The sequence below is a fragment of the Streptomyces sp. ISL-1 genome (assembly GCF_018614585.1).
GTDB classification, from domain to species: Bacteria; Actinomycetota; Actinomycetes; order Streptomycetales; family Streptomycetaceae; genus Streptomyces; species Streptomyces maoxianensis.
Map to the genome: position 1 here is coordinate 57,330 of NZ_JAGGOI010000032.1, position 57,671 is coordinate 115,000.

Here is a 57,671-nt window from a genome sequence, read left to right on the forward strand (position 1 = left end):
ACCATGGCCACCCCGGTGGCAACCGCCGCGGACCCGGCCACGTCGGACGGGCCGGCGGCCAAGGCTGCTTCCACCGCGCAGCAGTCGAGCGGTTCCGCGCTGCTTGCCGATGTCGACTACGAGACCTGGCAGCGCGATGTCGCGGCCGTCATCGATGTCGCCCGCCCCTACATCGAGCAGCGCACCGCGAACACCGGTGGCAAGAAGCAGGCCATCGTCCTCGACATCGACAACACGTCGCTGGAGACGGACTTCCACTACTTCTGGGAGCTGCCGACCCCGGCGGTGAAGCCGGTGCTCGACCTCACCCGCTTCGCGGAGTCCCGCGGCGTGGACATCTTCTTCGTCACCGCCCGTCCGGGCATCATCTACTCCCTGACCGAGTACAACCTGGAGAAGGTCGGCTACCCGGTCGACGGTCTGTACGTACGCAACCTGCCCGACCTCTTCCACGAGGTCAGCAAGTACAAGACCGCCAAGCGCGCCGAGATCGAGGCCAAGGGCTACACGATCATCGCCAACATCGGCAACAACACCACCGATCTGGTGGGCGGTCACGCCGAGAAGACGTTCAAGCTGCCCGACTACGACGGCGACCTCTCGTAGGTTCTCCTTCGCGCACAGCGGCCGAGGGGGCCGCCGCGACCGGCTGGTCCGGTCGCGGCGGCCCCCTTCGGCGTGCGTGATCAGCTCAGTCGCCATCCCGGCTGATCGGCATCGGGTTGGCCGTCAGACTCTTTGATTTCGGCCGACCCGGTGGAGTCAGGAACAGCGCGATGCACGCGGCGAACAGCGAAATCGAGCCGGCCAGGGTGAATGCCCCGCTGTGGCCCCAGTTGGTCACCACGACGGCTCCCATGCCGGATCCAAGCAGGCCGGACACCAGCTTGGAGCTGTAGACCAGGCCGTAGTTGGACGCGTTGTTGTTCTCTCCGAAGTAGTCCGCCGTCATCGCCGCGAACATCGGGAAGATGGCGCCTCCGCCGAACCCGGAGATGCTGGAGAAGATCAGGAACAGCGGGAGGTTCTCGATGTTGGCGGACCACAGGATGCCGTACTGCGAAAGGCCGAGGACGACGCAGACGAAGATCAGGCATCGCTTGCGCCCGTAACGGTCGGACAGCCAGCCGATCACACCGCGGCCGGTGCCGTTGACGATGGCCTTCAGTGACATAGCCGTTGCGACGATTCCGCCGGCGAAGCCGGCCTCCTTGCCGATGTCGACCTGGAAGGCGATGCCGAAGATGTTCACGCCCGATGTGCACAGCAGGCAGAACCACATCAGCGCGACCCGCCCGGTTTGCCAGGCCTCCTTCGGGGTGTACTGCCGTACGGCAGGCGGGTTCATCGCCAGTGCGCGGCGGGCGCGGAGGTCGTCCGGCGGTCGCAGCGGGTCAACCTCGGCGGGCCACCAGTTCTTCGGTGGGTCCTGGAAGAAGTAGCCGGCCACTGCCACCATCGCGGCCAGGAAGATACCGACCCCGACGAGCACCCAGCGGAAGTTCGTCAGATCCATGTAGCCGGTGAAGAGGAAGACGAACGGTACGGAACCGTAGGCGAATCCGCCGTTGACGAAGCCGGTCTTGCCTCCCTTGCGTTCCGGGTACCACTTGCCGACCATGTTCACGCAGGTCGCGTAGACCATGCCGGCGCCCATACCGCTGAACATGCCGAACCCGATGTACGCGACGATCACATGCGGCGCGTACGCGAGGGACAGATATCCCAGCAGTGTGCCGACAGCGCCGAACATCATCGCCCAGCGGGCGGGCAGTTTGCCGCTCTCCCTGAGCTTTCCGGCGGGGAAGGCCACCGCCGCCTGGAAGAACACCCAGACGCCGAGCATCCAGAAGATGTGCCCGCTGTTCCAGCTGTGTGCGATGTGCAGGGTTTCCTCGGCCGACGCGAACGCGTACTCGGCCGAGCTGATGCCCATCATGCCGATCCACGGCAGGATGACCATCCACTTGCGCTTGCGGCCCATGATGTCGATATCGGTCTCGCCGAGCCGGTACACGCGGCCGTTGCGGTCCGTCACCTCCCTGAAGGCGACGGGTGTCGAGAAGTCAGTGGTTGTCATGACGGATAAGCACCCCTTGTGTCGAAAGAGCTGGCCAGCGCCCCCTGTCCAATACCTTTCGTTCTGGTGGGGTCGGGGGCGGCCGCGAGGCCGCCCCCTCCTCGGTCACCTCATTGACCACCACCCAGCAGGCCCGCCGCCCGCGCCCAGCGGTACTTCGCGCCGAGGGCCGCCACCGGCTTCTCCGTGGTGTACGGATACGCCACGACGCCCCGCTCGAAGAGGTACTGGCAGGCCTCCTCGACCTCGACGTCGCCCGCCAGCGAAGCCACCACGGGCTTCTCGATGCCCCGTGCCCGGAACTCCTCGACCACCCGCGCCGTCAGCTCGGCGAAGACCATCGGCGGAGTGACGATCGTGTGCCAGTAGCCCAGCACCAGCGCATGGATCCGCGGGTCCTCCAGACCCAGCCGGATCGTCGCCTCGTACGTGGAGGGCGGCTCGCCGCCGGTGATGTCGATCGGGTTCCCGGCCGCCCCGAAGGGCGGAATGAACGCCTTGAACGCCGCGTCCAGATCCTCCGGGATCTCCATCAGCCGCAGCCCGTTGTCGACGATCGCGTCCGACAGCAGCACGCCCGAACCGCCGGCTCCCGTGATGATGACGACGTTGTCGCCCTTCGGCGTCGGCAGCACCGGCAGCGCCCGCGCGTACTCGAGCATCTCGTTCAGACCGGGCGCGCGGATCACGCCCGCCTGCCGCAGGATGTCGTCGTACACCGCGTCGTCACCCGCGAGAGCGCCCGTGTGCGACCCCGCCGCCTTGGCCCCCGCCGCCGTACGCCCGGCCTTGAGCACCACCACCGGCTTCTTCGGAACGGTCGCCCGGGCCGCCTCCACGAACGCCCGCCCGTCCTTGAGGTCCTCCAAGTGCATCGCGATGCACTTGGTGTTGGGGTCCTCGCCGAACCAGGTGAGCAGATCGTCCTCGTCGAGGTCGGATTTGTTGCCGAGCCCGACGATCGCGGAGACCCCCGTCTTCGTCGTACGGGCGAAGCCGAGGATCGCCATCCCGATGCCGCCCGACTGCGAGGTCAGCGCCACCCCGCCCTTGACGTCGTACGGAGTGCAGAAGGTGGCGCAGAGGTCCTGCCAGGTGGAGTAGTAGCCATAGATGTTCGGACCGAGCAGCCGCACGCCGTACCGCTCGGCGATGGCCACGATCTCGGCCTGCAGCTCGTGTTCACCGGTCTCGGCGAAGCCGGAGGGGATCAGGACGGCGTTCGGTATGCCCTTGCGGCCCACCTCTTCGAGAGCGGACGCCACGAACTTCGCGGGGATCGCGAATATCGCCACATCAGGCTCACCCGGAACATCCGTCACGCTCTTGTACGCCTTGCGGCCCTGAATGTCATCGGCCTTGGGGTTCACCGGATGGATGTCGCCCGGAAAACCTCCGTCGATCAGGTTGCGCATGACCGAATTGCCGATCTTGCCCTGCTCGTTGGAGGCGCCGATCACCGTCACGGAGCGCGGCTGCATCAGCCGGCGCATCGAGGTGAGGATTTCGTCGCGCGAGTACTGGCGCCGCGTGGCCGGAGTCTCGTCGGTGAGCAGGATCCGTACGTCAGCGGCCATCACCCCGTCCGCCGACGCGAACACCGGGTTGAGGTCCACCTCGGCGATCTGGGGGAAGTCGGCGGCCAGTTGTCCGACCTTGACGATCAGGTCGGCGAGCGCCTCCCGGTCGACGGCCGGCTCGCCACGCACCCCGCGCAGGATCTCGGCAGCGCGGATCCCGTCGAGCATCGACAGCGCGTCGTCCTTGGAGGCGGGCGCCAGGCGGAAGGTGACGTCCTTGAGGACTTCTACCAGCACCCCGCCCAGCCCGAACGCCACAACTTTCCCGAACGTCGGGTCCGTGACCGTGCCGATGAGAACCTCGGTCCCGGCAGGCACCATCTGCTGCACCTGGATGCCGAGAATGCGCGCACCGGGGTCGTACGCCTTGGCGTTGGTGACGATCGCCGTGAACGCCGCCCGCACTTCTGCCGCCGAGGCGACCCCGATGCGTACGCCGCCCGCCTCCGTCTTGTGCAGGATGTCCGGCGACACGATCTTCATGGCCACCGGGAACCCGATCCGGTCGGCGAACGCGACTGCCTCGTCCGCCGTTTCCGCGAGCGCCTCGGCCGGGGTCGGGATGCCGTAGGCGTCAGTGACGGCCTTGCCCTCGGGGGCGGTCAGAGCTGTACGGCCCGCGGCGAGCGCCGCGTTCAGCACCGCGCGTACAGCTGCGCTGTCGTACGCCACTAGATGACTCCGTTCGTCTTGAGCAGCCGCAGTTCCTCGTCGCCGAGCCCCAGCTCACCGACGTACACCTCTTCGTTGTGCTCGCCGAGCAGCGGCGATGACACCACTTCCACCGGGGAGTCCGAGAGCTTCAGCGGACTGCCGACCGTGGTGAAGGAACCGCGCTTGGGATGCGACACCTCGACGACCATCTCGTTCGCGACCAGCGACTGGTCCTCGATGATCTCCTTGGTGGACAGAATCGGCCCGCACGGGATGTTGTGGGCGTTGAGCTGCTCCAGCACCTGCCACTTGGGCAGAGTCGAGGACCACTCCTCGATCAGCTGGAACATCTTCGACAGCTTCGGCAGCCGCGACTCCGGCGTCGCCCACTCGGGGTCGTCCGCCAGCTCCGGCCGGCCGATCAGCTCCGACAGCGGCTGCCAGCCCACCGGCTGCACAATGACGTAGACATAGTCGTTGGGGCCGCCGGGCGAGCACTTCACCGCCCAGCCGGGCTGCCCGCCGCCGGACGCGTTGCCGCTGCGCGGCACCTCGTCGCCGAAGTCCCTGTTCGGATACTCAGCGAGCGGACCGTGCGCCAGACGCTGCTGGTCGCGCAGCTTCACCCGGCACAGATTCAGCACCGCGTGCTGCATCGCCACATTGACCCGCTGGCCCCGCCCGGTGTGCTCCCGCTGGAACAGCGCGGCGAGAATCCCCGCCACCGCGTGCACGCCGGTACCGGAGTCACCGATCTGCGCGCCGGTGGCGAGCGGCGGCCCGTCCTCGAAGCCGGTCGTCGACATCGAGCCGCCCATGGCCTGCGCCACGACCTCGTACGCCTTGAAGTTGGTGTACGGGCCCTCGCCGAAGCCCTTGATCGAGGCGTACACGATCCGCGGATTGATCTCCTGGATCTTCTCCCAGGTGAACCCCATCCGGTCCACAGCCCCGGGGGCGAAGTTCTCGACCATCACATCGCTGCGCTTGATCAGCTCGGTGAGGATTTCCTTGCCGCGCTCCGTCTTGGTGTTGAGCGTGATGCTCCGCTTGTTGCAGTTGAGCATCGTGAAGTAGAGCGAGTCGACATCGGGCAGATCCCGCAGCTGCTTGCGCGTGATGTCGCCGCTCGGGGCCTCCAGCTTCACCACGTCGGCGCCGAGCCAGCCGAGCAGTTGGGTCGCGGAAGGTCCGGACTGCACATGGGTCATGTCGAGGACGCGCACGCCCTCAAGAGCCTTGGTCATGAGAGGGCTCCTCTACTTGTACATGGTCTGGTTCATGGTTCCGGGGGCGTACGCGTCGGGGTCCACCCAGACGTTGATCAGCGAGGGCAGCCCGGACTCACGGGCGCGGCGCAGCGCGGGCGCGATGTCGGCGGGGTCGCGCACCTCCTCGCCGTAACCGCCCAGCATCTGGGCGAACTTGTCGTAGTGGACATCGCCGAGGGTGTTGCCGACCCGCTCGCGCTCCAGGCCGTACTTCTGCGCCTGGCCGTAACGGATCTGGTTCATCGAGGAGTTGTTGCCGACGATCCCGACGAAGGGCAGGTTGTAGCGGACGAGCGTCTCGAAGTCCCAGCCGGTCAGCGAGAATGCGCCGTCGCCGAAGAGCGCGACGACCTCCTTGTCGGGCCGCGCCTGCTTGGCGGCGAGGACGAAGGGGATGCCGACGCCGAGCGTGCCGAGCGGGCCGGGGTCCATCCAGTGGCCGGGCGACTTGGGCTGGACGACCTGTCCGGAGAAGGTGACGATGTCGCCGCCGTCGCCGATGTAGATGGAGTCCTCGGTCAGGAAGTCGTTGATCTCGCTGACCAGGCGGTACGGGTGGATGGGGGAGGCGTCCGAGCGCAGCTGCGGCAGGCGCTTGTCGAGGGCCACCTGCTCGGCGGCGCGCAGCTCTTCGAGCCAGGCCTTGCGCTTGACCGCACCGCCGTTGAGGCGGCCTGACACCGACTGACTGACAGATTTCAGAATCTGTCCGGCGTCACCCACTATCCCGAAATCGATGTCCCGGTTCTTGCCCACCGTCCGGTAGTCGAGGTCGATCTGCACGACCTTCGCGTTCGGCGAAAGGCGCTTGCCGTACCCCATCCGGAAGTCGAAGGGGGTGCCGACGATGACGATGACGTCGGCGTTGGAGAAGGCGTACCGCCGCGAGAGCTGGAAGTGGTGCGGGTCTCCGGGCGGCAGCGTTCCGCGCCCCGCTCCATTCATGTAGGCGGGCACATTCAGCGTCCGTACGAGCTCGACCGCCGCGTCCGTGGCACGTGTCGTCCACACCTGGCTGCCGAGCAGGATCGCCGGCTTCTCCGCGTGCACCAGCAGATCCGCGAGCTTCTCCACGGCCTCCGGGTCGCCGGCGCTCCGCGTGGAGGCCCGGTACTGCCCGGCTTGCGGCACCCGCGCCGTCTCCACCGGCACTTTGGCGTCCAGTACATCGCGCGGGATCTCAAGGAAGGACGGTCCTGGCGCACCGTGGTAGCACTCGCGGAAGGCCATCGACACCATGTCGGCGGCGCGCGCCGTGTCCGGCACCGTCGCGGCGAACTTGGTGATCGGCGTCATCATGTCGACGTGCGGCAGGTCCTGGAGTGAGCCCATCTTGTGCTGGGTGTGCGCTCCCTGACCGCCGATGAGCAGCATGGGGGACTCGGCCCGGAAGGCGTTGGCGACACCGGTGACGGCGTCGGTCGTCCCCGGTCCCGCGGTGACGACCGCGCATCCCGGCTTGCCGGTGATCCGCGCGTAGCCGTCGGCGGCGTGGGCGGCGACCTGTTCATGGCGTACGTCGACGACTTGGATGCCTTCGTCGATGCAGCCGTCGTAGATGTCGATGATGTGGCCGCCGCAGAGGGTGTAAATGACCTCCACGCCCTCTGCTTTAAGGGCTTTGGCGACCAGGTGACCACCTGAGATGAGCTCTTGGTTCTTGTCGCTGCTGTCATCGGGCATGGCGAAGTCCTGTCCCTTCATAGGGGTCGGTGTGCTTCCCGGTACATTGCATACAGTCGACGAATACTGTATGAAGCTTGTTATCCCGCATTCGGTGGGTGGTGTCCAGGGGGCGTGCAGCACTTTCACTCGTGAATCGATGCACTAGGGGTTGGTATGGATCTGTACGAGCACCAAGCAAGGGATCTCTTCGCAGACCACGGCATACCGGTGCCGGCGGCCGAGACCGTCGACTCGCCGCGGGAAGCGCGCGAAGCGGCCGAGCGGCTCGGCGGCCGCGTCGTCGTCAAGGCTCAGGTGAAGACCGGCGGCCGGGGTAAGGCAGGTGGGGTCAAGATCGCAGCCGACCCGGCGGCGGCCGAGGTCACGGCGCGTCAGATCCTCGGCATGGACATCAAGGGCCACACCGTGCGGAAGGTGATGGTGGCCCAACCCGTCGACATCGAGGCCGAGTTCTACGTCTCGTACGTCCTCGACCGCGCGGCCGGGACCTTCCTCGCCATCGCGTCGGCCGAGGGCGGCATGGACATCGAGGAGGTCGCGGCCAGCCGCCCGGAGGCGGTGGCCCGTATCCACGTCGACTCCGCCGAAGGCGTCACTGCGGCCAAGGCGGCCGAGATCGCCGCCGCCGCCGGACTGCCGCCCGAAACCGCCCCCGTCATCCGGTCCCTGTGGCAGGTCCTCGTCCGCGAGGACGCCCTCCTCGTCGAGGTCAACCCGCTCGTACGGACCGCGGGCGGCGAGATCCTCGCACTCGACGGCAAGGTCACCCTCGACGACAACGCCCGCTTCCGGCAGGCCCGTTGGGGATCGGATGCGCAGGACCCGCACGGCGACCCACTCGAGGCCGCCGCTGCCGCCAAGGGCCTCAACTACGTCAAGCTCGACGGCGAGGTCGGCATCATCGGCAACGGCGCGGGCCTGGTCATGTCCACCCTCGACGTGGTCGCCGGCTGCGGCGCACGCCCCGCCAACTTCCTCGACATCGGGGGAGGCGCCTCCGCCCAGGTGATGGCCGACGGGCTCTCCGTCATCCTCTCCGACCCGGCCGTCAAGTCCGTGTTCGTCAACGTCTTCGGCGGAATCACCGCCTGCGACGCGGTCGCCGACGGCATCGTCCAGGCGCTGGAATCCGTACGCCTGACCAAGCCGCTGGTCGTACGGCTCGACGGCAACAACGCCGCCCGGGGCCGCGCCATTCTCGACGGCCGCGCCCACCCCCTTGTCCAGCAGGCCACCACGATGGACGACGCCGCCCGCCAGGCAGCGGACCTCGCCAACTGAAGGGATCGGGAACCATGGCCATCTTCCTCAGCAAGGAGAGCAAGGTCCTCGTCCAGGGCATGACCGGCTCCGAGGGCATGAAGCACACGCGCCGGATGCTCGCGTCCGGCACCGACATCGTCGCCGGAGTCAACCCGCGCAAGGCGGGCCATGTCATCGACTTCGACGTCCCCCAGGGCGCTTCGGACCTGGGAGGCACCCCCATTGCGGTCCCCGTCTTCGGCACGGTGCGCGACGCCGTCGAAGCCACCGGCGCGGACGTCACCGTCGTCTTCGTGCCGCCGCCGTTCGCCAAGGCCGCGGTGATCGAAGCCGCGGACGCCGGAATCGGTCTCGCCGTCGTCATCACGGAGGGCATCCCCGTTCATGACGCCGTGGCCTTCCTGGCATACGCTGCGGCGCGTGGCACCTGCGTCATCGGCCCCAACTGCCCCGGTCTCATCAGTCCGGGACAGTCCAATGCCGGCATCATCCCCGCCGACATCGCCACCAAGCCCGGCCGCATCGGCCTGGTCTCCAAGTCGGGCACTCTCACATATCAACTCATGTACGAGTTGCGGGAGACAGGTTTCTCGTCCGCCGTCGGCATCGGCGGCGACCCCGTCGTCGGCACCACCCACATCGACTGCCTCGCCGCCTTCGAAGAGGACCCGGACACCGAACTCATAGTGCTCATCGGGGAGATCGGAGGTGACGCAGAGGAACGCGCCGCAGCGTATATCGCCGACCACGTCACCAAGCCTGTCGTCGGATACATCGCGGGCTTCACCGCTCCGGAGGGCAAGACGATGGGCCACGCAGGCGCTATCGTCTCCGGCTCGTCCGGCACCGCGGACGCCAAGAAACTGGCACTTGAAGCGGCAGGTGTACGCGTGGGAGCGACGCCTACCGAGACATCCCGGTTGGTACTGGCCCGTCTTGCGGAGGCACACGGCTGAGACCGACCATCTATGGGGGCGACCGGCGTGTGCGAGCCGGCCGCCCACCCTCCGGCGGGCATGCTCACGAGGCATGGCCCGTGGTGTATGGCCCGTGACCAAGGGCTCATGGCACTCACTGCCGCCAAGCGCTCATGACTCACGGCCCACGACTCCGGGGCCGGCGCCCCACTCACGAACATGGCCTGACCCTCCCGCCCCCTTTCGAGCGGAGACCACCCTCATGGCACCCAATCCCACCCCCAACCTCGTCCTGAAGCCCGCAACAGCCTGGTCCGACGCCTGGCAGCGCTGTCTCGCCGTGGCTCCCGAGGCATTCAGGGACGACCGCGTACTGAACCTCTGGTCCGCCCAGTGGCTGGCCGACGGCAGGGCACTGCCCGCCACCAGCCCGGTCGACGGCAGCCCCATCGCGGGCCCGCCGCGGCTGGACGCGGAGGCCGCCAAGCAGGCCGTACGCGCCTCGCTCGACCAGCACCGCGCCTGGCGGCACGTACCACTCGCGGAGCGCCGGGCCCGTGTCGGCGCCACCCTCGACGCCCTCACCGAACATCGCGAGCTGCTCGCGCTGCTGCTGGTCTGGGAGATCGGCAAGCCGTGGCGGCTCGCCCAGGCCGACGTCGACCGTGCGATCGACGGAGTGCGCTGGTACGTCGACGGCATCGAGCGGATGGTCGAGGGCCGCACCGCCCTGGCCGGCCCGGTCTCCAACATCGCCAGCTGGAACTACCCGATGTCGGTCCTCGTCCACGCCATGCTCGTACAGGCGCTGGCCGGCAACGCGGTGATCGCCAAGACCCCGACCGACGGCGGCGTCGCCTGCCTCACCCTCGCCAGTGCCCTCGCCGCCCGCGAGGGCATCCCGATCACCCTGGTCAGCGGCAGCGGCGGCGAGCTGTCCGAGGCCCTCGTCCGCTCCCCGGAGATCGGCTGCGTCTCCTTCGTCGGCGGCCGCGACACCGGGGCCCGTATCGCCACCGCGGTCGCCGACCTCGGCAAGCGCCACATCCTGGAGCAGGAGGGCCTGAACACCTGGGGCCTGTGGAACTACAGCGACTGGGACTCGCTCACCGCCGTGATCCCCAAGCTCTTCGACTACGGAAAGCAGCGGTGCACGGCGTACCCGCGTTTCGTGGTCCAGCGCGAGCTGTTCGCCGACTTCCTGGCGGCCTACCTGCCCGCCGTACGCTCCATCCGTACGGGCCACCCCCTGGCCGTCGAGAACCCGACCGACCCCCTGCCCACCCTCGACTTCGGCCCGCTGATCAACGCGGCGAAGGCCAAGGAGCTGGGGGATCATGTGGCCGAGGCGATCGACCGCGGGGCGGTTCCCCTGTACCGGGGCACGCTGACCGACGGCTTCCTGCCCGGTCAGGACACCAGCGCGTACGTGCCACCGGTCACACTGCTGGGCCCGCCGCCGAGTTCCCCCCTCCACCACGCGGAACCGTTCGGCCCGGTCGACACGATCGTCCTGGTCGACACGGAGGCGGAGCTGCTCGCCGCGATGAACGCCTCCAACGGCGCGCTCGTCGCGACCCTCTCGACGGACGAACCGGAGACGTACGAGCGGCTGGCCCCCCAGATCCGGGCCTTCAAGACGGGGCACGGAAAGCCCCGCTCCCGGGGGGACCGAGACGAACTGTTCGGCGGCTTCGGGGCGTCCTGGCGCGGCGCCTTCGTCGGCGGCGAACTGCTGGTCCGCGCGGTGACGGACGGCCCGGAGGGGGAGAGGCTGCCGGGCAACTTCCCGGACTACCACCTGATGCCGTGACGGTTAGCCGGTCTCTGGTCAGGCGGTCGCTGGTCAGGTGAATCTCCGGCCGGGCGGTCCCTGGTGAGGAGATTTCCGGTCAGACGATTCCGGATCAACCGGCCTCTGGTCAGGAGATCCCCGGTCGGGCGATCTCCGGCATCGCCGGTCTCGGTCAGCCGATCCCCTGGCGGTCGGGCAGGAGGGCGAACTCCCGCTCGGCCGCCTCGGGCGCGGCCCGCACCACGGCGTGAACCAGCAGCGTGCGGTGCCTGAGCAGCGGCTCCCTGCGGTCCTCGGGCGCGAGCAGCAGCAGATCGTCGATCGCGGCGATCAGCCGCCGGCTCACCTGCGGATTCCCCGGCGCGAACAGCCGCACCTCGGTCAGCGCCAGATCCACCAGATCCGTCCACCCGGGCACACCCTGCACCAGCCGCACCGCGCCCTCCCTGTCCCGATACTGGATGGCACCGAGCGGCCTGTTCACCACCGCCGTCAGGAACTGCACCATCCGGTCCAGGCACTGCACGGCGGTCGTCGGATCGTTCACGGCGGGCGACAGCGCACGCAGCGCGATGTCCGACAACTGTCGCAGCCCGAACCCGATGTCCTGGTGAAGGGTGCGCTCCACCCCCACGGACACGGTGAACCTGAGCGCCCCACGCGGTGGCTCTCCCTCCCCGTGCACGGCCAGCACCGGCGTCCCCGGCACGACGAAATCCCCGATCCGCGGGATGAGCCGCAGCACGACCCCGTGCCGCCTGGCCGCTCGCACCAGCCGCGCGACATTCACATCCCGCAGCACCCCGGCCCGCCCCTGATACGGAATCCACGCACTCTGGGGCGCGAGCGCCGCCGCCTCCCGCTCCCCGGCCGGCTGCCTCGCCAGCACCTGGAACGACTCCCGAGTGATGCGATCGACGACCGGCCCGACCTGCATCAGGCGCAGCGTCGAGGTCACATAGGCGATGAAGAGCAGCAGACTCAGCCCGAGCATCGCCATGGTCAGCACACTCTGCACCAGCGGCACGGAGCGGACTCGCTGCGGATCGGTCTCGCTCTCGTACGAGGTCAGCACCAGCAGCGAGAACAGGAACGTCGCGAGGAACACCGTCAGCGTCAGCTTGCTGATCCGGCTCCGTACGAAGATCCGCACCACCCGGGGAGTGAGCTGCCCGCTCGCCATCTGCACGGCCACCAGCGAGATGCTGAAGACGACACCGATGAAGGTCATCATCGCCGTGCTGATCGTCGTCACGATCGTCTTGGCGTCTTCGGCGATCGAAGCGAGGTAGCTGAGCTCGTCGTAGGCCTGCTCGCGTCGCAGATACGCGACGATCTCGGTGTCCAGCGCGTCGGCCGCCAACCACAGGGCGACGGTACAGACCAGCCCTGCGGTGGGCGCGAACCAGAACGTATCTCGCAGGTGCTCGCGCAGCGGCAGGAGCACGCGGGGCTGTCGATAACTGCGATAGCTGCGATCACTCACACAGCTGAAGGTAGCGTCACCGTGTGTTTGTCTGCGGATACACGCTGTACCGACGTCGGTGCGGCGTGCACAGTACACCTGGATCGGGGTGGCTGCACCCCACTGACCACCGGATATACAGGCGAGGGGCGCCTCTGTCCCCTGGTATTGTTGTCCACGTCGCCGCGGGAAACCGGGGCGGTCACCTAGTCCGGGTGGCGGAATGGCAGACGCGCTAGCTTGAGGTGCTAGTGCCCTTTATCGGGCGTGGGGGTTCAAGTCCCCCCTCGGACACAGACTGAATCTCCAACTTGTGCGGGTCGAGGCTAGCCTCGGCCCGCACAAGCTGTTTTCCGGGGTCGTAGGTCAGCTTGAGCCCAAGGTTCTGGCAGACCTCGGCTTCTTCCGGCGCGGCCCCCCGGCCGGCGCGCCTCGACTCATCCGCCCGTCCGCGGTCTGATGGTGTCGAGGGAGGTGGCCCGCGTGGGTGGCGGAATTCCTACGACGATGCAGGCATGGGTGGCCTGTGCCGCCCGCAGCGGAACCATCGAGCGCGTCGAGCTGCCCGTCCCGGTGCCGGAGCCCGACGAGGTGCTGGTCCGGGTACACGTATGCGGGGTGTGCCGCACCGATCTCCACGTCCGCGACGGCGATTTGCCGCCGCACCGGGAGTGGGTCGTGCCCGGCCACGAGGCCGTCGGCGAAGTCGTCGCGGCCGGCCCCCGGGCCACCGGGCGGGGGGTCGGCACCCGGGTGGGGATTCCTTGGCTGCGCCGGACGTGCGGGGTGTGCCGGTACTGCGCCAGAGGACAGGAGAACCTGTGTCCTTCGTCCGTCCACACCGGTTGGGACGCGCACGGCGGCTATGCCCAGTACGCCACCGTGCCCGCGGCCTACGCGTACGAGCTGCCGGGCGGGTACTCCGACGAGGAGCTGGCCCCGCTGCTGTGCGCCGGGATCATCGGCTACCGGGCGCTGCGCCGGGCCGACCTCCCTTCCGGTGGCCGCCTCGGCATCTACGGCTTCGGAGCCTCCGCCCATATCACCGCGCAGGTCGCCATCGGCGAGGGCGCCCTCGTCCATGTCCTTACCCGGTCCCCGGCCGCCCAGGCACTCGCCCTGGAACTCGGCGCCGCGTCGGCCGGTGACGCCCACGCCCGGCAACCCGAGTCGCTCGACGCGGCGATCCTCTTCGCCCCGGCGGGCGACCTCGTCCCTGTAGCCCTGGAGGCACTCGACAGCGGCGGGACACTGAGCATCGCGGGTATCTACCTCACCGGCATCCCGCCGTTGGACTACGAACGGCATCTCTTCCGCGAACGCAGCGTGCGCAGCGTCACCGCCAACACCCGCCAGGACGGACGGGACTTGTTCGCCGCGGCGGCCGGCCACCGGCTCCGGCCCACGGTGGCCTCGTACGACTTCAAGGACGCGGACACCGCACTGGACGACCTCGCGGCGGGCCGGATCACCGGGGCAGCGGTGCTGCGCATGCCCGCCTGACTCGGCCTCGCGCGAGCGTCGGGGGCGGGATCTGATCGGCTTCCGCTGACCACCGGGCAGCGATCAGCCTTCATGCCCGCCGGCCGGCCACCTACCCCTCGCCGGCCGAACGGGCGCGGGGGGCACGGGACTTGCCCGCACCACCCGCGCCCGCCACGGCCCGGCCTGCCCGGCTTCCCGTCTTCAGCCGTCCTCCGGCATGGGCGCGGGCCAGGCTTCCTTCATCCGCTGCGGCGTCCAGTACTCCTGCACCTCGTCGGGGCTCTGCCGCTCGTCGCTGCTGGTGGTCCCGGAGTCCGGCTGCGGCCTGGGGGCCGGGTCAGCCGCGGCGTTACGCCATGCGGCCACCGCCACGACAGCGGCGAGCAGGGCGGTGGCGGTTCCCCATCGGCTCAAGCTACTGCGACGCATTGGACTGCTCCTTGTCAGGCTTTCAGGCTGTCAGGTGACGCCGCCCTGGGCGTCGAACATCGCCTTGACCGCGTCATCGAAGTACGAGCTCCGGTTCCAGCCGCCCGTGGCGAGCGTGCTCATCGCCCCGTTGACGGACCCCAAGCCGTTGGCGTCGTTGAACTCCCGCAGCCACGGCCCGCCACTCGACCCGCCGCCGAAGTCACACTGGATTTCAATACGGCCGTCGCCGACCGCTCGCGTGGTGCCCTGGCAGGCCCACTGGAGCTGGCCGTTGTCGCGGTTGCCCGGGTAGCCCATCACGGTCACGGCCTGGGTGCGCGAGAAGTTCCAGCTCAGTCCGTGACCGCCGGTGACATTGACGATCTTGTTGCCGTTGAGCGGCCAGGTGGTCACCATTGCCACGTCCCGGCCGAGGTCACTGCTGCTGATCCAGGTGTTGAAGGTGCGGAACTGCTTGGCGGCGAAGGTGCCGAAGGGACGGACGCCGGAGCGGTAGCGCGGCGCATAGGTCCAGTTGGTCATCCAAGTGCCGCCGCTGCCCCCGTGCACGCAGTGCCCGGCGGTGATCAGCATCTGCTTCGAGCCGCTGTTGAGGGCACTGGCCGAGCAGGCGTAGTTGAGTCCGTTGCTGGGGTTGGTGAAGAACACCTTGCCCACCGCTGCGGATTCGGTGACCAACGGCCGGACCGTGCCCGACCGTCCCTCGGCGGGCGGGGTCGATCCCGGCTGCCCCGTGGGCCCGGGCTTGCTCTGGGCAGCGCCCGGCGAAACGGCTGCCCGGTCGAGGGGGATTGCTTCCCTCATCCGCTCCGGCGTCCAGTAGCGGGCCAGCGCGGCGGCGGCGGCCGGCGAGTCGACCGGCGCACCACTGGCGAGCCGCGGAGTGGGGCTGGCGGTGGTCGCGGCCCCGGCGGGGACGGCGGCGGACCCCGCCCCGGTGGGGGCAGGTCCCGCCATGGCGGGAGTCGCCCCGGCCAATGCCAGCATGGCGGCAGTGGCCAGCGGTAGAAGTGCCTGTCTGAGTCTGCGCACGAGTGATACTCCCCATGGTCGATTCGGACGCGCATTGCCGCAATTCGCCAGTCAATGCGCGGAGTTGAAGCGACCGTAGGTCTGGCAAGTGCCCCCGTAACAGTCCGAAATAAGTCCCTCCGCTATCCCCTTACCGTGCCGCGTATTTTGGTCATCCCGGTCCACCGCTTGCTTACCAGATACTTGTGTGCTGGGTGTCGGCGAGTAGGCAGGGCGGGTCAGCTCTCCGGCCAGCGCTTTTCTGACCAGCGGCTGCCCGCCGTCATCGGTGAAGGCCGGTGCGTCCGCCCTTTAAGATCTCTAATTACGTTGACGCATAAACCTGAACGTCGCCTATTCCGGAACGGCCGTTGGGTAACGTCTCTTTGGGGACACAACTTCACCGGCGTACGCGTTGCTCATCCTGCGCTGTCGCCGTCGAGCCCGAGGCGGATCACGGCGAGGGCGTCGGCGATCTCGATACTTATCTCGTCCTCGGGGCCGAACAGCACGCACATGTCCTGGTGGAGTGGTTCGAGGATCTGCTGGGCCTCGGCCGCTCGTCCCTGGGCTAGCAGCAGCATCCCGATGTTGTGCCGCAGCTCGACGGCCTCCTCGCTGACGTCGCTGTCGAGGGTCCGTACGACGTTCAGTACGCCCTGGAGCGAGGCGAGCGCGTCGGTGACCTGGCCCAGTTCGGCGCGGCAGCGGGCGGCCTGGGCGCGGCAGGCGCGGGCCTGTTCGCCGGTGGGGCCGGTGATACGGGCGTACGCGTCGGCGAGGCTGTCGAACTCAGGCAGCGCGGCCCGGTAGTCGCCACCGAGGAGGCGGATCGCGGCCCGCCGGCGGCGCAGTGCCAGGACCTGCTTGCTCTCGGAGCCGAGGGCGAGGGCGGCGGGTTCGATGACCTCGCTGAGCACCTCGGCGGCCTGCGCGAAGCGTTCCTCCTCCAGGAGGGCGTCGGAACGGTCGTACGCCTCCTTGATGTCCTGGCGCAACTGGGCGGGAACGGGCACTGGCTGGGCCTGCGGGGCGAGGACAGGGGGCGTGCTTCCGGCCGACGGCGCCTGAGTGCGGGCGCGGGGCGCGTAGGGGTGGCGGAACAAGCCCGTCGGGTCGGGTACCCCGGCTGGTCCGGCCTCGGCCGCGGTGGGCTCCTGACCGGGCGGCGGGAGGAACGGCAGCAGCCGCTCGTACACCTCCTGCGTGTCGGCGGGCCGCTGCTCGGGCGCCTTGCGCAGCAGGTGCAGCACCAGCTCTTCCAGCGCCTCGGGTACGTCGGGGCGCAGCTGCCGCAGCGGGGTGGGAGCCGCGTTGACCTGCTGGAACATCAGCAGATACTCGCTCTCTGCTGTGAACACGACTCGCCCGCTGACGAGTTCGTGCAACACGCAGCCCAGCGCGTACAGGTCGGTCTGCGGGGTGATGCGCCCGCCCCGGACCTGCTCGGGCGACATGTACTGGTAGGTGCCGACGGGGCTTCCGGTCGCGGTCAGCTTGGTGACGTCGGTGCGCAGGATCGCCGCGATGCCGAAGTCGAGGACCTTCACGGTGCCGTCGCGGGCCACGAGGATGTTCCCCGGCTTGAGATCCCGGTGGATTACCGGCACTTCGTGCGCGTACGAGAGCACGGTCGCGACCTGCGCGGCGACGGCGGCCGCCCAGCTGACGGGCAGCAGGTGGTCGGGGTGGAGGTAGGCGGACAGCGACATGCCGTCGACGAGCTCCATCACCAGGGACAGCCGCTCGTACGACTCGTCGAGGACCGCGTCGTACACCTGAGGCACGCCAGGGTGCTGAATGCGTGCGGTGATACGGGCCTCGCGGCGGAACCGCTTGGCGAACTCCTCGGCCACGTGCGGGGAGGTGATCGACGCCTGCCGGATGACCTTCACGGCGACGGGCCGGTCGAGGACGGCGTCATAGCCGCGCCATACGACGCCCATGCCGCCCTCGTTGAACTGCTCCAGGAGTTCGTAGCGGCCAGAGATCACCTGCTGCGGCACCTTGCCCCCGTTGTACGTGATGAACGGTCACGGTCCGGGGTCAAGTGTGGCCGCTGCGTCGATCTTCCGTCCAGGGGTGAGCCTTTCAGCCTTCCGCCGGCAGGACGTACTCCGCCCAGACCGTCTTGCCGGGGCCGGTGGCGCGTGGGTGCCAGTCCCAGCGGTTGGCCAGGCACTCCACCAGGAGCAGGCCGCGGCCGCTGTCGCGGTCGTCGGCGGGCGTGGCGAGGACGGGGACGCATTCGGTACGGGTGTCGGTGACCTCGACACGTACAGTCGCCGTGTCCGAGGCCAGGGCGAGGGCGAGGTGGAAGTCGCGGCCGGGGACCCGGCCGTGCTGGACGGCGTTGGCCGCGAGCTCGGCGACGATCAGCGTGAGGGCGTCGTGCGCGTTGCTGTCGTACGGGATGCCCCAAGCGTCGAGGCGCTGCCCGGCGAGGCGACGGGCGAGGCGCGCACCGCGCGGGGTGGAGCTGAACCGCATGGCGAAGTGGTCTGTGGGGCGGGCGGGTTGGGGGAGGTGTGTGGGGGCGACGGTCTCTCTGGTCATGACTGCAACGCTCCCGTTGGTGGCGTAGCGTGACCAGTCGTGACGCGCCGTCGGGGCTTGGTTGTACGCGACGGCGTGCGGTGTGTACGTGGCGCGTTGCGTGACGTAGTTCGGGGCGCGGCGTTTGGCCGGTGAGGTGGTGGGCCGATGGACTCTTCGGAACCGATGGAACAGGGCGAGCCGGGCGAGCAGGGCGTACGGGATGACGCCGGGCCGCGGCCGGAAGATGAACCGGGATCGGGCGTGGTGACCGCGTTCGGGCGACAGTTGAAGCTGCTGCGGGTGAGAGCGGGGCTGGAACGGCCCGAGTTCGGCAAGCTCGTGGGCTATGCGGGGCAGTCGGTTGCGTCGTTCGAGCAGGGGCGGCGTATCCCGCCGCCGAGGTTCATCGACCGGGCGGACGAGGTGCTGGATGCCGGGGGCGTACTCAAGGCGCTGAAGGAGGAGGTGGGGCGGGCGCAGTACCCGGCCTTCTTCCGGGACATGGCGCGCTTGGAGGCGGAGGCGGTCGAGCTGTGTGCCTACGACACGCACGTGGTCAAGGGGCTGTTGCAGACGGAGGAGTACACGCGGGCATTGCTCGCAATGCGGCGCCCGCTGCTGGACGAGGAAACGATCGAGTTGCGAGTGGCAGCCCGTCTCGCTCGGCAGGAAATCTTCAACCGTTGGCCTGCGCCGCTGCTCAGCTTCGTGCTCGAAGAGACTGTTCTGCGTAGGCCACTTGGCGGGAAAGCAGTGCTGCGAGGGCAGCTCGAACAGCTGCTGCTCATCGGTCAGAAGCGCAATGTCGAGATCCAAGTCATGCCCCTCGACCGTGAGGACAACGCGGGCGTGGACGGCCCATTCACCGTCATCACACGCAAGGGTGGAGAGCACCTCACGTACATGGAGGTCCAAGGGCGAAGTAGCCTGCTGACGGATCGCGAAGAGGTCCGTCTCGCCGCCGCGCGCTATGGGATCATCCGGTCCCAGGCTCTCACTCCGCGCGAGACCCTGGGATTCGTCGAGAAGTTGCTGGGAGAGCTATGAACATCGCAGAGACCTCGGTCGCAGCTCCGGAACTTGCCTGGTTCAAGAGCAGCTACAGCGGTGCTGAGGGGGGCGACTGTGTAGAGGTTGCTTGGTTCAAGAGCAGTTACAGCACTGGTAATGGCGGCGAGTGCGTGGAGGTGGCCACTGCCACCGGAGCCGTACACATCCGGGACTCCAAGGTCTCCGCTGGACCGGTCCTGACCGTCTCTCCCCACGCGTGGGCCGGGTTCGTCGGACTGGCCGCCGACCGCCTGGCCTGAGCCGTACGCAACCCCGTGGGACCCGCCGCGTACCACCAGCGGCAGGTCGCACGCGTGCGCAGGGACTCCCGGCCGTCAGGCCGCGTCGTCCACGCCCTCCTCGCGGCGGATCATCCGCCACGCCGCGCGGCGGGCACTGCGGTTGAGGGAGGACTGGAAGCCCTTGTCCGGGGCGAAGTAGCGCTTGCCCAGGTCCGTGATGAGCCCGACATGCTCCTCCACCTTGTCGGCGAAGACCTCGTCGAAGACTTCGCCGAAGTTCGCCTCGTCGTTGACGACGGCCACCCGGCGCACCTCGGAATCCGCGATGGCCGCGTTGAAGGCGGGCAGCAGGTCCTGCTCGGTGAAGTCGGTGCCGAACTTGCTGTTGAATCTGTCGATCAGCTCGGACAGCAGAGACTTCTCCGGCTCCTTCGCCCCACCGGACCCGTCACCGAAGCCCGGCATGGTCGTCGGACCCTCGGGGGAGAGGCTGACGTCGTGCTCGCCGGTCTGCTCGACCCGGAGGTGGCTGAGGTCGACCTCTCCTATATCGACTCCGCCGTCCGCGCTGCGCGGCAGCCGGTTGAGGAGGTGGCGTCCGTAGAGGTGGAGCCGCTCAAGCTCGGCGTCCTGGTAGGGGACGATCTGCGCGAGGAAGCCGTACTTGCGGACGTAGTCGTTGAGGTCGGCGCGGAAGTCCTCGGCGGTCTTCTGGTCGTCCTCGTCCTCACTCTCCTGGAGGGCGGTGAAGCGGGCGACAGCGGGGGAGAGCAACCGGTACAGCTCGGCGTGCAGTTTTTCCCACTTGGCCTGAGAGCCGGCCGCCTTCTCCTGCGCGGCGAAGTACGCCGCGGCGAACTCGTCCATGTCCTTGGCGGTGAGGATCGGCGCGGACATGACCCGGCTCTGCGCCTGGTAGAGGAGGTTCGGGTCGGAGGGGAGGGTCATCGCCTCCTCGAAGTACGGGCGGAAGGCTTCCTGGATGTCCTCGGCCTTGTTGACGAAATCAAGGACGGCGAGGTCCGCTTGGGCCTTGCGTTCGGCAGTCCGGTTGAGCCGGGACAGGGTCTGCACGGCTGCGATACCGGTCAGCGTCTTGTTGACGTACATCGTCGTCAGGAGCGGCTGGTCGAAGCCGGTCTGGTACTTCTCCGCGACGACCAGGATCCGGTACTCCTGCTGGCCCTTCCCGCCGGATCGCGTCGCCTTGTCGTCGGCGCGGGTGTACGCGAAAGCCTTCGGCAGGGCGCTCTCCGCGATTCCGCCGTTCTCCTTCGGCTCGGTCGTCTCTTCGTCGTCGATGGTGAGCGAGCCGGAGAAGGCGACGAGGACGCCGAGGTCCGGGTACTTGGCGTCGTACCCGCGGTCTGCGATGTAGCTCTTGATCGCGCGGGCCATCTGCACAGCCGACTGCCGGGACGCGGTCACCACCATCGACTTGGCGCGACCGCCGAGTCGGCCGCGGGTGTGCGTGACGAAGTGCTCGACGATCACCTGCGCGTGTTGCGCCACGGTGTACTCGTGCATCAGTGCGTACCGGGCGAGTAGCGGGTTCGCCTTGGTCGGGTCGACCTCCACCTCGTCGGGGTTCTTGTTGACGAGCTTCCAGTACGTCTCGTACGTGACGTAGCTGCGCAGCGGGTCGAGGATGAAGCCCTCCTCGATGGCCTGGTGCATCGAGTACGTGTGGAACGGCCGGTACTTCGCTTCGCCATCGATGTCCTGGAGCGTGCCGAAGAGCTGGAGCGTCTTGTCCTTGGGGGTGGCGGTGAACGCGAAGTAGGAGAGGTTCGCGGCCATGGAACGATTCTTGGCTGCGCGCTCCAACTGCTCTTCGAGGGTGAGCTCTTGTTCTGCCGCCGTGGCCTGCGTGGTGGCTTCGGTGGCTCCCGCGTCGTCGGAGTCGGAGTCCAGGCCGAGGTCGCGCAGGGCCTCCCGTACGGCGGTGGCGGCGCCGCCCGACTGCGAGGAGTGCGCCTCGTCCACGATGATCGCGAAGTTGGAGCCCTGGATCTCGGTGGGGTTGCGCTTGAGGTAGTCGAGCAGCGCAGGGAAGGAGTGCAGGGTCACGGTGACGATCTTGCCGGTGTCACGGGACAGGGCCTTCGCCAGCTGGGCGCCCTTCGCCCCGTACTGCTCGTCGATCTTCACGACGAGCCCCTCGGTCTGCGAGAAGCCGCCGATCGTCTCGCGGAGCTGGGAGTCGAGGTTGCGGCGGTCGGTGATGACGATGACCTTGTCGAAGACCGGCACCCCCGGCCGTACGCCGGTGGCGAGCGCCTCTGTGGCCAGCTCGCGCGGATCGGTGGGGGTGTGCAGATCGCTGAGGCGGTGGGCGAGCCAGCCGATGGTGTTCGACTTGCCCGAGCCGGCCGAGGCCATGACGAGGTAGTTGTGCCCGGCCCCGTATGCGGCGGCGTGCGCGGTGAGCTTTTTGACGGCATCCCACTGCTGGTAGCGCGGGAAGATCGTCTTCTTGCTGCTGCCTCCGCCCGGCGTCTTCTCCGTGTGGACGTGCACGAACCGGTGGAGCAGGTCGAGCCAGTTGTCCCGCTGCCACACCTGCTCCCACAGGTAGGACGTGGAGTACGTGCCCGGCGCACTCGGCGCCGGGTTTCCTGCGCCACCCGGCAGGCCGGGGCCCTCGGAGCCGGTGTTGAAGGGCAGGAAGTGGGTCTTGTCGCCGCGCAGCCGTGTGGTGACGAAGACCAGGTCCGGGTCGACTGCGAAGTTCGCGACCACGCGGTGCTGGAAAATCAGCTCGGTGGGGTCGCGGTCCGTGCGGTACTGCGCCTTGGCCTCCTCCGCCCCCTGCCGGGTCAGCGGATTCTTCAACTCGGCGGTGGCGAGCGGGATTCCGTTCAGGAACAGGGTCAGGTCGAGCCGGTTGTCGCGGTCGGCCTGCTTCGTCGCGTACCGCAGTTCCCGTACGACGGTGAGTCGGTTGGCCCGGTAGCCATCGAGCACGGAGTCGTCCGCGACCAGGTTCGGCTTGAAGTAGGCGACCCGGATCAGGACGCCCTGGTCCTTGACCCCGTTGCGCAGCACGTCGATGACGCCGCGCTTGGGATCGGCGAGAGCCTGACCGAGCCGCTTGGCGAAACTCTGCTGCGCGTCGTTCGGGTCGCCGTGGTAGTAGGTGTCGACGAGGTCGTTCCACTCGTCGATCTGGGTCTCACCGATGAACGTGAACAACTCGCTGGTGTCCAGACCGAGTTCAGCCTGGTAGTCCTGCGGCTTTGCCTCGCGCCAGCCGCGCTCGTTCATTGAGGCGACTATGGCGTTGCCGAAGGCGGACTCGTCGTGAACGGCCATGACTATGCTCCCCGTTTTCAGGTCGAAGTAGGGCGAGTTGGCGCGAGCCATGGCGCCACGACATCGCACGGCCCGCTGTCGACCACGCCGCGCACGAGGCGAAGGGCGTCGAGTTGGACTTCCCGGCCCGCGTTGTACGCGGCAGGACCGTAAGCGGGCCGTGGTGCCACATCGCAGTGGGCGACGGAGTTGTAGCTGTCGCTCGATGAGACGCGGGTGACGGGGGTGGCGCGGTGGGAGCGTGGCTCGTGGTCGGTGGTCATGACGAGAGGACTCCTCGGCCGGAGGCGGTAGATACGTCGAACTTGCCGGATACGGCGGAGGCGATGAGGGCTTGCAGGCGTTCACTGAGCAACTCCCCTTGCAGGGCGAGCTTGTCCTGCAAGCGATCGCACTGCGCTACCTGAGAACCGAGCGCTGACAGTCGCTGCTCGGCGACTTCGTGATGCACAAGTGGAATTGGAACGCCACGTAGTCTGTCGGCTTTGATCCCCAAAGCGGTTGAGCCTGTCGCCCGTAGCTCCAGCTCGGCTTGTGCCCGCGGTGATCGCAGGTACCAATAAAGCCAATCTGCTGAGCATTTCTCCGAATTGACCCTGAGTACGATGACGCGTTGAGCTAGAGCCACACCTGGGTCAGAAACCATTGCCACCTGGCCGAGTGGTGCTTCGGTCGTTAGGAGCACGTCTCCACGTTTAAGTAGACCGCGACGCATCCATGCATCGTAAGAATCCTCCGCAATATACTCGCGGCTTGCAGTTAGGTCGATCAGTCCGTCTCGGATATTCTTAGCTGTGACCAGTGGAATCCCGGAGGCCGTCTTTTCGGGGGTGGCGCCGCGATAGTCAATCCAGCGTTCCACAACTCGCCGCAGTGGTGCGGAGTCGACCGAGTGTTGAGAGTCGGAATCTTTCTCTGCGGAGAAGCAGCCAGCCAGCAGGGCGGCCTGACGATGCTCTAGGAGTGTTGAGAGCCGCGAGAGACGGGAGCGGAGGCGAGTCACCTTGGCGGTCTCGGTGTCGAGGAAGTCGGCGATGCGGTGCTGCTCCTCCACTGGTGGAACGGGGAGCTTAATCTCGCGGGCCATTTCCAGGTTGATCCGGGCACGCGTCGACCCGCGAGTTAGCGTAGACACTTGATTGGAGACAACTGATGAGCTCAGTGCCCAAGCGGCATATCGATGGGTCAGGCGACTTTCGTCGAGTCGTGCACGGAAGCAATCCGCCTTAACGATCGAAGGTCCCAGGTCCGGGGGTGCTACGCATGCACGGCCAACGGGATGGTTATCGTCGCCGAGTCCGGCGATGATCAGATCCCCAGACTTCACCTCATGGCGTCGCAGATTCCTGAAGTACTCCAGGGAAATGTAGGCGGCGTCGAGATCCTTGAAGTGTGCAGGGCCAATATTTCCGAGACGAATTACTCGTGCCCCATCGTCGGAGTAGTGACTGCTTGTCAGGGAGCTACCGAAGGGGCCGTCAGTGATCTCATTGATGAAGCGTCTCAGGGAAACTTGAGGGTGCAGAGGATTGGCTGAGCCGGTCATCCCGTCACCTCGCCCAGTAGCGCCTGGATCTCCGCCTCAAGCGACTTCAGTTCCGCGTCGATCTCCGCCAGCGGCCTAGGCGGCTCGTACACGTAGAAGTGGCGGGTGAACGGGATCTCGTAGCCGACCTTCGTCTTCGAGCGGTCGATCCACGCGTCCGGGACGTGGGGGTGGACCTCTCGCTTGAGGTAGTCCTCCAGGTCCTCGTCCAGCGGGACGTTCTCGTAGTCGCGCAGCTCCGTGTCCGGTTCCGGGGCACCTCCCTTGAGCTTCTGGATCTCGCCCTCAGGATCGCGGACGCCGACCGTGTCCCTGACCGCCTTCGCGAACGGCGCGCCCGTCGGCCACAGCAGGCCGGCGTCGACCACCGCACCCTTGAGTGCGACCGTCGCGTCCGACTTCGTCGGCCACGTCGACCCCAGCAGTGGGCGCAACGCGTCCGCGAAGAGGGCAGCCTCAGCGTCCACCAGCTCCTGGAGCTGCGCCGCCTCCTCGTCTGTCAGCTTGCGGCGGGCCTTGACCGCCGCGGCCAGTTCCGGGTGCTGGGGAAGGGCCCGCTCCTCCGCCCACTTCTGGACCGGTTTGGAGGCGATGAGTGCCGCCAGAGTGTCGTCCGTCAGCTCGAAGCGCAGTTTCAGCGGGCGTTCGACCGTGATGCGGTGGTAGCCGAAGTCCTCATTCTTGAAGACCTTGACCTTGCCGTGCAGCGGGTGCTCCGGGTCGACGGCGACGTGCAGCGCCTCGCCGTACAGCTGCGTGATGTCGCCGATGTGGTTCGGGCGATTGCCCGTCCCGTCACCCAGCTCCTTGCGCTTGTCACCCAGCGACTTACGCATCTTCAGCCAGTAGTCACGCGCATCCAGCAGGACGACCTTGCCCTTGTGGTCGGCGGACTTCCTGTTCGTCAGGATCCAGAAGTAGGTGGAGATGCCGGTGTTGTAGAAGAGCTGGTCCGGGAGGGCGACGATCGCCTCCAGCCAGTCGTTCTCAATGATCCACCGGCGAATGTTGGACTCGCCGGACTCGGCCGCGCCCGTGAACAGCGGCGAGCCGTTGAAGACGATGGCGACGCGCGAGCCGCCCCCACCGCTCACATCCACCGGCTTCATCTTCGCGAGCATGTGCTGGAGGAAAAGCAGCGAGCCGTCGTTGATACGGGGCAGGCCCGCACCGAAGCGGCCGGAGTCGCCGAGCGTCTCGTACTCCGCATCGACCTCGTCCTTGACCTTCTTCCAGTCCACACCGAACGGCGGGTTGGCGAGGAGGTAGTCGAACTTCTCGCGTGAATGGCCGTCGTCGGAGAAGGAGTTGCCAAGAACGATGTTCTCCGGGTCCTGGCCCTTGATCATCAGATCGGAACGGCAGATCGCCCACGACTCGGGGTTGAGCTCCTGCCCGTACACCTTCACCCGGGCGTTCGGGTTGAGCGACTTGACGTGGTCTTCGGCGGCGCTCAGCATGCCGCCCGTGCCGCAGGCCGGGTCCATCACCGTGCGCACCGAACCGGGCAGTGTCAGCGCGTCCGCGTCGGGCGCGACGAGGAGGTTGACCATCAACTTGATGACCTCGCGGGGGGTGAAGTGCTCACCCGCGGTCTCGTTCGACTGCTCGGCGAAACGACGGATCAAGTCCTCGAAGATGTAACCCATGTTGTGGTTGGGCACGGCCTCGGGGCGCAGGTCCAGGTCGGTGAACCGGCCGATGACGTCGTACAGCAGCTTCGCCGAGTCCAGCTTCTTGATCTGCTGGTTGAACTCGTACTTCTCCAGAACCTCGCGGGCGTTGTCGGAGAAGCCCGCGACATAGATTTGGAGGTTCTTCGCGGCGTTCTGCGGGTCGTGGGCGATCTTCTTCAGCGTGAGGGATGACGTGTTGTAGAAGGTGTGGCCCGATGCCCGGCGCAGGAAGCGTCCCTTGTCGATGTCCTGGCCTTCGAGCTCGGCAACGACATCGACCACCTTCTCGCGCGTCGGCTCCAGTACGCACTCCAGGCGGCGCAGCACGGTGAACGGCAGGATGACCTTGCCGTAGTCGGACTGTTTGTAGTCGCCGCGCAGGAGGTCGGCGACGGTCCAGGCATGGTTCGCCAGCTCCGTGTGCTTACTGCTGTTCAACGCGTTCCCTTCGATGAACCGCCCGGCTGGGACGGCTGGGATCCAGTTTGGTCGATATGCGAAGGCGATGTTGCCGTTCAGGCCGACGGGCCCTCGGAGGGCGGGAGCAGCGCACCGGTGGTCAGGCCCGTGAGTAGCGCCTGCGCCGTCTCCTCGGCCAGCTCGGCCGTCCGGCGGGCGGCGGTACGCAGTTCGTAGGCGCGGCGGAATGCCGCACCGTACCGGCGTTGCTCGTCCAGCGGCAGAAGCGGCACGCGGAGCCTTCCCGGCGAGACACTCACGATCGTGCTGCCCGTGGAGGCTCCGGCGATGTTGTCGTCGGCAGCGAGGAAGCCCGCGAGGAACCAGGGGTCGAGCCGTGCCGGGTCCGGTCGCAGCAGGTGAATGTGGTGGCCGAGCAGGGCTTCGGCGTCCGCCTCATCCGCGACACGCGCCATGATGCCGCTGCCGCCGGCGACGCCGCGTACGAGAACATCACCTGCGGCGACGGTATGCGCCGCATCGGTACGCAGGTCCTCCGCCGTGCCCGACGGGCGAGCGCCGTTGCCGATGTCGGACGCGGTGAGCACCGGGCGTTCCGTGCCGTCCGTGTCCGGGCTCTCGGTCCGGGAATCCCCACGGCCGACAGGGACTGCCGCCCGCAGCAAGGAGAGTGCGCCTCCTCGGACAAGATCGGAGACGGTAGCCGTACGCCACGCCTGTGAGGACTCCGTGGCTGCCTTCCACGGCTCGTAACCCGCCGCGCTCTCAAGGACGTTGACGGACGCGGCGAGCAGTTCGCGCTGTTCTGCCGCGTGCTCTGCCACCTCTGCCGGATCGATGTCGACTGGTGCGGCACGCACTTGTCGGGCGGGCGTGAGGTCTACAAGATCGTCGACCAGGTCAATGGTCGGCACGGCACGCGCCGCACCGGGTACGTCGGTGAAGGACTCCGGGTCGTCCGTATACGCGGTCCAGTGGCCGAGGACCTCGTCGGACAGTGTGTTCCAGTCCACGCCCGTGCGACGGTGCCGCAGCCGGGAGTACGCGTCCCGCGGTGAGCTCGGCGGGCCTTCGCGCTGGTCTCCGCTCACGTCCACGAACAGCACGGACTTGCTGTCCGTGCCACCCGGCTCGGGGCGCTGGAGGACCCATACGTGCATGCCGATGTGCAGCGGCGCGGAAGCGCCGAGGGGAAGGCCGATGACGGCGCGCAGCGCGCCGCTGCGTACGAGTTCGGCGCGGATACGGCGGCCGGAGGCACGGGCGGCTGTGGCCGGCGGAAGCAGCATCACCGCGTGGCCGCCGGACTCCAGGTGCGCCAGCGCGTGTTGCGTCCAGGCAAGCTCCGACTCGATCCGCGGCGGCACACCGTAGGCCCACCGCTGGTCGTACGCGAGCTCCTCGTGCCCCCAATCACGATCGCCGTACGGCGGATTGCAGAGCACGCCCCCGACTCTCAACTCCGGGAAGGCGTCGGCACGCAGGGTGTCCCCCACGCATACGGTGACCTGCGCATCGGGGGCCGACAGCAGCAGGCGAACGGCGCTGCGCTGAGCCTGTACGGGCAGCGAGTCCTGGCCGTACAGCTCGGTCGCCCCCCGCCGAGCCGCTGCCGCGAGCAGAGTGCCGCTGCCGCAGGCCGGATCGAGGATGCGTGTCGTGCGGTCCGGCAGGAGCCGTGCCATCAGGTCCGCGAGCCTTAGAGGTGTCTGGTACGTACCGGTGGAGGCGGCTGTGTCGTCCAGTTCACGTTCGGCGAGGACGTCGAGAGTGCTCTGGGCGCCCTCGTCGCGTACGCAGCGAATCAAGGCACGGAGCGCGCCGACGTCGTCAGCACGGAAGTGAACGGCCTCCGCCTCCGGGACCGAGCCGGCCAGCTCCGCTGTGGCGCTGTCGGCCTGGGCGATGACGTCGGAGTCCGGCAGTTCATCAAGCGCGGTGAGCTCGTCCGCGCTGCGCCGTGAAGTCGCGAGGACGAGAGGGAACAGGCGTGCTGCGACGCCGGACCCCGCGCCGTGGAGCCGCAGTACGGTGCGCAGCTCCTCGGACGGTGTGGCGGCGGACGACTGCCCGCGCGCCTCCAGCCATCCCCGTACCGCCTCCAGGTCGTAGAGCGGACTGCTTTCGGTACCGCCCGACGGGGCCGGGAAGTCGTCGTGCCGGCGGCGCCAGTTGCTGACGGTGGCGCGCGTAACCCCTGCGATACGGGAGATCTCGGCGGCGGTCACCTGGGCTGATGGCTGTGGCATGGGTTCCTGGACCTCTCGGGAGCGAACAGTAAACACCCTACACCGGACGTCAAATCCGTGAAGATGATTGACAGTGCTTTCATGGTGATGCTTATCTGGTGGAGCTTCCGGTTGGCAGCACTCGTCAAGGCGTGAGCCTGTGGGGTGCTTGTTTGCCCTGCCCGTAGAGCGATTCCGAGAGATGCACCGCTCTACCGATCCTGAGGGGGGGACCCACCATGCGCATCACCCTGCCGACCACGGTCGTCGAAGGAATCCAACTCACCGTCATGCCGTTCCGGGCGCCGTGACCGTTCGGCCCGGCGGGTCTCACCTCACATCCGTTCAGCACTCCGAGAACTGGAGCACGACCATGACCACTCCGAACCCGCAGACCCCCGGACAGCCCGCCCCGCACTTCCGCTCCCCGGGCGGCTGGGGCTCCGTACCGCCGCCCCCCGTCAAGTCGCCGATGCGTAAGAAGGCTTGGTTCACCCATGGCGCGGTTGGCCTCGTCGCCCTCGTCATCGGTGCCGCGTCGGGTGGCAGCGACGGGGGAGGAACTGACCGCTCGGCCGGCGCCGGCGCGAAGCCGGGGCCCACAGTCACGGTGACCGCGACCGCCGGGGCGGCCCCCGCGCCGACCGTGACCAAGACCCAGCCCGCCAAGCCGGCGAAGACCGAGGAAGCCGGCCCGGCGAGCAGCTTCGAGGGTGACGGCGAGTACCTGGTGGGCGAAGACGTCAAGGCAGGTACGTACCGGACCGCCGGATCGGACGAGACGTTCGGCTGCTACTGGGAGCGGGCCAAGGACTCCAGTGGCGAGTTGGGCTCGATCATCGCCAACGAGAACCTCAAGGGCAGCGGCCGCGTGACGCTGAAGAACGGCGAGGTCTTCAAGACCAACCGCTGCAAGGAGTGGAAGAAGGTCGGCTGAGCAGCGCCCAGCCGCCCAGCGGGCCGCGCCGAGCACACAGTCCCCGGAACGACCGCACCGGTCACCAGCACCGCGCCCCTCTCGACAGCGGGTGGCACCACGCCGCCCGCCGCCCACTCGACGCGAACAGAGGAGGACCACCATGGGCCGCCGCTCACCGTTCGCCCGAGCACCCCGGCCGAAGACCCGCACGCGTCGCGGGATCTGCATAAACGACAAGGTCAAGGCTGTGTCCGGGCCGGTCGTCCTGGCCACGGACGCCTCCGTCGGAACGGACCGCGTCGCCTCCGGCTACCTCGCCACGACAGGCCACACCGGCCTGCGCGCTCACCTTTACCCGCTTCACATCGCCCGTCCCCGCACCCGCATCGTCGTCACCGAACTGAGGGCCGTTTACTGGGGCCTGAAGCCTGTGCTCGCCGCCCACCCCGGCAGTCCAGTCGAGGTACGCGTCGACAGCCTCGACGCACTCAGCTACCTGCATGCCTGGCAGAGCGGCAGCACGCGCATGCCGGAGGGCTACGACACTCGCCCGCGTTCCCAGGGGCGCATGGCCACCCTCATCAAGCTCCAGATGCGCGCCGAGTACACCCCGAACCTGACGTTCGTCCACGAGAAGGCCCACGTCGGCAACCCGTTGAACGAGGCCGCGGACTCCCTGGCCAAGCTCGGCCTCCGCGCCGTACACGGCAAGGTCCCCGTGGCCGAGATTCCGCGCCTCGTGCCCTTGTGGGCCATCGGAGCCCTCGACGACTACCGCCGCAGCCGGCGATAAGGCGGGCCCCCGTGCCACCGGTCGGCACTGGGGCAGCCGCGCCCTCCATACGACTGCGGCGTATCCACCAGCCCTGAGAGAGGAACCCTTGCGATGTCCGAACCCGAGCAATTGCCATCTGTCCCGCCCTCGGACCCGGAACCGGAACCCGGATCTGCCGGGCCGGCGCCGGCCATGCCGGGCCATGCGCCACCGGCCCCGCCCGGCTCCCGCTGGGCGCGGCTGTCACGCGGCAAGGTTCTGCTTCTCGGTGTCGGCATCGGAGTTGCGGCGGTGGGGGCCGGCTGGCTGACCACGTCCCTCCTCGGAAGTGACGCGGACAAGGAGAACGACGGCGGCACCTCTTCCAGCACCACCGCGGCTGACGAGACGAGTGGACCGGAACCGTTCGGGACGGACGGCTCGATCACGCTCGCCTCGGTCGGCGCAGGACTCGAGAGCGGGGCGCTGTGCTCAGGCACGGGCGGCTACTCCGACATCGACTTCGGTACCCAGGTCAACATCACCGACGCGGCCGGGACTCTGGTCGCCCACGGCTCCCTCGACCTTGGTGAGAAAACCGAGGCGGGGTGCACGTTCCCGTTCACGGTCGACGACATCACCCCGGGGTCGAAGTTCTACACCGTCGAGGTCTCCCATCGCGGCGGCCTCACGCAGACCGAGGCCGAACTGCGCGCGGGCGGACTCGAATTCACACTCGGCGACTGACCTCGTCTCCCCGGGCTCGAACGATCCACCCGGTCGGCAAGGCATCAGGCACAAGAGCCCGACAAGCAGTGAGTCTTCGCCATCTTCGAACGTGCTGGTCGGAGGGCTGGTGTGACGCTCCATGGGCGTGCTCGTGCAGGTTGCGGGCGGGAGTCTGCGGTCTTGATCGTCTGACGGGGCGGGCCGGGGCGGTTTTGCCGGTTCCTCCGTGGCGACGGCCCGTTGCCGCCTACGATCCGGTCCCATGGTGGAGTCCGGGATTGCGGAACGAATCGCGGCGGGACGCGCGGAACTGGACGAGCTGGAAGACCAGTTGGCCAAGCAGCTGGAGGAGGTGCGGGCCGAGCGCGACGAACTCGCCGTCGCCGAACGGGTCTGGCACCGGATGGCCGAACAACTCGCCGCGGAGAAGGCGGTTGTGCCGCCGACGACGCAAGTGGCGGGCCGTGCGGTGCTGCTGGTCCCACCGTGGACCAGGACGCGCTGCCGCCGGAGTACCAGCGCATCCTCGCCATCGTGCGCGACGCGGGCGGGGCGGTCAAGCAGGTCGGCGAGGTTCGGGGGCTGCATGTGGCGGTGCGGGGACCTGGTCATCGTCACCGGCTTCAAGGCCACCCGCGCCCGCAAGCTCACCCCGGGGCAGAAGCAGGCAAACCGCGTCCTGGCCGCCGGACGAGCCCCCGTCGAATACGGTTTCGCGAACCTGAAGGCCTGGCGCGTCCTCACCAAGCTCCGCACCGACCCCGGCCGCGCCACCGCGCTCCTGCGCGCCCTGCTCGTCCTGACCAACTTCGAAGTCAACCGGTGACGGACGATCAAGACCACAGACTCCCGCCCGCGACCAGCACAAGCACACCCGATCGAGCGTCACGCCAGCCCCTCCGACCAGCACGTTCGAAGATGGCGAAGGTTCTAGGAAGCCGTAGACGGCCGCCTGACGGCCTATCTGCTCGGTTCGTTGCACATGCGCGAACCTCCGAATCAAGCCGCGAGACTGCCAGCAGGCCACAACTCACGCGTCAGATCTTCGCCATTGTGGGCGGTAGCGCAGGACGGCGTCAGACCCGGCTGCAGCGATCTCGAAGCTCGGAGATGACGGCTCTCTCGCGCGAGTTGACGGCACCGTCCACAGTGGCCACCCGGTCGGCCACGTCGAGGAGGTCGCTCAGATCCCCTGGCTCGGCGTCCAGGCGTCGCCACACCTCGGCCGGGTCGATTTCAACAAGGTGAGCGAACTGTCCATCGACCACCTGATGCTGATCCCGGACCACCCTCACCAGGTGCCGGATCAGCAGCGCCTCATCGTCCGTGATCTTCTGGTCCGCCATGATGACGAGCCACGCAACCCACAGCATCAACTGCGGGTGCTGACTCCGCTTGCTCATACCCTCAGCGACTTCGATCACCCGCGCCTCGTTCCGGAAGACGGCTTGCGCGTGCCGCCCCGCGAGCAGCGTCGTATAGCGGTTCAACACCACCGCAAGGGGAACGCCGACCACGGGGATACCAATCTTGATGACGTTGCGCTGCAGGAGATACTTCCCGACGACGGGGAGCCCCTTCGCGGCGGTCAGTACCGCTTTGGAGTAGAAGCGCTTGATCACCGGCCGCATTATGGCCGGGACCGCCTTGAGTACGCCTCCCTGGACCACTTCCCCGCTCTTGATCGTGAAGGCCACTCGAATGAGCTTCCACATGTCCTCGGGGTCGGACAGGTCGAGCGGGACCCGATAGAGGACTGCGACGTCGTAGGCCAGGCGGAGCTGGAGCCGGGAGATGAACGCGACATCGACCATCATGGTCGCGACGGCGGCCGGGACAGTCGCCGGTGAGGCACCGCCAAGGCTCCCGAGGGTGGCGACGATGGCCGCCGTGTAGGCCCCGGCAGAGAGCCCACCTTCGAGCGCGGCGTACCGAGCCGCCATCTTTATCCGCTGATCAACGATGGCATCCGCGGGTACGCCCTCATACCGCTCCTGGAAGTACTGCCAGTCGACCTTGTCGGTGTAGGAGCTCATGGCCTGAGCGCTGAGCTTGGTGAACCAACCGCCCGACTTGATATCGTCCGCGCTCAGCCCCTTGATGAACTCCCGCAGCTCGGCCCGCTCACGCTCAACAGCCTCCCGGTCGGCATCGTCGCCGCCGGCGTCGACAGCGTCAATCGGAGCTTCGGTCATGGCGAGTTCCCCCCAGGCGGCTCAGCGCATAGCCAGGTTGCCAGGTTTGGACAACCCCGCTGACGTCTCAACACGGTGACTCAGTAACCAGCACATCTGTCGACGGATGTCTCGTTGAGCTGCAACCCTAGCGCGCCATCATGCGGCTGGTACCATCGCGTCGACCTCCGTCGTGATCGCCTTCACCGCGGTCAACTGCGTCACACACCAAGCAAGCCCGAGTTGGTTCGGCACCGTGAACAGCACCGTGTCGGCCGCCTTCACCGCCTCGTCCGCTGCGGGCTCCTCGGCGATGCGGTCGGGCTGAGGAGCTGACCTGGTTCACCTGGTTCAAGAGCAGCTACAGCGGAACGCAGGGGGACAACTGCGTTGAGGTGGCCGCCTCGCCCGGCACCGTGCACGTCCGAGACTCGATGGACCCTCAAGGGCCCCAGCTGTCCGTCGACCCCGGCGTATGGTCGTCGTTCGTGTCGTACGCCACTGATCGTCAAACCCGCGCTGGTCCGGCCACCTATGAGCGGGGAAGGGATGTACGGCCCCCGCGCGTCAGCTGCCGCGACCACCCCGGACGGCAGCAGGTGACGTCCTACGGCTTGGGCAGCGCGTTGACCAGGTAGTCCAGTGCTGTTGCCGAGGGCGGTGAGGCCGGGGGCAGCTTCCACTGCATCCACGCCCTCAGCGCATGTACAGCGCGTCGATGTCCGCCGCGTACGCGCCCGTGATCGCCCGGCGCTTGAGCTTCATCGTCGGTGTCATCAGACCGTCGTGCAGACTGAACTCGTTCGGCAGGATGCGGAACGCGCGGATGGACTCCGCCCTCGAAACCCGTGTGTTGGCCCGGGAGACCGCCCGTTGGATCTGCGCCCGCAGGTCCTCGTCGTCCGCCATCGCCGACATGTCCGACTGCGGCTTCCCCTTCAGTGCCTGCCAGTGGGCCAGCGCTTCGGGATCCACCGTGATGAGCGCCGCGATGTACGGCTGGTCGTCGCCCACGATCAGGCACTGCGAGATCAGCGGATGGTGGCGCAGCTGCTCCTCCAGGGGTAGCGGGGCCACGCTCTTGCCGCCGCTGGTGATGATGATGTCCTTCTTGCGCCCCGTGATGACGAGGTAGCCCTCGCGGTCGAGATGGCCCATGTCGCCGGTGGCGAACCACCCGTCGCGCAGCACCGCCTCGGTGGCCTTGGGGTTGTTGAGGTAGCCGGCGAAGACCGTGTCGCCGCGTACCCACACCTCGCCGTCGCTCGCGATGTGTACGGCGCAGCCGGGAATGGGCCGGCCCACCGTGCCGAATCTGACCGCTCCCGGCGGCTGGGCCGTGATCGCGCCCGCCGTCTCGGTGAGGCCGTAGCCGTCGTACACGGTCACGCCCGCGCCCGCGAAGAACAGCCCGAGCTCCCTGCGGAGCGTCGAGCCGCCGGACACGGCGGTGCGCACCTGGCCGCCCAGTACGGCGCGCAGCTTGCTGTACACCAGACGGTCGTAGGCCGTGTGCAGGACCCTCAGGGACGGGCCGGGGCCGTGGCCCGAGCCGATGGACTGCCGTTCCACTGCTTCGGCATAGCGCACCGCGACGGTCGCGGCCTTGTCGAAGAGGCCTACGTGCCCTGCGGCCTCGGCGGTGCGACGAGCCTTGTGGAAGATCTTCTCGAAGATGTACGGGACGGCGAAGAGGAACGTCGGCCGGAAGGATGCCAATGCGGGCAGCAGCGACTCGGGCGTCAGGTCGGGCTGGTGGCCGAGACGGACGCCGCCACGCAGACAGGCGACCCCGACCATCAGCCCGTAAATGTGGGCAACGGGCAGGAAGTTGAGGATCGACGGCTGTGCACCGGGCTCGGCGATGATCCCGCCCCAGCCCTCGAGCAGGATGTCGCATTCGGCAGCCAGATTGGCATGCGTGATGAGGCAGCCCTTGGGCGATCCCGTCGTGCCGGAGGTGTAGCAGATCGTGGCGACCTGGTCGGGCAGCACCGAGGCTCGGTGACGGTGGATCAGTTCATCGTCGACACCGGCACCTTGGCGGATCAGCGATTCCACACAGCCCAGGTCCATCTGCCAGATAGCGGACAGCTGAGTCTCCGAGTCGGAGGCCGCCGCCACGGTCATCGCATGGTTCTCGTGCTCGACCACGATGGCCCGGACCTGGGCGTCGTGCAGGATCCAGCGCACCTGCTCGATGGAGGACGTGGGGTAGACCGGAACGACCTCGGCGCCGACGGACCACAGGGCGTGGGCCAGAACTGTCCACTCGTAGCGAGTACGGGACATCAGCGCGACCCGGTCGCCGAACCGGATGCCGCCGACCAGGAACCCCTTGGCCACGGCCATGACTTCGTCGCGGAACTGCGCCGCGCTGACCGGCTCCCAGCCCTCCGGTCCTGCCCCGGTCCGGCGGGAGAGCTGCACCAGGGAGGGATCGCGATCGGCGGTCTCGTACACCGAGTCGGCGAGCCCGTTCGACCAAGGCGGCTGGAGACGGCGCGGAGGCCCGTTTCCATACATTTGGCCTCCCCCTCGCCCGTGTCAGGGGCGTCACGCTATGCAACTCAGGGAGGGAAAGGTATCTGTTGGAGGGAGTGTTGCCTAGTTTCCGGGCACATCCACCCAGTCCCTGACCCGCCACAGCCATCCGATGTCGCGCCCGAAGGACCAGATCAGCAGCGCCAGCGCCAGAAGGACCGCGGCGAAAGCCAGTTGAATCGGGATGACTCCGGCGCCGACGACCAGGAGCACGATCCCCTGGAGCGCCGCCACCGTCTTGCGCGCCGTGCTCGGTGGCAGGGCGCCGTTCAGCCACGGCAGTACTCGGGCCGCCGCGACGAAGGCGTAGCGCATCGTGCCGATCAGCAGGACCCAGGGGCCCAGCGAGGTCGCGACATAGATGCTGAGCACCAGGATGAGGAAGGCGTCGACCTCCATGTCGAAGCGTGCCCCCAAGGGGGACGCCGTCCCGGTGCGGCGGGCGACCTTGCCGTCGACCGCGTCGAGAATCAGCGCCACCGATGTGAGCGCGACCAGGAGCGTGACCGGCGGCGGGCTCTCGAAAGAGTCCGCGACCAGGGCGGTCACGCCCCCGACGAGTGTCGCTCGCGCGAGGGTGACGCGGTTGGCGGCCCCGAAGGAGCGGAGCCACGAGCGGTGCACGGCGCGCGTGAGCACGGCCCAGGTGACGAGCGCGAACGCCAGCCCTGTCAGCCATCCCGCGGGCCCCAGGCCGATCGCCGTGCCGAGAAGGACCAGCAGAAGTACCTGCGCGCCCGCTCCCACGGTCGTCTCCTGGCGCAGCAGCCGCCTGTCGTACGTGTTGTTCAGGGCCACTCTTGCCGCCCTCCGGCTGCGTGACAGAGTCCATGGTGCCGCGTACCGTGGCCGCGGCTTCTTAAAGATCAGTACGTCAAACGTCGCCCGAATGTTCAGGAGTACGCAGATGCAGCGCGCCGCCCGGGCCTTCTGGCTCCGCTCTCCCGGCCACGGCGAGATACGGGACGTCTGTCTGCCGGAGCCCTCCGACGACGAAGTGCTGGTGCGCACCCTCTGTTCCGGTGTGAGCCGTGGAACGGAGACCCTCGTCTTCCGCGGCGGCGTGCCGAAGAGCCAGCACAGCGCGATGCGGGCGCCGTTCCAGGACGGCGACTTTCCCGGGCCCGTGAAGTACGGCTATCTCAATGTCGGCATTGTCGAAGCCGGGCCGCGGCACCTGCTCGGCCGTACAGTCTTCTGCCTCTACCCGCACCAGACCCGGTATGTCGTCCCCGTGAGCGCCGTCACTCCCGTGCCGGATTCCGTCCCCGCCCACCGGGCAGTGCTGGCCGGGACGGTGGAGACCGCGGTGAACGCCGTGTGGGACGCCGCTCCGCTGATCGGCGACCGGATCGCGGTCCTCGGGGCCGGCATGGTCGGGGCCGGCGTCGCCGCCGTCCTCGCCAAGTACCCCGCGGTCCGCGTCCAGCTGGTCGACGCGGACCCCACGCGCGCCTCAGTCGCCACGGCGCTCGGCGTCGACTTCGCGCTCCCCGAGGACGCCGCGGGCGGCTGCGATCTCGTAGTCCATGCCAGCGCCACCGAGGAAGGGCTCGCGCGCTCACTGGAACTCCTCGCCCCGGAGGGGACGGTCCTCGAGCTGAGCTGGTACGGCGATCGGCGCATCAGTCTGCCGCTGGGGGAGGCCTTCCACTCCGGCCGCCTGGTTGTGCGCAGCAGCCAGGTGGGGATGGTGTCCCCTTCACGGCGCTCCAGCCGGACCTTCGCGGACCGCCTCGCGCTCGCGCTGGACCTGCTCGCCGACCCCGCCTTCGACGCGCTGATCACCGGTGAATGCGCCTTCGACGAGCTGCCGGACGTGCTGCCGAGGCTCGCCTCCGGGGAGCTCCCGGGGCTGTGCCACCGCGTGGTGTACGAAACCGCAGCTGATCCGGCCTGAACAAGAAGTACAGGCCGGCCGTACTACAGGGTCAGAAGTGCCGCTGCACCTGGGAGGGTCATCCGTTGTTCAGCATCACCGTCCGCGACCACCTCATGATCGCTCACAGTTTCCGTGGAGAGGTCTTCGGCCCCGCCCAGCGGCTGCACGGAGCGACGTTCCTTGTGGACGCCACCTTCCGCCGCGCCGAGCTGGACGCCGACAACATCGTTGTCGACATCGGCCTGGCCACCAAGGAACTCGGCGCTGTAGTGGGCGAGTTGAACTATCGCAATCTCGACGACGAACCCGACTTCGCCGGCACCAATACCAGTACGGAATTCCTGGCCAAGGTGATCGCCGACCGACTCGCCGACCGAGTGCACGCCGGGGCCCTGGGCGAGGGCGCCCGCGGCCTGGCCGGCATCGCGGTCGCCCTGCACGAATCGCATGTCGCCTGGGCGAGTTACGAGCGCGCCCTGTGAACCGCGCCGGTGCTCCCTCGGTGCACTTCGTCATGCCCGGGGGCGTCGACGATCCGGCCTCGCCGAGCGGCGGCAATGTCTACGACCGCCGGATGTGCGAGGAGCTGGCCAAAATAGGCTGGCAGGTCCACGAGCACGCCGTCGCGGGCAACTGGCCACAGCCCGCAGCGGCCGCCCGCGCCGAATTGGCCAGAGTCCTGGCGCAGTCGCCGGACGGCACCGTCATCCTCCTCGACGGACTCGTCGCCTGCGCCGTTCCCGACATCGTCGTCCCCGAAGCCGAACGGCTGCGCCTGGCGGTGCTGGTCCACCTGCCGCTGGGCGACGAAACAGGACTCGCCCCCTCGCGGGCGGCGGCCCTGGACGCTCTGGAGCGCGAAACGCTGCGCGCCGCCGCGGCGGTCGTGGTGACCAGCGAGTGGGCGGCCCGCAGGCTCGTCGCCCATCACGGCCTCACCTCCGGCAGGGTTCATGTCGCCGCACCCGGGGTCGACACCGAGCCCCCGGCGTCCGGCACCGACGGTGCCTCGCGGCTGCTGTGCGTCGCCTCGGTGACCCCGCGCAAGGGGCAGTACCGGCTGGTGAAGGCACTCGCGGCCGTCGCGGACCTGCCCTGGGACTGCGTATGCGTCGGCGGCCTCGATCACGACCCCGGCTATGTCGAGGGTCTGCGGGAGCTGATCGAGAAGTACGGACTCGGCGACAGGGTCCATCTCGTGGGAGCGCAGGCCGGTGCGGAGCTCGACGCGAGCTATGCCGCCGCCGACCTCATGGTGCTCACCTCGTACGCCGAGACGTACGGCATGGCCGTGACCGAGGCGCTCGCGCGTGGCATTCCCGTCCTCGCGACGGCCGTTGGCGGTCTCCCGGAGGCCGTCGGGCGCGCGCCCGACGGCAGTGTGCCGGGGATGCTCGTACCGTCGGAAGACCCGGCGGCGCTCCCTGCGGCGCTACGTCGCTGGTTCGACGACCCCGGCCTGCGCGATCGGCTGAAGACGGCCGCACGCGAGAGGCGCACCGCGCTGGACGGGTGGGAGACGACCTCGCGGAACCTGGCCGGCGCGCTGGAACAATTCATACTCGAACCCGGGAGGGCCGCGTGAGTACCACCGACGCGCCTCGATACGCCCCCGAGTGGCTGGAGCTGCGGGAGGGCGCCGACGCCGCCGCCCGCGCATCCGGACTCCTCGACCCGCTGCACGGGTACCTGAGGCGAGGGGACGCGGGGCTGGTCATCCGCGATCTCGGCTGCGGCACCGGCTCCATGGGACGCTGGCTCGCACCGCGGCTGAACGGCCCCCAGCACTGGATCCTGCACGACCATGACCCCGCTCTGCTCGAGCTGGCCGCCGTGCGGATGCCCCGTACCGCCGCCGACGGCAGCCGCGTGACGGTCGCTGTCGAGCCCGGTGACATCGGCCGCCTGACCGCGGAAGACCTGGCCGGCACCTCGCTGTTGACGGCCTCCGCTCTGCTCGACGTGCTCACCCGCGACGAGGTGGACACGCTCGCCAAGGCATGCGCGGCAGCCGGTTGCCCGGCGCTGCTGGCTCTCTCCGTGGTCGGGCGGGTCAAGCTGACACCTGCCGAACCGCTGGACGCCGAGCTCGCCGCCGCTTTCAACGCCCATCAGCGCGGTGCCGGCATGCTCGGGCCCGACGCCGTGACCGTGGCCTGCGAGGTCTTCGCACGGCGAGGGATGTCGGTGCGGGCGCACCCCAGCCCGTGGCGGCTCGGCCCGGACGAGTCGGCGTTGACGGCCCAGTGGCTACGGGGCTGGGTCGGCGCGGCCTGCGAGCAGCGCCCGGCCCTAGCGCAGCGCGCCGAGGCGTATCTGCGGCGCCGCCTGGCGGCCTGTGAGGCGGGCGAGTTGCGGGCGGTGGTGCACCACAGCGATCTGCTGGCACTGCCCCGGCCGGCGGGCGGGACCCGATGAGCGCTCAGACGCTACGGGCCCAGGTCGGCACGCTCGCCGGCGCGGCCATCCTCGTGGTGCTGGTGTGGCAGCTGGGCACCGGCGCCTTCCTGGACGGGCTGCGCAGGATTGACGGCCCCACCCTGCTGGCCGCTCTCGGCCTCGGCCTGCTCACCACCGTGTTCAGCGCCTGGCGCTGGTGCGTGGTGGCCCGCGGCCTGAGCATCCGGATGCCGCTGGGCCGTGCCGTCGCCGACTACTACCGCGCGCTGTTCCTGAACGCGGCACTGCCCGGCGGCGTACTCGGCGATGTGCACCGCGCGGTCCGGCACGGGCAGAACGCCGGTGACGTCGGCCGGGGCGTGCGCGCGGTCGTCCTCGAACGGACCGCCGGCCAAGTGGTCCTGATCGCGGTCGGTGCGACGGTCCTGCTCGCTCTGCCGTCCCCGGCCCTGGAACAGCCCCGCCATCTGGTCGCGTCGCCGGGGGCCGCTCTGGCTCTCGCCGTGCTCTGCGCACTGGTGGTCGCGGTTGTCGTCCGGCGCCGTACACGGCTCCGCGGGAAGCCGGGCACATCGCGATGGCACGGCGCGGTCCGGGCCGCGCTGGCCGAGGCGCGCCTCGGACTGCTCGCCCGCGGAAGCTGGCCGGGAGTGGTGATCTCGTCCGTCGTGGTGCTGGCCGGGCACCTCGGCACCTTCCTGCTCGCCGCCAGGGCCGCGGGGGCAACCGCGCCCCTCGCCGAGCTGGCGCCCCTGATGGTGCTGGCGCTGCTCGCCATGGCGCTGCCGCTGAACGTCGGTGGCTGGGGCCCCAGGGAAGGCGTCACCGCCTGGGCCTTCGGCGCCGCAGGCCTCGGCGCGGCCCAGGGGCTGACCGTCGCCGTGGTCTATGGAGTGCTCACCTTCGCCGCCAGCCTGCCCGGCGTCGGAGTGCTCGCCGGGCAGTGGCTGGCGCGGCTACGGCGTCCCCAACTCCAGCTCGAAGAGCGTGTCCTCGCCGAGGAGGGCGCGTCGCACCGGCGGGCGGAGCGCGTCGCGCATCACCGGCTGACCGGCGAAGCGGAGCCCCGGGATGCCGTCGCCGAGCAGCACCGGCGCCACGGTGACGTAGAGGCGGTGCAGTGCCTGCTCATGCAGGAAGCGCGACACGGTGACGCCGCCGCCCTCGATCAGCACCCGGCCCAGGCCACGCCGCGCGAGCGCCTGCACCAGGCGGCCCGGGGCGAACGCATCACTGTCCGGCAGGACCAGTACGTCAACGCCGTCACCGACACCGTCCGCAGCAGCCTTGTGGTGCTCGCCGGCCGCGCCCACCACCCACAGGGTCGGGGCTGAACCGTCGGTGAACACCCGGTGCGTCAGCGGTACACGACCGTGCGGATCGAGGACGACACGCACCGGGTTGTCCCCGGGGCAGGCGCGCACTGTCAGTTGCGGGTCGTCCGCGACGGCGGTGCCGGCTCCGACGACCACCGCGTCGGCGAGCGCACGCAGGCGGTGCAGATGAAGGCGGTCCTCCTCCCCGGTGACGTAGTCGGCGTCGCCGGTACGTGTCGCGATGAAACCGTCCAGGCTCTGCCCGAGTTGGGCGAAGGTGAAGTGCGGACCGGCCAGGCACAGCGGCAGATAGCGGTCGGCGAGCATCTCGGCCTCGGGCGAGGCGTCCTGCCGCCAGCGCCGTCCGCCGTCCGCGCTCCGGACAAGGCCCGCGGCCTCGGTGTCCGGCTCGGAACGGATGCCGCGCAGCCGCTCCCAGGCCTCTGCCGCGTCGAGTATGCCGCTGCGGCCGGTCATCGGGTCTCCTGGCGGGTGAGCAGCGCGACGTACTCGGCGAAGGATTCGACAAGTCCGGCCAGTAGTTGCTTTCCCTTCTCGGCGGACGCCATCGACGGCCGGCCGATGACACCGGACCTGGTGTATGCGGGCATGCCCAGAGTGAGCAGATGCTTACGGTCGTCGACGACGAAATCGGAGGTTTCATAACCGGGGCGGACCAGTTCGGGATGTGCATGCAGAAGAATGGAAGTCTCCAACTCGCCCGCGTGCATATCGCTGTGCGACGGGGTCTGCACGCCGGCCCCGGCCCGTGCGGCGTCCCAGTCCGCCGAGCCCGGGAAAAGGGCCATCCGGATTCCGCTGCCGGCGGATTCCTGAACCACGTTGCGCAGTACGTAATTTCCGCCGTGCGCATTGACCAGAATCAGGGAACCGACTCCGGACCGGCGGAGCGAGTCGGCGATGTCCCGTATGACGGCGTAGAGGGTCGCGGCGGAAATGCTGACGGTCCCGGGCCAGGCCGCGTGCTCGTGCGAGCAGGAGATCGTGAGGGGAGGGAGGTGGTGAACCGGATGGACCGCGGCGATCTCCCGCGCGATGGTGCAGGCGACGACCGTGTCGGTCACCAGGGGAAGAAACGCTCCATGCTGCTCGAAGCTGCCTATGGGAAGGATGGCGACATCGGCCTGCCGGGTCCGCACGTCCTCCGTGGAGTCCCACGGCAACAGGCCCGATGCCTGTGGCGTTTCCGAACCACTCATGTCTTTCCGGCCTTTCGTTGTTCGCTCTGCGCGCCCATGGTCGAACGGGATGAAACGGGCGGCCAGTTGATGTTTCTTCGTCATTTTCGCTCACACTGCCGTGAGCTTGCCAGTTAGGATCGGGGTCATGACAGTAAGTGATGGCGTGTCCGGCGAGAGTGTTCGTCCAGCGGGTGCCGAACGAGTGGTGGATGTCCGACTTTCCACCATGCACGGCGAATTCCTCGCCGTAGGTTACCTGGACCGCGAAAGCGGGGACGAGCAAATGGTGCTGGTATACGGCGATGCCGGGAGTGACGGAGCACTTACCCGCGTGCATTCGGAGTGCTTGACCGGAGATGTCTTCGGATCCAAGCACTGTGAATGCGGCGATCAGCTGTCTGCCGCACTGCACGCCATTGTCACGGAGGGGCGAGGCATTCTCGTCTACCTCCGGGGTCACGAGGGGCGAGGAATAGGTCTGTTGGCCAAGCTGCAGGCCATGAAGCTCCAGGCGGAGGGGCTGGACACGGTCGAGGCGAATCTCGCCCTCGGGTTCCCGGCCGACATGCGCGACTACCGTGTGGCGGCGGAGATCCTGCACGACCTCGGTGTGCGATCCGTACGGCTGCTGTCGAACAATCCGCTCAAGCGCGAAGCGCTGCTGCGGCACGGCATCAAAATCACCGAGCAGGTTCCGCTGCTGATACCGCCGCGTGAGGAGAACCTGGCCTATCTGTGGACCAAGCGCGAACGCCTTGATCATTTCCTGCCGCACCTGGACGGCGCGGCGGACTAGCGCCGACCGGCTCCACATCGTCGGCCGGTTCCCCCGGCCGGCCGGCTCCACGGGCCCCGCCGGTGCTCAGGCCATCTGACGGCGCACCAGTTCGTGGAGCCGGCCGCCCGCGTCTGCGAGCAGGTCGGCCGGAGCGCCCTGCTCCACGACGCGGCCGTCCGACATCACGATCACCCGGTCGGCGTCCATCACCGTCGACAGCCGGTGGGCGATCACCACACGGCTGGCGCTCAGCATGCGGGTGGACTCGATCACGATGCGCTGGGTTTCGTTGTCCAGCGCGCTGGTCGCCTCGTCGAAGAACAGGATGCGAGGCCGGCGGATCAGGGCCTGGGCGATCATCAGGCGCTGGCGCTGGCCACCGGAGATCGCGCCGCCGCCCGAGATCATGGTGTGCAGGCCCATCGGCATGCGCTTGATGTCCTCGGCCAGGCCCGCCATCTCGGCGGCCTCCCACGCCTCTTCCTGGGAGAAGGACTCGGCGCCGCAGATGCAGTCCAGGATCGAACCGGTCAGCGGCTGTGCGTTCTGCAGGACGACACCGCACTGGCGGCGGACGGCGGCCTGGTCCAGGGCGGAGAGGTCCTGGCCGTCGTACAGGACGCTGCCCGAGACCGGTTTGTCGAAGCCGATGAGGAGGCGCAGCAGCGTCGACTTGCCGCATCCGCTGGGGCCGACGATCGCCACGAACTCGCCCGGCCGCACGTGGAGAGACACGTCGTCCAGGACCAGGGGGCCGTCGTCGGAGTAGCGGAAAGAGAGCTTCCTGGCCTCGAGCGCACCGGTCAGGGCGCCGGGCTGGGCGCTGGTGCCGCGGACCTCCGGGGCCTCGTCGAAGACAGGCTTGATCTGTTCGAACATGGGCAGGACGGCGGCGGCCGACACCAGCGCCCCGGAGACCTGCGTGACGCAGGTCAGCAGCATGGTCACGGAGGTGTTGAAGGTCAGGAACTCGCCGGCCGACATGCTGCCGCGGGCAGGGCCGGCCAGCAGCATGAACATGGTGAGCGAGCAGAGCGGCAGATAGACCGCGTCGAGGACCGTGGTGAGGTTCTTGATCCGGCCGGCGCGCTGCTGGAGTTCACGCGAGCGCGCGAACTCCCGCGCCCAGGCGGCGTACGCGAAGCTCTCCGCGGCGGCGACGCGCAGCTTGGGCAGCCCGCGCAGGGTCTGGAACGCCTGGTTGTTGAGCTTGTTGCCGAGCTCGACGAGCTGACGCTGCCATCGCAGCTGCCACAGGCCCATCCCGAGGAACACGGCCCCGATGAGGATCAGCATGCCGATCGCGGCGAGCGCCAGCGGCACGCTGTAGCAGAGCAGCAGTACGAGGTTCATCGCGCCGACCGTGCTCGCCTGCACGGCGAGGGGACCGATGCCGGACATTACCCGGCGAATGGCGCTGATGCCCATCGCCGCGCTGGCCAGCTCTCCGGTCGAGCGTTCGGTGAAGAATTTGGTCGGCAGCCGCAAGAGCCGGTCCCACACGGCCGGTTGGAGCGCGCTCTCGATACGTCCCTCCATCCGCAGGATGGTGAGGTTCTGCAGCAGCATGAAAGCGGCGGAGACGATGCCGGCGATCATGAGGGCGAGTGAGACCTGGACGATGAGGTTCTTCTCGGCCGTCGGCACATACACACCGAGCACCTGCCCGGTCGCGATCGGCACCAGTGCGCCGAACCCCACTGTCACCAGCCCGGCCAGAGCCAGATTGCGCAGGTCCAGGCGGGTGTCGCGAAGGCTGAAGCGCAGCAGCCGCCAGGCGGTCATGGGCTGTTCCGGCAGCGGACGGTAGAACATCACGGCGCGCGGTTCGAGTTCCTCCGCGCTGGTGCTGCCGAGCCGGATCCGCAGTCCGGATGCCGGGTTCACCGCTTCGTACCGGCCACGACGCCACAGCAGGGCGACCGGGGCTCCCGACTTGGCCCAATGGCCCACCAGAGGGCCGGCGTTCGTACGCCACCAGCGACCGTCGAGTCTGACCGCGCGGGTACGGATCCGGGAACCGACCGCTATCCGCTCGACGGGACTGATGCGGTCGCCCACCGCACCGCTCTTCGACGGCTCGGAGAGTGTGATCCCGGCGGCCTCCGCGACCCGTCGGCAGACGGCGAACGTCGCGTCGTCGCTCGCCGCGTCAGCGCCGGTGGATGTCCGGCCGGCCCGTTCCGGCCTGCCGATGGAGGCCAGCAGCGCCTGGTCGGCCCGGGCGCGGACCGTCTCACCCGCCTTGATGCCGGCGGCCGTCCGGTCCTCGTGCGCGCGCTCCAGCTCTTCGATCCAGCGGTCCACCGCGGAAAGCAGCCGGTACTGCTGGTTGACCATCTGCTGCCACAACGCGGCGTCGACCAGCAGGTCCCCGGCCGCCTCCGCGCTGTACGCGGCGCCGTACTGGACGCTGCCGGGGGGTACCGGCATCCACAGGATGTCGTCGTCGGCCACGGCCCCGTCGGCCGGCGGGCCGCCGAGCGGAGCCTGGAACAGGACGCCGAGGCCCCGTCCGGTGCCGAGAGCGAAGGCGTACTCCAGCGGAGTCGGACTCGGCGTCTCATAGCCGGTGTTGTACGTCCCGTGGGCGGTGTCATACGTGCCGTGGGCGGTGTCGTATGTGCCGTGTCCGGTGTCGTACGTGCCGTGGGCGGTGTTGTACGTCCCGTACTCGGTCTCGTACTCCGGCCGGTACAGCTCCCGCAGCGGGATCCGGCGCAGCTGACAGCCCTGCGAAGGCCTGCCGAGCAGGGTGTGCCGCGGGCCGTCCACCGGGCCGAGCAGCAGCGTGCCCGCTTCCAGACGGCCGAGGAAGTGCCAGTGACCCTGCTGGGCGGCGTCGACCGCGAAGAGGTCCAGCGCCCCGCCGACGACGAGCCACAGCACCTGCGGCCCCTCCAGCGCCAGGCTGCGCAGGCCGGTGCAGTCGACGGGCGCGCCGAGGCCGCCCAGCGCGTGGGTCACCGCGTCGATCTCGCCCGGTCCCGCGATCGCGGACGGGTGAACGGATGCCACGTCAGTGCTCCTTGACCAGCTCGGCGTACGGACCCCCGGCGGTGACCAGCTCCTCGTGCCTGCCGCGTTCGACGACCGCACCATGGTCGAGCACCACGATCTCGTCGCTGTCGCGCACCGTGCTCAGCCGGTGGGCGATCACGACGCACGCGCAGCCGCGCCGCCGCAGGTTGTCGATGATGACCCGCTCGGTCTGTGCGTCCAGGGCACTGGTGACCTCGTCGAGGACGAGGATGCTCGGCCGCCGGACCAGCGCCCGGGCGATCTCCAGCCGCTGGCGCTGACCGCCGGAGAAGTTGCGGCCGTCCTGCTCGACCCGGCTGTGGATGCCGTCGGGCCGCCGGGCGATCACGTCGTAGAGGGATGCGTCCTTCAGCGCGGTGACGACAGCCTCGTCCGGTATCGAGGGGTCCCACAGCGCCACGTTGTCCCGCACGGTGCCTTCGAAGAGGAAGACGTCCTGGTCGACGAAGGAGACCGAGGCGGCAAGCGCGCTTCGGGGAATGTCCTCCAGGCGCTGCCCGTCGATCCGGATCGTCCCCTCCCACGGGCTGTAGAGGCCGGAGATCAGCCGGGAGACGGTGGACTTTCCGCTGCCCGACCCGCCGACGAGCGCCACCTGCTGCCCGGGACCGACCGTCAGCGAGAAGCCGCTGAGCAGCGGCTTGTCCAGCGGGCTGTAGCCGAAGGTGATGTTCTCCAGCGTCACATGGCCCTTGAGCCTGCGGGTGCTCGCGTCCCGCTCCTGGCGCGAGTACAGCGCGTCGACGGGAAAGTTCTCGACATCCTTGAGCCGGGCCACATCGGCGGCGAAGTCCTGAATCCTGCCCGCCACTCCGTTCAGCCGGGTGATCGGCGCGGTGAAGCGGGTCACCAGCGCCTGGAAGGCGACGAGCAGACCGATGGAGATATGGCCCTCCACCGCGCGCAGCCCGCCGATCCACAGGATCAGCGCGCTGTTGAGCGTCGCGAGGGTGGGCGCGACGGCGGCGAGGACGGCGCTCGGCACACCGAGCCGCTGCTGTACTTCCAGCGTGGTCGCGTGCTGCCCCGCCCAGCGCCGGAAGTACCCGTTCTCACCACCGGTGGCCTTCATGGTCTCGATCAGCTGAAGACCTGTGTACGAGGTGTTGGTGAGCCGGGCGCTGTCCGCGCGCAGCTTCTGGGTGTTGGTGGCCCGCAGCTTGATCACGATGCGCATCGCGACCACGTTGAGCAGGGCGATCAGCACGCCGATGACGGTGAGTTGAGGGTCGTACGTCCACAGCAGTACGGCGTAGAGGATGACGACGACGCCGTCCACGCCCGCGGCGGCGAGGTCCCGGGCCAGCGTCTCGGCGACCGCGTCGTTGGACTGCAGCCGCTGCACCAGATCGGCCGGGCTGCGCTGGGCGAAGAATGTGACCGGCAGTCTCAGCAGGTGCCGCAGGAAGCGGGCGCTGCTGAGGGTGGACGAGATGATGCGGCCGCGCAGCAGATTCGCCTGTTGCAGGCCGGTGAGCACGGCGGTGAGCGCCACCATCGCGGCCATCGACGCGAACAGCGGTCCGAGCAACGAGGTCTGATTGCCAATCAGGAACATGTCGATGTACGTACGGCTCAGCGCCGGCACCGCGGCGCCGACCGCGACGAGCAGCAGGCTGGCGAGCAGAGCCGCCAGCAGAGTGCCGGCCGTACCGCGCATCCGCGCGGGCACGGCGCTCATGATCCCCGGCTTGCGGCCGCCCCGGCGGAAGCTGTCGGAGGGTTCGAAGATCAGCGCGACGCCGGTGAAGCTGGTGTCGAAGGCCTCCATCGACACAAAGCGGCGACCCTTGTCGGGGTCGTTGATGTGCACGCCCCGGCGGCCGAACCGGCGTCCCATGCCGTCGTAGACGACGTAGTGGTTGAACTCCCAGAACAGGATCGCCGGTACCCGCATGTCGGCCAGCGCCGCCGTCTCCATCTGCATGCCCTTGGCCTGCAGGCCGTAACTGCGCGCGGCCTTGAGCAGGTTGCTGGCGCGCGAGCCGTCGCGGGAGACACCGCACGCGATGCGCAGCTCCTCGAGCGGCACATGCTTCCCGTAATGCGCGAGGACCATGGCCAGCGAGGCGGCGCCGCACTCCAGCGCCTCCATCTGGAGGACGGTGGGGGTGCGAACGGCCTTCTGCTTCTTGGCCTTGGGCGGCGGGCCGGCGCGGCGCGAACCGCGCCGGGGGGCCGGTGCTCCCTCCGGGCGATGGCGTCGGCGGCCGCCCGCCGGCGGCAGTTGCTGCTGCGTGGTCATGGGAGCAGCCAATCGATCGGATGCTGCTCGGCCAGCCGGATGGCGCCGGTGGCCAGGGTCATGGAGTCGACGGCGTACGGCGGACCGTCCGCGGACGACCAGGTGTAGCCGGACTTGGTGCCTGTGGACGGGTCCAGACGCACGAGGACCGCCACGGGCTGGCCCTTCTTCGAGAACTGCTCGCCCAGCTGGCTGTTGCCGAGGAAGCTGGTGATCCGCTGGCGGGTCTGCGCGGTCCGGCCGACGGCCTTCACCCGGCCGCGCAGTACTCCGTACTGCTGTGTGGGCACCGACTGGACGGTGAGATCGACCGAGGCGCCCACGGGCACCGTCGATCCGCTGTCGGCGGGCACATACAGGACGGCCATCAGGGGGTCGTCCGCCTTGTCGATCTTCTCCACGGCCGCCACATCCGCTCCGGTCGTGACCACGGAACCGATCGTGGCGACAAGCGCCGTGAGCCGGCCTGCGGCGATCGTACGGACGACGGTGTTGCCCTCGGCGGTACGGACCTTCACCAGGGGGGCGTTGGCGGAAACCGTCGTGCCTTCCTCGGCCAGCACATCGGTGACCTGGCCCGAGACAGGGCTCTGCAGGACGTAACTGCCCTGGGCGTGGGTGAGGATTCCGGGCGCGCCGAGTGTGGAGGTCACGGTGCCGGTGACCGCCCAGGCGGACGCGGCGATCATGACCAGGACCGTGACGGCCAGGACGAGCCACCCCCGGGGGCGGGCGAAACGCACCGGCAGATCGATCTCTTCCGGCGATTGCAGCTTGGAAAGGGCCTGTTGACGGAACTGCACGACACTCTTCCCTCAACTGCGATGGTGCTGACGGACATTCGGCGCGGCTCGAGTGCCGGGGCGCGCCGGGGCGGCGGCCGTATGCCCCGGAACCTGGGGTGGATCCGGGGCATACGGTCCGGCGAGTCGGCAAGGAGGGGACGCCGACGAGCCGTAGTCACCGCTTGGGGGTGCGCCGCTCAGCGGCGCACAACCGGCTCAGAGACCGGCGACCGTGGCGGTGGCGATGCCCGCGATCGGCGCCGAGTTGAGGCCGGTGACGCCCTCGACGGTGCCGACGGCCGTGGCGGCCAGGGGGCCGGAGACCGGGAGGATGCCGTCAGCAGCGGCCGTGGAGTTGCCGACCACGCCGCCGAGGAGGCCACCGGACACGTTGTCCAGGTCGCTGTCGGAGATTTCCTGGGTCTGAACCTGGGGGGTGGAGTTCATGAGGGGGTTCCCTTCGCATGGATATCTCGAATTGCTGCGACTGAGTCTTACGGCTCCCGCAGTGCGATGGATCAAAGCACGCAGGCGCGTTGCGCAGCCAATCGAGCAGCGACTGATGCGCTCGATAGGAGACGGTTGAATTACCTGACGTGCACGTGTGTCCATGGGTTGGTGGCATCTTCTTCACACGTTAAGCCGCCGCAATTCCCTTGAGATGGCGTCCACTTGACCCGGAACTGGACATTCCGCATCAAAGGGCGGACGGGTTGGTCTCGGGCGGGGGAGCTGGTGGGAGGGGATGTGACGGCTGCGCATTCGGTGTGCAGATTCACTGAAGAATCCTCCTTGTGTCAGGTCTCGTACGCGCCGCGGGCGTCTATGTGTAGAGAGTGTTTCCGGCAGGTGTGGAGAAGGTGTTACTCGGAGTTATGGGTGCAGAGTTCAGCAGAAAGTGGCCCGGCGGCACAGGGAAGTGAAATAGCGGCATAACGGAGCTGCGCCGGATGCGAGGGGAATGGTCGATTACCTGCGGATACCTCGGTCTTTGCTCCCCCTGTCGTGTCCTGCATCGCTCGACCTGGGACGGCGAGGGGAACTGCGTCACTCACACCGACGCGCACGGTGGCGTGACGGTGGCCGAGTACGGGCACTTCGACAAGCCGACACCCGAACCTCCGCCGACGGAGCGCGTTATGAGCTGCGGTACGACACCGAACTGCGACTCGCGCGGGTGAGCAACCCGCTCGGGCAGACCTGGGACTACGCCTACGACCACGCTGGCCGGCTCGCCGCCGAGAGTGACTTCGACGGCCGTCAGATGCAGTACACATACGACGCCGCAGGACGCCTGGGGTCGCGTACACGCCGCTCGGCCAGACCTTCTCGTATGCATGGGATGTCATGGACCGACCGGTTGGTCGCCCAGAACTCGGCCGGATCCGCCACCCGCTACACGTACAGCACCGGCGGCCAGTTGATCGGCGCGCAGTCCCAAGCCTCCACTCTCACCATTGGAGAGGGACGTCATGGGCCGGCTCGTCGCCGAGACCGTCGACGGCCGCACCAGCCGCTACACCTACGACCTGTTGGGCCGCCGTCTGACGCGGACCACGCCCACAGGTGCCGTCAGCAGGCTGGAGTACAGAGTGCGCCGACCCGGAAACCGGTCTGCCCGCTGGGACTTGCGCCCAAGTGCTGCCAGATGGACGCCTACGATTCGGAAGGGCAGCGTTCGCTACGGCCGTCTCGATCACCTGGGTCGCCCCGCTGGCCTTGGGTATTCAACCGGCCGAACTTTTCTGATGCAGAGTTAGAGAAAGGTGCTCCTGAGCTGCAAGGGTGCGAGTGCTGACGTCGTATCCGCTGCAAGAACAGGTGCAGCTTGCTGGTGAGTGAGCGTACCGGGTGGGACCGGCGGCTGTCTGTGGCCGCCGACGGGAGAGGACTCATCGGCCACGCCGGGGTGGAGCTGCTGCACGCGGTCGCGGACCGTGTCGGACTGACCGGAGCCCTCGGCCGGCTAAACCCGGCGCCCCCGCAGCGTCATGCGACGGCCCACCCCGCCAGCAACGGGGACATTACGGGCGAACCGCCGAGACGATCACCGAGTGGAAGCCGCTGACGAATCGAGGCCAGTCCGGAATCAGCCCGGTGGATTCGGGCTGAACCGCAGGGCGTCGAGCCGTAGGCTTCGGCAGTGAACGCTGACGACGTCTGGCCGTTGCGCGTCCCCGCCGGGAGGAGATCGCATGCAGGACCCTTCGGACTCGATGGAGATCGCCGAGCCTGAGGAGAACGGCAAGAGCAATACCGCCGACTCACCTGTTGTGGACGATCCGACACCCAACTCGGACATCGGCTCAACGACGGCATCGATGGTCCTGGCGGAGGTGCTCCCAGGGGTTGCTGTCGTCTTCGGTGAGGTCCCGGCGGAACTCAAGCTCGATTTGATCGACTTTGGGCTCGTGTCGGGCGCCGACCGCAAGCAGATCTCCGCAGTCCTCGCCTCGATCGGAAACACGGCTACCGTGGCTGGCAACCTCGGAAACGCATTCGCCAGCGTGCAGGGGCTCTACAGGATCAGCGACGCGACACAGGCCCTACTGAAGGCCGGCGGAACGCTCGCCATCAAGGATGGCGCGAACCTCGGAGCAGTGTTCTCCGCCAGTGGCCGCATCACTGCTCAGGCCCGCTTCTTCCCCGTGACTGCGGTGAGCGCGGCGCAGACCGCGGCTGCGATGGGGCCGGCGCTGGCCATGGTCGCCCTTCAGATGCAGCTGAGTGAGGTCACGGGCCTTGTCAGAACCAACATCGCGCTGACAAGCCAGGTACTCACGACTCTCCGCCACGGGCAGTGGGCCGAGCTGACGGCGCTCGTCGCCACCGTCGATCACGTAGTTGACCAGGCGCGAGAGGTCGGATCGGTCCCGACGTCCCTGTGGGACACCGTCGCGGGTAAGAAGGCGGACCTGCGTACGCAGCGTGACCTGTACCGACTGAACGTCGGCACTCACATCCGGCAGATCCATCGGGTCGACAGACATGGCCGCCGTGAGTATCTCGAGACGAACGCCGAGGCAATCCTCTTCGACGCAAACGCCCTCCTGTTTTCCGTCAAGGCATGGACCGGATATCAGGCGCTCCACGCCGCGCGGGCGAGAGCCGCTGGACCCGAAGACGCTGACGAGGCCCGGCTCGTCGACGTCATTGCGCGCGACACTGGCAAGGAGCTCGACTCCGCACTCGCCGAGACGACGAGCCTCGTCGACTCGCTGACGCGGGAGCTACGAATCATCGCCGAGCTCCCCGGACGCGACACACTGCCACTGCCGGGGAAGCGGAAGGACTCGATTGCAGCCCGCCAAACCTCCGCCCGTCTTCTAGAGGCGATCGAGCCTCTTGCTGATGCTCTCCATCCGCCAGCCTCTCCGCTCGAGGCTCCGGGCGTCGTCTGCGCACCCAAATCGCTGGATCTCGAACCGTACCTTCGCATCCTGCGATGGTTCCTCGAGGACGGTGAGACCCTACGTATCCTCGGCTTCCCCGATCAACTCGATGCCCTCGGTCCAATTTCTGCGATCTTCAGCGGAGCGAAGGAGAAGTTGGCGGCAGCGAGGGACAAGGTGGCGTCAAAGACACTGGTCGCCGTCACGGATCGCCGCATCATCACGGCCAAGACGAACGCATTCCTTGAGCAAGGCGAGATCCGTCAGGACATCCCGATCGACCGGGTGCGATACGTCCGAGCAGCGACCACGCAGGACAGAAACGGGCGCTTGGCGATCGACCTCATCACGCGCGACGAGAACATCCGGTGGCTCTTCCACGCTGACATGGACAACCCCCAAGTGGACGCGCTTGCCGCCGCGCTTGCCGAGTCGATGACGATCCCGGACGGTGAACGCGATGAGCTTCAACGGCGGCGCTACGCCCCCATCGAGGCGGGCAGGAAGGGCGAGAGTACTGGCACGAGGTCTACAGAACCGACTGGATCCGAGGCCACGACCTGCGATGCCGAGTAGGCCTCGAGCCCATTTGACCTTGGGTATTGAACCGGCCGAGCTTTTCTGATGCGCAGTTAGAGAAAGGTGCTACTGAGCTGCAAGGAGTGCTGACGTCCGCTGCAAGGACAGGTGCAGCTTTCGGTGCTGCTGCACGCGGTCGCGCACCGGGTCGGACTGACCGGAGCCCTCGGCCGGCTGTGGCCCACCGTCCAGAGCGCGAGCTGGCGCGACCGCGCGCACGTCCTGCTCGGCCTGGCGGTGGCGATCGTGCTCGGGGCGACGAACCTGTCCGAGACCGAGCAACTGCAGGCCCACCACACCGGCCTGCTCGCGAAACCCGCCTCCGACTCCACCACGCGCCGTACTCTGGCTGCCCTCGACGAGCGCACGCTGAAGCGGATCGCGAAGGCCCGGGCCAGGGCCCGCCGTCACGTGTGGCAGCTAATGCACCTGCGACCGGACGGTTTCCCCTGGCTGACCGTGGCGGGCAAGCGTCTGGCGGGCCGGGTCGTCATCGACATCGACGCCACGATCATCACCTCCGCCTCGAACAAGGCCGGCACGGCCGTGACTTTCAAGAAGACGTGGGGCTTCCACCCGCTGGCGTGCTGGTGCGCCAACACGCAGGAGCCGCTGTCGATGCTGCTGCGGCCGGGCAACGCCGGGTCCAATACGGTCGCCGATCACATCGCCGTGCTCACCGACGCACTGCGGCAGATCCCCGGCGCCAGCCAGGCGAAGATCATGGTCCGTATCGATGGCGCGGGCTCCACCCACGACCTGCTCGAACACCTGGAGGCGCTGAACACCGCCCGTCGCACGGTGCGTTACCTGGTCGGCTGGACGATCACCGAGGGCGACCACGCAGCGATCGCCAAGCTCCCAGTTGTGGCGTGGGAGGACTCTCTGAGCCAGGACGGCACTGTCCAGGACGGCTACGGCATCGCGGAGTTGACCGGGCTGAACACCCGGCCGGGCTGGCCGGAGGGGATGCGGCTGCTGGTCCGCCGGGTCCGCCCGGCCGGACGGCACAAGAAGAAGCTCACGGCTTTCGAGAAGAAGACCGGCTGGAAGTATTCGGTGATCGCCACCAACAGCCGGCAAATGTGGGGGAGGAAAGACGTGACGCGCACCACGCCCGAGCGGCCCGTCGATATCGAGGAAGTGTTCCCGGAACTCGGCCGGTACCGTCGCACGAGTACCCGCCTGCACCCCCGGAAAGGCTCTCCGAAGCCTGACGAGAGCTCGGTGGCGGGCCCGTTCCTGTGGCCCTCCGCCGAGCCGTGGCCCGTGTGCACGGCCTCCCACGACAAGAGCACGGGGCACCGGCTGGCGGACGTACGGGAAGAGCGCCGGATTCTGGACGCTGCCTGGCAGCGGGACCCTCGGGGTGGACCGTCGGAGGCCGAACGGGAGGCTCTTTCCGCTCTCCAACCCGGCTTGCACGCTCCGGAGATCGGGAACGAGGAAGCCATTCCGCTGCTCGCCGCCGCCCAGTTGTTCACCCGCGACATTCCGGACCTGAACGGCCCCGAAGGGTGCGACCTCCTACAGATCTTCTGGTGCCCGTTCGAGGTCCACGGCCCGGACCGCACGATCGATGTGGTGCTGAAATGGCGGCACTCCCACGATGTGGCGGACATTCGCTCGGACGTTCCGGAGCCCGTTGTCGTCGGCCGCAAGGAATGCGTGCCCGTGACGTGTGTGCTCGACCCGGAACAGGTGGTGGAGCATGAATACGTCGGCATGCTGAGCCAGGAACTCCGGGAGTCCATCGAGGTGTGGGAGGAAGAACTCCTGGACACCGAGGACGACTCGGAGGACTTCGGCAGCTACGACAACGAGGAATACGAGGCCGCCTCCGGTGACGGCCCTGAACAGTCCGAACTCACCTACCAGCACGACCTGTCCATCCCACCGGGATGGAAGGTCGGTGGATTCGCCTCCTGGCACCTCACAGGGCCCGCCCCGGTGACCTGCTCGTGCGGCGCGGCCATGCTGCCTCTGCTGACCGTCCACGACCGCGAGTGGGACAACGGCACGCTGAGTTGGGTCCCGCTCGAGGACCGGGACAGCATGCACATCATGGGTGCGAACGTCCCCACCGGCGTCTATCTCGGTCGTGGGCTGATGCGTGTCTTCACCTGCCATGAGGACCCCACACATCCGCACCGGCTCAGCTTCCAGTGAGGCGAGGACACCGACACTCGGCCTTCTCGCACCCTGCAGGTGGGCCGGGGCCGCCGTTCTCTCGCCGTTCCCCGAGTCCCGGAATGGCGGGAAGCTGTGTACTGGAACGGCTGGAACGGCTGGAACGGCTGGGCCGCCGACTGCCTGGCCGAGCTCGTCGGTGACGTCCTCGAAGTGCGCCTGGTGTGGTCGCAGGACCCGAGCCTCACTCCGCACCGTGATCCCATGCGGTTCTGAAGAGCGTTGCAGATGGCTGCGATCCGGCAGGTCATGCATGGTTGCGGCTGTTTCGATCTCGAGGCCCGGGCGAGGTTGTGCATGTGGGACGGCGTGGAGTGCGCCTTCGCGCTGCCCGCAGTCGCAGGAAGTGTCGGCGACTTCGGCGTGTCAATTACCCCTGTGGTCTGCTGAGCGGCGCGTTGCGCGGAGACCCTCTGGAGGATCGGGCATTCTGGCGTGACCATGCGGATGCTCATTCTGGCCGTTGTGGTGCTCGCGGCCGCGAATACGCTCGTCAACCGGCTCGGGCCCGACCTGTACGTCCCTGTGTGCGTGACCACGGCCGGCGCGCTCGTGCTGATCGCCCGGCGGACCGGGATCACATGGGACGAGCTGGGGCTCGGCCGTTCGTCGGCGCGGAAAGGCATGCGCTGGGGACTTGTCCTGACCGGAGCCGTCGTTCTGGTCTATCTGGTGGCGCTTGCCCTGCCGTTCACCCGTGAGGCATTCCAGGACGAGCGCGTCGCGGAACTCTCGGGCGGACAGCTGGTGTACCGCGTGCTGGTGCGGGTGCCGTTCGGGACCGTGCTGCTGGAGGAGGTCGCGTTCCGGGGAGTGCTGTGGGCCATGATGCAAAGACGGTGGGGCCCCGCCTGGGCCACCGCCGTTTCCTCGGCGCTCTTCGGGCTGTGGCATATTCAGCCGTCCCGCGGACTCACCCACTCGAACGCGGCAGCGGAAGCGGTCTTCGGTACGGGTGGGACCGGGGTCGCGCTGTCGGTGGCCGCGGCGGTCGCCGGCACTGCCCTCGCGGGTGTGGTGTTCTGCGAGCTGCGTCGCCGGTCGGGGAGCCTCATCCCGCCAGTGGCGCTGCACTGCGCCCTCAACAGCGCCGGCTATGCCCTGGCATGGGCGGTCGGTCGCTGGTGGGGCGAGTGACTCAAGCGGGCGGCGGAAGGCAGGAGCCCCACCGCGCCGCGGTGTCGGCGGCCGACCGGCGGGCCGGGTTCCGTGCCGTTCGGATCCGGCTGCCTGAGGCCGTGTCGCTCGACAGGTGCTGGGCGACGTAGATCGGATCACCGACAGCAGCACGAGCCTGTTGGGTAATCGGCCCGGCCGGAGCGCCGGCGCGGCTGCCGTACTCGCTGGGCGAGGACGGAGGGTCACGGACCACGCGGTGAACGCTGCCCGCCACTGTTCGGGCAATTGACGCACCGCCCACCCCGGGGAGGAATCCTCCCGCCCGGGGCGAGCGGCGCCGGCGTCAGACTCCCGGCGGCACCTGCGCCGGGCGGCCGTTGCCGCGGCTGAGGCGGTAGCCCCAGATGCCGGCCAGGGCGGCGAGTACCGCACCGCCCACCGTCCACAGCACACGGGACGACCACCAGCCGGACGACCAGCCGCCGTCCGGCTCGACCTTCGGGCCGGACGCGGGCACGAGCGGTGCGGCGAGCGCGCCGTCCACGGCGGCGGCGCCTCCGGAGTCGGCCGCCGTGACCTCCAACGCGGCGTCGACGGGCTCACCGAGGTCCTCGGCGGGCGCGTCGACGACGGTCAGGCGCACGAAGTACGCGCCGGGCAGCGGGTCGTTCGCCGCCGGCTCGGACCAGGCCCGGACCGTACGCAGCGCGCAGGACAGCTCGACGGACGCGGCCCCGACCGGGGCCGCCTTGGCGTCGCTGCCGTAGCGGCAGGCCTGGCGGCGCCGCAGCCCGTCGTACACATCGAGCTTCCAGGTGTGGGCGCCGTGCCGGGCGTTGGACTCGGGCAGCTTCACCGTGGCCCGCACGGTGGCCTGTTGCCCGGCGTCGGCGGGGAACTGCCAGTAGAGATAGTCACCGGTCGACGCCTGGGCGGTGGCCCGCTGTCCGGGGCGTACCACGGTGGC

Annotated in this window: 46 protein-coding genes, 1 tRNA gene and 2 pseudogenes (2 of these 49 cut by a window edge); 25 read left to right on the forward strand and 24 right to left on the reverse strand. The window is 68.5% G+C overall.

Translation table 11 applies throughout. The features are described 5' to 3' along the window. A protein-coding gene (locus J7E87_RS23235; protein ID WP_215096435.1) for an HAD family acid phosphatase crosses the window boundary here: on the forward strand, positions 1-606 show its 3' portion. It extends 57 nt beyond the left edge of the window; the window shows 606 of its 663 coding nt (coding positions 58-663); its start codon lies off the left edge, out of view; it ends in the stop codon at positions 604-606. 85 nt (positions 607-691) lie between these two features. On the opposite strand, the gene J7E87_RS23240 is transcribed toward J7E87_RS23235, so the two are convergent. The 4 genes from J7E87_RS23240 to J7E87_RS23255 all read right to left on the reverse strand — a co-directional run bounded on the left by J7E87_RS23240 (position 692) and on the right by J7E87_RS23255 (position 7,268). Next, positions 692-2,080 carry an OFA family MFS transporter gene (locus tag J7E87_RS23240; RefSeq protein WP_215096436.1) on the reverse strand — a complete coding sequence of 463 codons (1,389 nt, stop codon included), beginning with the start codon at positions 2,078-2,080 and terminating at the stop codon, positions 692-694. A 110-nt stretch (positions 2,081-2,190) separates the two neighbouring features. After that, entirely contained in the window at positions 2,191-4,332 is a 2,142-nt protein-coding gene (locus J7E87_RS23245; protein ID WP_215096437.1) for an acetate--CoA ligase family protein, read from the reverse strand. After that, positions 4,332-5,561 carry a formyl-CoA transferase gene (gene frc, locus J7E87_RS23250; RefSeq protein ID WP_215096438.1) on the reverse strand — a complete coding sequence of 410 codons (1,230 nt, stop codon included), beginning with the start codon at positions 5,559-5,561 and terminating at the stop codon, positions 4,332-4,334. Before frc ends, J7E87_RS23245 begins: the two co-directional genes overlap by 1 nt. A 12-nt stretch (positions 5,562-5,573) precedes the next feature. Then, complete coding sequence (locus J7E87_RS23255; protein ID WP_215096439.1) at positions 5,574-7,268, reverse strand: thiamine pyrophosphate-binding protein; 1,695 nt, start codon at positions 7,266-7,268, stop codon at positions 5,574-5,576. Positions 7,269-7,424: 156 nt separating this feature from the next. On the opposite strand from J7E87_RS23255, the gene sucC reads away from it, so the two are divergent. The 3 genes from sucC to J7E87_RS23270 all read left to right on the forward strand — a co-directional run bounded on the left by sucC (position 7,425) and on the right by J7E87_RS23270 (position 11,264). After that, positions 7,425-8,552, forward strand: coding sequence for an ADP-forming succinate--CoA ligase subunit beta (sucC, locus tag J7E87_RS23260; RefSeq protein WP_215096440.1), 1,128 nt, complete (start codon positions 7,425-7,427; stop codon positions 8,550-8,552). Positions 8,553-8,566: 14 nt separating this feature from the next. Next, on the forward strand, positions 8,567-9,490 hold the full coding sequence (gene sucD, locus J7E87_RS23265) for a succinate--CoA ligase subunit alpha (RefSeq protein WP_215096441.1): 924 nt from the start codon (positions 8,567-8,569) through the stop codon (positions 9,488-9,490). Between the two features lie 223 nt (positions 9,491-9,713). Further along, on the forward strand, positions 9,714-11,264 hold the full coding sequence (locus J7E87_RS23270; RefSeq protein WP_215096442.1) for an aldehyde dehydrogenase family protein: 1,551 nt from the start codon (positions 9,714-9,716) through the stop codon (positions 11,262-11,264). Between the two features lie 154 nt (positions 11,265-11,418). Here the strand turns inward: J7E87_RS23270 and J7E87_RS23275 are convergent, their stop codons facing one another. Further along, the gene (locus J7E87_RS23275; protein WP_308313040.1) at positions 11,419-12,732 is read right to left on the reverse strand and encodes a DUF2254 domain-containing protein; all 1,314 of its coding nucleotides are present in this window, start codon (positions 12,730-12,732) and stop codon (positions 11,419-11,421) included. A gap of 188 nt (positions 12,733-12,920) precedes the next feature. On the opposite strand from J7E87_RS23275, the gene J7E87_RS23280 reads away from it, so the two are divergent. Beyond that, positions 12,921-13,005: transfer RNA gene (locus J7E87_RS23280), tRNA-Leu, on the forward strand. Between the two features lie 213 nt (positions 13,006-13,218). Next, positions 13,219-14,214, forward strand: a complete 996-nt coding sequence (locus J7E87_RS23285) for a zinc-binding alcohol dehydrogenase family protein (RefSeq protein WP_215096606.1) — start codon at positions 13,219-13,221, stop codon at positions 14,212-14,214. Between the two features lie 183 nt (positions 14,215-14,397). Here J7E87_RS23285 and J7E87_RS23290 read toward each other — a convergent pair whose 3' ends face one another. From J7E87_RS23290 to J7E87_RS23305, 4 genes are all read right to left on the reverse strand, one after another. Then, on the reverse strand, positions 14,398-14,625 hold the full coding sequence (locus J7E87_RS23290) for a hypothetical protein (protein WP_215096443.1): 228 nt from the start codon (positions 14,623-14,625) through the stop codon (positions 14,398-14,400). 30 nt (positions 14,626-14,655) lie between these two features. Next, positions 14,656-15,660 carry a trypsin-like peptidase domain-containing protein gene (locus J7E87_RS23295; protein ID WP_308313041.1) on the reverse strand — a complete coding sequence of 335 codons (1,005 nt, stop codon included), beginning with the start codon at positions 15,658-15,660 and terminating at the stop codon, positions 14,656-14,658. 398 nt (positions 15,661-16,058) lie between these two features. Further along, positions 16,059-17,645, reverse strand: a complete 1,587-nt coding sequence (locus J7E87_RS23300) for a serine/threonine-protein kinase (protein WP_215096444.1) — start codon at positions 17,643-17,645, stop codon at positions 16,059-16,061. Positions 17,646-17,730: 85 nt separating this feature from the next. Then, a complete protein-coding gene (locus J7E87_RS23305) occupies positions 17,731-18,195 on the reverse strand; it encodes an ATP-binding protein (protein WP_251017882.1) in 465 nt (154 codons plus the stop codon). A 147-nt stretch (positions 18,196-18,342) separates the two neighbouring features. On the opposite strand from J7E87_RS23305, the gene J7E87_RS23310 reads away from it, so the two are divergent. Both J7E87_RS23310 and J7E87_RS23315 read left to right on the forward strand, forming a co-directional pair. Then, the gene (locus J7E87_RS23310; RefSeq protein ID WP_374195216.1) at positions 18,343-19,224 is read left to right on the forward strand and encodes a helix-turn-helix domain-containing protein; all 882 of its coding nucleotides are present in this window, start codon (positions 18,343-18,345) and stop codon (positions 19,222-19,224) included. Next, on the forward strand, positions 19,221-19,487 hold the full coding sequence (locus J7E87_RS23315) for a DUF397 domain-containing protein (protein WP_215096445.1): 267 nt from the start codon (positions 19,221-19,223) through the stop codon (positions 19,485-19,487). Before J7E87_RS23310 ends, J7E87_RS23315 begins: the two co-directional genes overlap by 4 nt. A 75-nt stretch (positions 19,488-19,562) precedes the next feature. Here J7E87_RS23315 and J7E87_RS23320 read toward each other — a convergent pair whose 3' ends face one another. The 5 genes from J7E87_RS23320 to J7E87_RS23340 form a co-directional block, all read right to left on the reverse strand. Next, entirely contained in the window at positions 19,563-22,784 is a 3,222-nt protein-coding gene (locus J7E87_RS23320) for a type I restriction endonuclease subunit R (RefSeq protein WP_215096446.1), read from the reverse strand. A 17-nt stretch (positions 22,785-22,801) separates the two neighbouring features. Beyond that, positions 22,802-23,047, reverse strand: a complete 246-nt coding sequence (locus tag J7E87_RS23325) for a hypothetical protein (protein ID WP_215096447.1) — start codon at positions 23,045-23,047, stop codon at positions 22,802-22,804. Next, positions 23,044-24,330, reverse strand: coding sequence for a restriction endonuclease subunit S (locus tag J7E87_RS23330; protein WP_215096448.1), 1,287 nt, complete (start codon positions 24,328-24,330; stop codon positions 23,044-23,046). Before J7E87_RS23330 ends, J7E87_RS23325 begins: the two co-directional genes overlap by 4 nt. Next, complete coding sequence (locus tag J7E87_RS23335) at positions 24,327-26,444, reverse strand: class I SAM-dependent DNA methyltransferase (RefSeq protein WP_215096449.1); 2,118 nt, start codon at positions 26,442-26,444, stop codon at positions 24,327-24,329. Before J7E87_RS23335 ends, J7E87_RS23330 begins: the two co-directional genes overlap by 4 nt. Positions 26,445-26,521: 77 nt before the next feature. Continuing rightward, positions 26,522-28,675: an N-6 DNA methylase gene (locus tag J7E87_RS23340; protein WP_251017883.1), complete on the reverse strand. Its 2,154-nt coding sequence runs from the start codon at positions 28,673-28,675 to the stop codon at positions 26,522-26,524. Between the two features lie 352 nt (positions 28,676-29,027). Here J7E87_RS23340 and J7E87_RS23345 point away from each other — a divergent pair, with 352 nt between their 5' ends. From J7E87_RS23345 to J7E87_RS35350, 4 genes are all read left to right on the forward strand, one after another. Continuing rightward, positions 29,028-29,591: a hypothetical protein gene (locus tag J7E87_RS23345; protein WP_215096450.1), complete on the forward strand. Its 564-nt coding sequence runs from the start codon at positions 29,028-29,030 to the stop codon at positions 29,589-29,591. A 142-nt stretch (positions 29,592-29,733) separates the two neighbouring features. Further along, positions 29,734-30,366 carry an RNase H family protein gene (locus tag J7E87_RS23350; protein ID WP_215096451.1) on the forward strand — a complete coding sequence of 211 codons (633 nt, stop codon included), beginning with the start codon at positions 29,734-29,736 and terminating at the stop codon, positions 30,364-30,366. A gap of 93 nt (positions 30,367-30,459) precedes the next feature. Further along, complete coding sequence (locus tag J7E87_RS23355) at positions 30,460-31,074, forward strand: hypothetical protein (protein ID WP_215096452.1); 615 nt, start codon at positions 30,460-30,462, stop codon at positions 31,072-31,074. A gap of 244 nt (positions 31,075-31,318) precedes the next feature. Then, entirely contained in the window at positions 31,319-31,882 is a 564-nt protein-coding gene (locus J7E87_RS35350; protein ID WP_251017884.1) for a transposase family protein, read from the forward strand. Positions 31,883-32,132: 250 nt separating this feature from the next. Here J7E87_RS35350 and J7E87_RS23365 read toward each other — a convergent pair whose 3' ends face one another. Continuing rightward, positions 32,133-33,251, reverse strand: a complete 1,119-nt coding sequence (locus J7E87_RS23365; RefSeq protein WP_215096453.1) for an EcsC family protein — start codon at positions 33,249-33,251, stop codon at positions 32,133-32,135. 311 nt (positions 33,252-33,562) lie between these two features. Between J7E87_RS23365 and J7E87_RS23370 the strand changes: the two genes are divergently transcribed. Beyond that, positions 33,563-33,868, forward strand: coding sequence for a DUF397 domain-containing protein (locus J7E87_RS23370; RefSeq protein WP_251017909.1), 306 nt, complete (start codon positions 33,563-33,565; stop codon positions 33,866-33,868). Positions 33,869-33,926: 58 nt separating this feature from the next. Here J7E87_RS23370 and J7E87_RS23375 read toward each other — a convergent pair whose 3' ends face one another. Beyond that, positions 33,927-35,756 (reverse strand): long-chain fatty acid--CoA ligase, encoded by a 1,830-nt coding sequence (locus J7E87_RS23375; RefSeq protein ID WP_215096454.1) that lies wholly within the window; start codon positions 35,754-35,756, stop codon positions 33,927-33,929. An 81-nt stretch (positions 35,757-35,837) separates the two neighbouring features. Continuing rightward, positions 35,838-36,572 carry a CDP-alcohol phosphatidyltransferase family protein gene (locus J7E87_RS23380; RefSeq protein WP_215096455.1) on the reverse strand — a complete coding sequence of 245 codons (735 nt, stop codon included), beginning with the start codon at positions 36,570-36,572 and terminating at the stop codon, positions 35,838-35,840. A 109-nt stretch (positions 36,573-36,681) separates the two neighbouring features. Here J7E87_RS23380 and J7E87_RS23385 point away from each other — a divergent pair, with 109 nt between their 5' ends. The 5 genes and pseudogenes from J7E87_RS23385 to J7E87_RS23405 all read left to right on the forward strand — a co-directional run. Then, a complete protein-coding gene (locus tag J7E87_RS23385; RefSeq protein WP_215096456.1) occupies positions 36,682-37,674 on the forward strand; it encodes a zinc-binding alcohol dehydrogenase in 993 nt (330 codons plus the stop codon). 65 nt (positions 37,675-37,739) lie between these two features. After that, positions 37,740-38,138 carry a 6-carboxytetrahydropterin synthase gene (locus J7E87_RS23390; protein WP_215096457.1) on the forward strand — a complete coding sequence of 133 codons (399 nt, stop codon included), beginning with the start codon at positions 37,740-37,742 and terminating at the stop codon, positions 38,136-38,138. Positions 38,139-38,170: 32 nt separating this feature from the next. Further along, entirely contained in the window at positions 38,171-39,241 is a 1,071-nt protein-coding gene (locus J7E87_RS23395; RefSeq protein WP_215096613.1) for a glycosyltransferase family 4 protein, read from the forward strand. Continuing rightward, a complete protein-coding gene (locus J7E87_RS23400) occupies positions 39,169-40,074 on the forward strand; it encodes a class I SAM-dependent methyltransferase (RefSeq protein ID WP_374195217.1) in 906 nt (301 codons plus the stop codon). The genes J7E87_RS23395 and J7E87_RS23400 overlap by 73 nt, the downstream gene beginning before the upstream one ends. Then, positions 40,071-41,018 (forward strand): annotated as a pseudogene (locus tag J7E87_RS23405) (lysylphosphatidylglycerol synthase transmembrane domain-containing protein); the annotation flags it as partial. The gene J7E87_RS23400 and the pseudogene J7E87_RS23405, both read left to right, overlap by 4 nt. On the opposite strand, the gene J7E87_RS35355 reads toward J7E87_RS23405, so the two are convergent. Continuing rightward, on the reverse strand, positions 41,013-41,849 hold the full coding sequence (locus J7E87_RS35355; RefSeq protein WP_308313042.1) for a RibD family protein: 837 nt from the start codon (positions 41,847-41,849) through the stop codon (positions 41,013-41,015). The pseudogene J7E87_RS23405 and the gene J7E87_RS35355 sit on opposite strands and share 6 nt — an antisense overlap. Next, complete coding sequence (locus tag J7E87_RS23410) at positions 41,846-42,592, reverse strand: creatininase family protein (RefSeq protein ID WP_215096460.1); 747 nt, start codon at positions 42,590-42,592, stop codon at positions 41,846-41,848. Before J7E87_RS23410 ends, J7E87_RS35355 begins: the two co-directional genes overlap by 4 nt. A 127-nt stretch (positions 42,593-42,719) precedes the next feature. Between J7E87_RS23410 and ribA the strand changes: the two genes are divergently transcribed. Next, complete coding sequence (gene ribA / locus J7E87_RS23415) at positions 42,720-43,370, forward strand: GTP cyclohydrolase II (RefSeq protein WP_215096461.1); 651 nt, start codon at positions 42,720-42,722, stop codon at positions 43,368-43,370. A gap of 66 nt (positions 43,371-43,436) precedes the next feature. Here the strand turns inward: ribA and J7E87_RS23420 are convergent, their stop codons facing one another. The 4 genes from J7E87_RS23420 to J7E87_RS23435 form a co-directional block, all read right to left on the reverse strand. After that, a complete protein-coding gene (locus J7E87_RS23420) occupies positions 43,437-46,370 on the reverse strand; it encodes an NHLP bacteriocin export ABC transporter permease/ATPase subunit (RefSeq protein WP_308313043.1) in 2,934 nt (977 codons plus the stop codon). 1 nt (position 46,371) lies between these two features. Beyond that, positions 46,372-48,639, reverse strand: coding sequence for an NHLP family bacteriocin export ABC transporter peptidase/permease/ATPase subunit (locus J7E87_RS23425; RefSeq protein ID WP_215096463.1), 2,268 nt, complete (start codon positions 48,637-48,639; stop codon positions 46,372-46,374). Beyond that, on the reverse strand, positions 48,636-49,442 hold the full coding sequence (locus tag J7E87_RS23430; RefSeq protein WP_215096464.1) for an HlyD family efflux transporter periplasmic adaptor subunit: 807 nt from the start codon (positions 49,440-49,442) through the stop codon (positions 48,636-48,638). The genes J7E87_RS23425 and J7E87_RS23430 overlap by 4 nt, the downstream gene beginning before the upstream one ends. A 198-nt stretch (positions 49,443-49,640) precedes the next feature. Then, the gene (locus J7E87_RS23435; protein WP_215096465.1) at positions 49,641-49,871 is read right to left on the reverse strand and encodes a type A2 lantipeptide; all 231 of its coding nucleotides are present in this window, start codon (positions 49,869-49,871) and stop codon (positions 49,641-49,643) included. A 514-nt stretch (positions 49,872-50,385) separates the two neighbouring features. Here J7E87_RS23435 and J7E87_RS36550 point away from each other — a divergent pair. The 6 genes and pseudogenes from J7E87_RS36550 to J7E87_RS23470 form a co-directional block, all read left to right on the forward strand. Continuing rightward, positions 50,386-50,691: pseudogene (locus tag J7E87_RS36550) on the forward strand (RHS repeat domain-containing protein); the annotation flags it as partial. Positions 50,692-50,896: 205 nt separating this feature from the next. Next, entirely contained in the window at positions 50,897-51,184 is a 288-nt protein-coding gene (locus J7E87_RS36555) for an RHS repeat protein (RefSeq protein ID WP_215096466.1), read from the forward strand. Between the two features lie 435 nt (positions 51,185-51,619). Then, positions 51,620-53,392 (forward strand): hypothetical protein, encoded by a 1,773-nt coding sequence (locus J7E87_RS23450; protein ID WP_215096467.1) that lies wholly within the window; start codon positions 51,620-51,622, stop codon positions 53,390-53,392. Positions 53,393-53,503: 111 nt separating this feature from the next. Further along, on the forward strand, positions 53,504-55,564 hold the full coding sequence (locus J7E87_RS35360; RefSeq protein WP_308313044.1) for a transposase: 2,061 nt from the start codon (positions 53,504-53,506) through the stop codon (positions 55,562-55,564). Positions 55,565-55,660: 96 nt separating this feature from the next. Beyond that, complete coding sequence (locus tag J7E87_RS23465; protein WP_215096468.1) at positions 55,661-55,801, forward strand: hypothetical protein; 141 nt, start codon at positions 55,661-55,663, stop codon at positions 55,799-55,801. 225 nt (positions 55,802-56,026) lie between these two features. Beyond that, entirely contained in the window at positions 56,027-56,722 is a 696-nt protein-coding gene (locus J7E87_RS23470) for a CPBP family intramembrane glutamic endopeptidase (protein WP_215096615.1), read from the forward strand. A gap of 325 nt (positions 56,723-57,047) precedes the next feature. Here the strand turns inward: J7E87_RS23470 and J7E87_RS23475 are convergent, their stop codons facing one another. Then, positions 57,048-57,671, reverse strand: the 3' portion of a protein-coding gene (locus tag J7E87_RS23475) for a hypothetical protein (protein WP_215096469.1). It continues 156 nt past the right edge of the window; 624 of the gene's 780 nt are visible here — the last part of the coding sequence; its start codon lies beyond the right edge, outside the window; its stop codon occupies positions 57,048-57,050.

Coding starts and splice junctions, on each gene's coding strand:
- J7E87_RS23240 (WP_215096436.1), bottom strand. CDS start 2,080: ATGACAACCACTGACTTCTCGACACCCGTCGCCTTCAGGGAGGTGACG.
- frc (WP_215096438.1), bottom strand. CDS start 5,561: ATGACCAAGGCTCTTGAGGGCGTGCGCGTCCTCGACATGACCCATGTG.
- J7E87_RS23255 (WP_215096439.1), bottom strand. CDS start 7,268: ATGCCCGATGACAGCAGCGACAAGAACCAAGAGCTCATCTCAGGTGGT.
- sucC (WP_215096440.1), top strand. CDS start 7,425: ATGGATCTGTACGAGCACCAAGCAAGGGATCTCTTCGCAGACCACGGC.
- sucD (WP_215096441.1), top strand. CDS start 8,567: ATGGCCATCTTCCTCAGCAAGGAGAGCAAGGTCCTCGTCCAGGGCATG.
- J7E87_RS23270 (WP_215096442.1), top strand. CDS start 9,714: ATGGCACCCAATCCCACCCCCAACCTCGTCCTGAAGCCCGCAACAGCC.
- J7E87_RS23285 (WP_215096606.1), top strand. CDS start 13,219: ATGCAGGCATGGGTGGCCTGTGCCGCCCGCAGCGGAACCATCGAGCGC.
- J7E87_RS23290 (WP_215096443.1), bottom strand. CDS start 14,625: ATGCGTCGCAGTAGCTTGAGCCGATGGGGAACCGCCACCGCCCTGCTC.
- J7E87_RS23305 (WP_251017882.1), bottom strand. CDS start 18,195: ATGACCAGAGAGACCGTCGCCCCCACACACCTCCCCCAACCCGCCCGC.
- J7E87_RS23310 (WP_374195216.1), top strand. CDS start 18,343: ATGGACTCTTCGGAACCGATGGAACAGGGCGAGCCGGGCGAGCAGGGC.
- J7E87_RS23315 (WP_215096445.1), top strand. CDS start 19,221: ATGAACATCGCAGAGACCTCGGTCGCAGCTCCGGAACTTGCCTGGTTC.
- J7E87_RS23320 (WP_215096446.1), bottom strand. CDS start 22,784: ATGGCCGTTCACGACGAGTCCGCCTTCGGCAACGCCATAGTCGCCTCA.
- J7E87_RS23325 (WP_215096447.1), bottom strand. CDS start 23,047: ATGACCACCGACCACGAGCCACGCTCCCACCGCGCCACCCCCGTCACC.
- J7E87_RS23330 (WP_215096448.1), bottom strand. CDS start 24,330: ATGACCGGCTCAGCCAATCCTCTGCACCCTCAAGTTTCCCTGAGACGC.
- J7E87_RS23340 (WP_251017883.1), bottom strand. CDS start 28,675: ATGCCACAGCCATCAGCCCAGGTGACCGCCGCCGAGATCTCCCGTATC.
- J7E87_RS23345 (WP_215096450.1), top strand. CDS start 29,028: ATGACCACTCCGAACCCGCAGACCCCCGGACAGCCCGCCCCGCACTTC.
- J7E87_RS23350 (WP_215096451.1), top strand. CDS start 29,734: ATGGGCCGCCGCTCACCGTTCGCCCGAGCACCCCGGCCGAAGACCCGC.
- J7E87_RS23355 (WP_215096452.1), top strand. CDS start 30,460: ATGTCCGAACCCGAGCAATTGCCATCTGTCCCGCCCTCGGACCCGGAA.
- J7E87_RS35350 (WP_251017884.1), top strand. CDS start 31,319: ATGGTGGAGTCCGGGATTGCGGAACGAATCGCGGCGGGACGCGCGGAA.
- J7E87_RS23365 (WP_215096453.1), bottom strand. CDS start 33,251: ATGACCGAAGCTCCGATTGACGCTGTCGACGCCGGCGGCGACGATGCC.
- J7E87_RS23375 (WP_215096454.1), bottom strand. CDS start 35,756: ATGTATGGAAACGGGCCTCCGCGCCGTCTCCAGCCGCCTTGGTCGAAC.
- J7E87_RS23385 (WP_215096456.1), top strand. CDS start 36,682: ATGCAGCGCGCCGCCCGGGCCTTCTGGCTCCGCTCTCCCGGCCACGGC.
- J7E87_RS23395 (WP_215096613.1), top strand. CDS start 38,171: ATGCCCGGGGGCGTCGACGATCCGGCCTCGCCGAGCGGCGGCAATGTC.
- J7E87_RS35355 (WP_308313042.1), bottom strand. CDS start 41,849: ATGACCGGCCGCAGCGGCATACTCGACGCGGCAGAGGCCTGGGAGCGG.
- J7E87_RS23410 (WP_215096460.1), bottom strand. CDS start 42,592: ATGAGTGGTTCGGAAACGCCACAGGCATCGGGCCTGTTGCCGTGGGAC.
- ribA (WP_215096461.1), top strand. CDS start 42,720: ATGACAGTAAGTGATGGCGTGTCCGGCGAGAGTGTTCGTCCAGCGGGT.
- J7E87_RS23425 (WP_215096463.1), bottom strand. CDS start 48,639: ATGACCACGCAGCAGCAACTGCCGCCGGCGGGCGGCCGCCGACGCCAT.
- J7E87_RS23435 (WP_215096465.1), bottom strand. CDS start 49,871: ATGAACTCCACCCCCCAGGTTCAGACCCAGGAAATCTCCGACAGCGAC.
- J7E87_RS36555 (WP_215096466.1), top strand. CDS start 50,897: ATGGGCCGGCTCGTCGCCGAGACCGTCGACGGCCGCACCAGCCGCTAC.
- J7E87_RS23450 (WP_215096467.1), top strand. CDS start 51,620: ATGCAGGACCCTTCGGACTCGATGGAGATCGCCGAGCCTGAGGAGAAC.
- J7E87_RS23470 (WP_215096615.1), top strand. CDS start 56,027: ATGCGGATGCTCATTCTGGCCGTTGTGGTGCTCGCGGCCGCGAATACG.